Consider the following 57,671-nt stretch of genomic DNA (forward strand, 5'->3'; position numbering starts at 1 on the left):
CGCTACAGCGACAAGGTAAGGCCAAAGGAGGGAGCGTGATGCGGTATGGAGCCAAGACGCAGTTTGCTTATCAGACTGCTGGAGGCCGCCGTTATTATCGCCCTCAGCGGTTTCCTCATCAAGCTGGGCATCGGCTTCCTCGCCGACGTCTGGGTCGGACTGGTGATCGTCGCAGCAGCTATCTGCCTCGGGGTCGCCGGATACCGCCTCTATAAGTTCTGGCGGGACACCCGTCCATAAGCAGCTACAATCAACCATTAAGTATAAGCAGTTTAACAACCACAAAGAAAGGATTCGTATGAGCAGACCATATGACACGCTTGCCTGGCAAGCCGTCGATTGGCAGCGCCCATTTACAGTCGAGGAGGTGTGGGAGATGCTCTCCCACACCTCCACCCTCAAACGCCGTTCCCCCATCATCTGGGAGGCACGGGGCAGGAATGGCCAGATCCGCTACCAGATCGGCGCATACAGCCAGTCTATAGGAAGCATTACGGATGCCATCCGTGCTCACGGAGACATCCGCACCCACGCTATACCGGCCTCCAGCCGTAAGAAGGTGGACGTCGTGCAGACCATAAAAGTGTCGCACCCGGTATTGTCCCTTAACACCTCTGTCACCATGTCGGCCATCCGGGCGGCGCTGGCGGCTATGTCAGCAACGCATGGCGAGGAAGAAACCGTCGTCCAAGTGATCTTGGGCCGAGCGTTTCCGCCCGCCAGCGTGCCGCAGGAGTTCCCTAACCCCGAGGCCAAGTGGTACAATGCCGTCCTTGGCAACATCCGCCCCGCAACGCCGGAGCACCGTAAGTCCGCCAAGGAGAAGGCAGAACAGCATCAGTTTAACGTCGTCATCCGTCTCGGGGCGTCCGGCAAGGATGCGGAGTACCATGTAAACTCCATCCTGTCGGCGCTCCAGACCTTAGAAGCCGCTGGAGTCAAAATCCGGGCTGAAGCAGAACCCGCCGATAGGCTCAACAATGTACACCTACCAAAGCATATCTTGCTGCGCCTATCCGTTAAGGAGCTTGGCAGTTTTCTGCTTCTTCCCGCAGGAGAGGAACCTCTCCCCGGAACCCCGGAACTGCACCCGCGAGAGCTGCCGCCGCCCAAGTGGTATTACCACCCGGTTGGACGGGCAGGCAGCCGCAGCTTCGGCGTGAGCCTTGATCCCATAAGTCCGCAGGAGCTGGTGATCTCCCCGGGGGACAGCCGTTTGCACACCTGCCTCCTGGGCCCCAGTGGCAGCGGCAAGAGTACCGCGATGGAAAAACTCATCCTTGCAGACATCAGGGCCGGGCGCAGTGTCCTAGTTATAGACCCAAAGGCCGATCTTGTCAACAGCATCCTCGCCCGTGTCCCGGAGGAACGGGTGGACGATGTGGTGGTGATCGACCCATCGGACTCCTGTCCGGTAGGCTTCAACCCGCTAGCCTTTCCCGGCTACGAGAACCCGCCCCTGATCGCCGATGCTGTCCTCAGTGTCCTCAAGGAGCTCTGGGCAGACAACTGGGGCGTCAGGATCCAAGACGTACTCTCCGCCGCACTGTTGACTTTGGTAGAGGTGGACGGAGCGTCACTACTGTGGCTCCCGGCCTTCCTCACCGATGAGCAGTTCCGGCAGCGGATCACAAAGAACATCAGGGACAAGGTGGCCTTGAAGCCCTTCTGGGATAACTTCGACGCTCTTAATGATTTTTCCCGCCAGCAGCAGATTGAGCCGGTGCTGAACAAACTCCGCCAGTTCACCCTGCGTCCGGGACTCCGCAATGTACTGGGACAGGCCAAACCGAAGTTCTCCCTTACCGACCTGTTCTACCAGCGGAAGATCGTCTTAGTGCCGCTCAACAAAGGCATCATCGGCGGCGAGTGCGCCCGTCTCCTTGGCTCCCTGATCGTCGGCCTGACTTGGACGCTGGCGCTCTCCCGCGCCAAGCTGCCCCCGGAGAAACGGCACATGGTAGCGGTCTATATCGACGAGTTACAGGACTATCTGTCCCTGCCCACCGACCTCTCCGACGCTTTGGCACAGGCCAGAGGGCTGGGGCTGTCCCTCACGCTGGCCCACCAATACCGCGACCAGCTGCCAGCCAACATCCGGGCCGGGATCGATGCCAACGCTCTCAACAAGATTGTGTTTGGCCTTAACGCCACCGATGCCAAGGCCATGGCAGCCATGGCTCCCGAGCTCACCGCTGAGGACTTTATGCGACTGCCCCGCTACCAAGTCTATGCCTCTCTCCAAGCTGGCGGACGAGCTACCGGCTGGATCCGGGGCAAGACCCTGCCGCCGGAGAAGGCCATCCGAATGCCAGCGGAACTGAAGGCAGTAAGTCAGAAGCGGTTTGGGAAGCCCGCCGCCGAGGTGGAGCAGGAGTATCTGAGCGTTGTCAGCAACGTATCTGCGGCACCGCCAGAGGCACCGGACGCCCCCATCGGAAGGAGGAAGCGATGCTAGGTAATCCGTCAGAACGCAACCTCAAACAGACCATAAACTGCGGAGAAAATCCAATGCACACCCCAGTAGATAACCATGACCGGACAGAAGACCCGGTGACCAATCGGGTGACTCGCCGCCAAACGAACACCTCCGAGCAAAGGCCGGGAGCAGCGCCCTTTATCACGCTTATGGGAAGCGACTCTATGGATACTTCCATAGAACATAACCAGAATGCGCCCGGCGCGGAAGCCTCACGGCGCAGATATTCCCGCAGACAACTAGAGGATCTTCTGCCCTCGCTGAAGGAGCGCGACCTCCAGATCCTTGCCGCCATCCGCCAGTGCCGGTTCTTCACCAGCCAGCAGGTCTGTCGGCTAATCTTCTTAGGTGAGAAACCCTCTACCGCCAACACCCGTGCCATAAACCGTAACCTGAAGAAGCTTAGAGAGCTCGGTCTCATCGCCGTAGTGGAGCACAGCCGGGGCGGCGTCAAGGGTGGTTCCAGCACCATCGTGTGGTATCTCACCGAGGCGGGAGAACGGCTACTAAGGCTTGCCGACCATGACAAATCCGAGCGCCGATCTAGGGTGGTTGACCCCTCCAAGCGGTTCATCCGGCACACCCTTGCGGTGGCGGAGTGCTCCATGCAGATCCGGGAGATCTGTGCGCGGCACGACGGCCTCACGCTGGAGGCGCTGGAACTGGAGCCCGCCTGCTGGCGGCCATACACCCACATTGGTAAAGTGGTGTCTTTGAAGCCAGACCTCTATGCCCAGACCCTCTGCGGTGAATATGAGGATCGGTGGTTTATAGAGGTGGATCTCGCCACCGAGTCCATCTCCGCCATCATCGACCAGTGCCGCCGCTACCATGAGTATTACCGCTCGGGGTTAGAACAGGAGGAGTTTGGGGTATTCCCCCTCACGGTGTGGATCGTCCCCAGCAACGCCCGCCGGGATGCCCTAAAAGAGGCGATCCGCAAGACCTTCGATAAGCTCGCCCCGCTCTTTGCGGTGATCACGCCGGAGGAACTGGAGCCGCTGCTTACACAGGAGCTTAACCGGGATGCGCTATGCTGACACAATCGTAATACGAACCCAATAGCAAACAATCTGCGGCTGGCGGGTGGTGGTCATCACTGCCGCCAGCCGGGCTCACCAACCAATATGCCCCGTAAGGGGCACCACGACAATACCAACTCTAACCAAGAAAGGAGGAAAATCTACCCCTGCGGCAGATGCCGCACCGTCCGGTCAGGCCCGGAAGCACATTAGGAACAATCACAAACCATGAGGCCGCGATGTACGGAGTTTTCTGCGTACATCGCAGAGCCTGTACAAAGGGCCTCCCATCACACAGGAGGTGACGAGAAAATGGTAAAACACAGTTTGACCCGCAAACGGCTGCGCCGCTGCTTGGAAACGCGAAGGGGGTGCCGCTCATGAAACACCCAGTAACCCCATTCGCTAGACAGGGCAATCCCGCGATTGACCGTAACGATCCCACGGCGGCGGTGACTGCCATTGAGCTCCGGTTTCCCGACAGCTTTAGCGATAGAGCATGGCGGGTGATCCGGTACATGGAGGGCGCTATGTTCCTCTATGCCTACAAGGGCAAGTTCGTCGCAACTGACGAATCGCTGGAGCTCACCGAGTACGGCGACGGCTCCCCAGAGAAGCCTTTTGGCGCACCGCGCTGGACAGGTAGCTCTCTGGACGAGCTGGAGCACTGGCTGGAACAGATCGCAGACGAATACGATGCGGCGGCTACTATCATCCCCGGCTGGGAAAAAGAACAGCCCGCCGAGCGTATCCCTGCCGATCCCCAACCCACTGACAAGGAGGAGTTTGTTATGACCGAGAAAATCCGGGAGCAGATTTTGGCGATCCGCAACAGCGGGGAGACCAATATGCTGGACACCCGCACGGTACAGTACATCGCTAATCGCAAAGGCTACTACGAGCTGGTCATCTATCTGGAGGAACACCGGAAGGAATACTGGAACTTCATTATGACCGGCTCCGAGCACTGAGGTAGCAGCAATGACAGACCACACAATTGCAGTACGCTCCACAGACGGCATCTGGCTGCATGGCCGGGTAGACGATTACCCCTTTTGGGCGAAAGTATGCGACGAAGCCTCTGGCTTCGGTATCGACTGTGGTAGGGTGATCAAGTTGCACATCATCAGCAAGCGGACTTCCCGAGAAATCGCCGCTTATGAGCGTGGTTGGGATAAACGCCCACAAGGCGCTCATAAAGGGCTGACTGAGGCAGTAATTCGCTTCTGTGAGTCCTTGCCGGTGCAGGAGGTCTGGAAGAACACGTTTCTATCCGAACGCCGCTTCCTCATAACCGAGGATGACGTGCTTGAGTACGAATAATAGCACATGACAAGAAATGGAGGTTAAAGAACATGACTATCAGTTTTAACGTGACGGGGAAAGAGCGCAAGGCACTGGTGCAGGCACTCTCTGAGATCACCTTCTCTGAGGCCGTCTATGCCGGAGCTCCGAGCTTTGACTACCAAGTGGGTGACTACACCATCGATAAAAACGGTGTTCTGTCTTACCCCGATACGCTGTCCAAGGAAGCAGTTGCCTTAGTGGTTGAGAAACTGAGCGAGCGCGGCTTTGCCCCGGCGGACGAGGTTGAGGCGGAGACTCCCGAGAAGGATGCCCCCGCCCAAACCCCGGCAGAAATGCCCGACGTGGCAGCGGAGGCCGCACCCGCCGACCAACCCGAGGCGGAGGCCATGGAGGCCGCAGACGGCGCGGAGACGCCCGACACGGCGAAAGAACCCAAGGAAGCTCCCGCTGACCCCGACGAAGCAGCTGCCCCGGAAGAATCCGAGGACGCCAGCGACTCCAATACTGGTCACAAGTTCGCTGTCAGCATTCCGCGCAGCACCCTCACGGATGATGCGCTGGAGCGCCTGAAGCTGATCATCGCCAACAAAGAAGTGCTGTTTAGGCGCGCTGTGCTGGCCGACGCTCTGCCGGTTGAGGTTACGGAGGAAGAGATCGCTTTCCCGTGGTTTACCCTCACCGGGGTGGACGGCGAGGCCGCAGCTTACACGCAGTTTATCACGGCTCTCTGCCAGATGGCCCGTGAGCAGACCCGCGTTCTGGACAAGCCCTATGATGGCGACAATGACCGCTTTGCGATGCGTATCTTTATGGTGCGCCTCGGCATGAAGGGCGCTCAGTATGCGCCGGCCAGAAAGCTGATGCTGAACCATCTCACCGGCAACAGCGGCTGGCGCTACGGCGCACCGCCGAAGAAGGAGGCTGTACCTACTGCATCGGAACCTGCTCCTGCTTCCTCTCCCGAGGAGCCGGACGGTGCCGCTGGTGCAGAGGACACCGTTGCCGGAAACTCTGAGGAGGCCAGCAATGAAGTGGTTTGAGGTTACGCTGATTAAGCGGACATCCACTACTGTGGAGCTTGCGGCGAACTCTGCCGAAGAAGCGCAGTATGAGGCCATCTACCGCCTGATGCGGGGGAAGATCGAGCTGGACGGCGGAAGGGACTTTGACGATATTGAGACCACCGCCGTGGAAATCGAAGCTCCCAGCAGTATCCCTATCTATTGGGAGGATCTCACTCCGCAAAAGCAAGCTGAGATCTTTGCCGCGTTCGGCGGTAACTGCAACTACGACGCATTTCCCATTGCGGAGATCCCGCTCGCGGAAGAAACGGAGGAAAATGCATGAGAAGCAATTTCCCCAGCCGTGAGATCGTAGAGCAGCTGCGCCGGACATATCCCGCAGGTACGCGAGTAGAGCTCATCTCCATGCACGATCCCTACACCACGCTAAAACCCGGTGACCGGGGGACAGTTGTGATGGTGGACAGTATTGGTACAGTGTTTGCCGATTGGGACTGCGGTTCCGGCCTTGGCGTTGCCTATGGCGAAGACCGCATCCGTAAAATCTGAGTGGGCGCACATTACAGGATCCCCGGCTCGTTTCGGGCCGGGGATTTTCTAAAGGAGACACAAAAATGCAGAGTAAATACCTAAGTGAGAAAAAACTCATAGCTGCGGTCTATTGCCGGGTGGCAACAGACGCACAGGCCAACAAGAATACTAACGATATTGCCAAGGATTGGAGGAAAACCATGACTGCAAAACAATTAGAACAGATCGCCGCCTTGCGGCGAGAAAACTACCCCTACAGCTTTATTGGCCGGGAACTGGGGCTTTCCCCCAATACCGTGAAGTCTATCTGTAGGCGCAAAGGGCTGGAGGCCGCTGGCTCCCGGAAGACGAAGGACGAGAAGCAGAACGCACCCCTCTGCCGGTATTGCCATAAACCGCTGCGGGGGACAGTGCGGCGGGGAGCACTGTTTTGCTCGGATTACTGCCGGACAAAATGGCGCCGAGAGCACCGGGAGATTATCGAGATCAAGCCTTGACTCTTCCGGGAAACAGAGTGATGAATACTATCAGGAGGTAAGAACCATGCGTATTGAAGAAATACCGGCCAAGCCGAAGGAACAGAAGATTATCCGTGTAGCAGCCTATGCCCGCGTCTCATCGGATAAGGACGCCGCCTTCCACTCGCTGGAGGCGCAGACAGAATACTACCGCGATTATGTTGCGGCCCACCCGGAGTGGGAGCTGGTTTCTATCTACTCGGATAACGGGATCTCCGGCACAACAATCAACCGCCCGGAGTTCCAGCGGATGCTGCAAGACTGCCGGGAGGGCAAAATCGACCTTGTCATCACCAAATCGGTGACCCGCTTTGCCCGGAATACTGTGATCCTGCTGGAAACGATCCGCGAGCTCAAGAAGCTGGGCATAGACTGTTACTTTGAGAAAGAGGATATGCACAGCATCAGCCCAGATGGAGAGCTGCTCTTGACCCTGCTTGCCATGTATGCCGAAGAGGAAGCCCGCTCCGCCAGTGAGAACCAGAAGTGGCGCATCCGAAAAAGGTTCGAAAACGGAGAACCGTGGGTGGGAAAAATGCTCGGCTACAGGCTGGATAACGGGAAACTGGTTGTCATACCAGAAGAGGCGGAGATTGTACGTCAAATCTTTATGGATTACTTGTCTGGAATGGGCCTTTACCGTATTGCTAAAAAGCTGATATTGCAAAAGGTTCAGCCGGATAACGGTAATGCCTGGAGTGGCACATCCATCCGCCGTATCCTTACCAACGAAAAGTATACCGGCAACCTACTGCTCCAAAAGACCTTTGTCCCGGATTTTCGCACAAAAGTCAGCAAGATTAACCATGGTGAGGTTCGCAAATACTATGTCGAGAACAGCCACGAAGCCATTATCGATCAGGAGACCTTTGATGCAGTTCAGGCTGAACTGCTGGCAAGAGCCACCTCACGGAAAAGAAACGGCGCAGAAGTTATTCCGCCATACCATCTGTTTCACGGGCTGATCCTCTGCGGCTACTGTGGGCGGTTATACGGGTACCATCGCACCAATGTCAAAAAGTACGATAAAGCTGTCTGGACGTGCCCAAGTTTTTATATCATGGGCAAAGACGTCTGTCCCTCACAGAAAATCCCCGAAGATATCCTGATTACAAAAACCAAAGAGGTATTGGCTGTGGACGAGTTGAACCGGGACGTTCTATTGGATCAAGTTCAGCAAATTATCGTTCCCGCCAATCATCACCTACAGTACATTCTGAAAGACGGAAGAACCGTTGATGTGGAGTGGAGGCACCGATCTCGCAGCGAAAGCTGGACGAGAGAGATGCGCGAAGTCGCCCGGCAAAGGGCTTTGGAACGACACCGAAAGGAGGACAAATGAGCACAGAACGCAGAGTAACAATTATTGAGCCGATACGACAGAAAACAGGCTCAGCCACAACGGGAGCCGCTGAAAAGCTGCGGGTTGCCGCCTATGCCCGTGTCTCCACGGAGCAGGACGAGCAGCAATCCAGCTATGAAGCACAGGTGGACTTCTATACTCACTACATTCAGAGCAACCCTAATTGGGAGTTTGTGTCTGTGTTTGCTGATGAAGGTATCACCGGCACGAATACCAAAAAACGTGATGGCTTTAACCTGATGATCCAGAATGCCATGAACGGAGAAATAGATTTGATCCTTACTAAGTCTATTTCCCGCTTTGCCCGGAATACGGTGGACACACTGCAAACGGTTCGCAACTTGAAGGCCGCTGGCGTAGAGGTGATCTTTGAGAAAGAGAACCTGCATACCTTTGATCCTAAGTGTGAGATGATGCTCACCATCATGAGCTCGCTCGCCCAAGAGGAAAGCCGCTCCATCAGCGAAAATGTCCGCTGGGGCAAGCAGAAGAGTATGCGGGACGGGAAGGTCACGCTGGCTTACTCCCACTTCCTTGGCTACAAAAAGGGCAAGGACGGCAGGCCGGAGATCGTGGAGGAAGAGGCTGTGATCATCCGACAGATCTACGACCTTTTCCTGTCCGGCAAGACTATCAACGAGATCGCCGCGACCCTGACAAAAATGAGAGTTCCAACGCCTACTGGTAGGGCCAAATGGAGCGTCAGTACCGTCAAGAGTATTCTCAGCAACGAGAAATACAAGGGTGAGGCTTTACTCCAAAAGACCTATACCGTAGATTATCTCACCAAGGAGGTGAGAAAGAACAACGGAGAGGTGATGTCTGTCCGTGTGCATAATTCCCATGACCCGATCATAGAGCCGGAGGTGTTTGACCGGGTGCAGGAGATGCTGGCGGAATACACCAAACGCCGTGCCAAGGTGCGTACCAAGCACCCTTTTGCCGGAAAGCTTATCTGCGGGGATTGCGGTGAGTTCTACGGCCACAAGGTCTGGCGGTTACGCAGTACCGGCGAGCACTACGACGTTTGGTACTGTAACCACAAATACGACGGCGACAAGGTTTGCGATTCCCCAAGGCTCCGGGAAACTGAGGTCAAGGAGGCGTTTGGGAAAATGCTGCAAAAGTGCGGCGATCCGAACCCCGTCTATACTGACAAACGGTGGGGCGAGCTTGTGGAGTCCGTCACGGTTTACAAGGGCAACCACCTGACCTTTACCTTAACGAGTGGCGAGATCGCAGAGATCATCCTCTAAGGCCACTAGTACATTATAGCTAACGCCGTAGGGCAACCTGCGGCGCTTTTCTGTCCTGAACATTATCCGTGTCAGTGTGCATTTTGGTTTCCGCGCCATTTGCAGCAGATTTGCTAGACGCATGCATAATTTTTCCGCTCTGCTTTATAAGTCTATGGACGTAAATCCCCAAGACGCGTCATCTTGTTACAAATTGAATTTTCCCTGTTGTATGGTATAATTTATATAAGTCACCCGTTGCGGCTAGAACGGAGGTACAGCATGAAAATACAGTCCATAGATATTCAGAACTTTAGAAAACTATTACAATGCCATATCGATTTCAGCGAAAAGACTACTTTATTTGTAGGTGCAAATAACAGCGGTAAAACATCCGCTATGGACGCGCTGGGGAAATTCCTTGCCGGCCGCGATTTTGCCTTTAATGACATTACTATTTCTAAACGTGTAGATATCAACAAGATTGGTGAGGAATGGGTTCAAGAAAACTGTACTGAACCTACAGACTTGCTGGAATGGGGGTCACTTGTCCCCCAGATGGATATTTGGCTAAATGTTTCTAACAGTGAGATACATTATGTAGCCGGGATAATTCCAACACTCAAATGGCGCAGTGGGAAATTGGGTGTACGTCTGGCATTCTTTCCAAAGAACATCGCCAAGTTGTTTACAGATTACAGGGAAGTCTATTTTGCGGCACGCAAAACGGAAAAAACAAAAGGAAAGACGGATATTAACCTGTACCCCAAGGATTTATGTGAGTTTATTGACCGCAATCTGAATACATATTTCTCAATAAAAGCGTTCGTTCTTGACCCTGCCAAATCCAATGCAGATGCCTTACAAGCTACACCTTTCGAAATGGAGTGTTTTACAGACAACCCACTGAGAGGAATTGTTAAGATAGATATGATCGACGCTCAGCGAGGCTTTGCGGATCCGGATAGCCCAGACAGCAATGATCGAGCTAAAAGGCAATTATCAGATCAAATGCGTAGCTATTACGAAAAACATCTCGATCCAGAAAAGTCTCCATCGCCCGAAGACTTAGAAATATTAAAAGCTACTGAAGATGCTAAAAAGGTTTTTGATGAAAATCTCGCAATTAAATTCGCACCCGCAATTCGAGAGCTAGAAGGTCTTGGATATCCCGGAGTAGCGAATCCTAAGCTTACAATTGTAACGAAAATGACCACAGGTGAAGCGCTCAAACATGACTCTACTGTCCAGTATGCGCTGAGCAAGAACGACGATACGCTAAAGCTGCCGGAAAAATATAATGGATTAGGGTATCAAAATTTAATCTCTATGGTCTTTGATCTTATGCGCTTTAGGGATGACTGGATGCGTGAAGGCAAAGCTAAACTAACGCAAGAGAGCGATAATTTTGCTATAGAGCCTCTGCATTTAGTTTTAATTGAAGAACCGGAGGCACATCTTCATGTGCAAGTACAACAAGTATTTATTCGCAAAGCGTATGATGTATTAACAAATCATAAATCCATCAAGGAGAACGGGCATTTTGATACTCAATTAGTGATTAGCACCCACTCCAGTCATATTGCCCGAGAAACTAATTTTGCTGATCTACGCTACTTTAAGCGGCTATCAGAGGGAGCGGAAGGAGATATTGCGACTTCAAAAGTAATCAATCTTTCTGAAGTGTTTGGCAAAGGCGATGAAACCGATAAATTCGTCACTCGCTATTTGCAGACAACCCACTGCGATTTATTCTTTGCTGATGCTGCCATTCTTGTGGAGGGATCGGCGGAAAGTATGTTGTTGCCGCATTTTATTCGAAATAAGTATCCGGAACTGTACCAAAAATACATATCGATATTAAGCATAAATGGACGGCACTCACACCGCCTTAGTCCGCTAATTGAAAAGCTATGCTTGCCTACGCTTGTTATTGCAGACCTTGATACTGCAGAAAAAGAGGGGCATCATAAAGCTGTTTGTCCAGAACGCAAAAAAGGTCTTATTAGCAGTAACTATACTATTACGGGCTGGATCATTGGGGAAAAAGATCTAGACAAGCTGCTGGATATTCCAGCTGATCAGAAGGAAATTGTAAAACAAGGTGTATGCAAGTATTCTATCCGTATTGCATATCAGACGCCAGTGAAGATTGATTATAATGGTGCCGAGGTAGAGGCTCTCGCAAGTACATTTGAAGATTGTCTCGTCTATACTAATTTGCAGCTCTTTGAAAATATATCTGTCGATGATACAGGTAGTCTGATAAAAAACGTGAGCGATAAAATTAAGTCGGCAAGTTCTTTTGAAGAATTTCATCAAGGAGTATATGATGTGCTCCGAAATGGGAGATCCGATCAGAAAGCTGAGTTTGCATTAGATTTGATTTATGCTGTTGATCCCAGTGAGCTTTCAGTTCCAGTTTATATCGACGAAGGATTAGCGTGGCTGCAAGATTGTTTAACGCCCGAGGAGTAACGCAATGTTAGATTCTACATTAATGAAAAATGAATCCATAGACGACCATGTCGATGATCATGTTGATCAGGAGATCCAAGCTTGCTTTTCTAAAGAAAATCCGAAATGCTTCTTTGTATTTGCTGGTGCTGGCTCTGGCAAAACTAGAAGTTTAATCAGCATTCTTACTTTTCTTGATAAAGAACGCGGTGAAAGCCTCATGATGAATGGCAAACAAATTGCGGTTATCACCTACACCAATGCGGCATGCGATGAAATATCCAGACGACTGCATTACAAACCCATATTTTCTGTATCCACAATACATAGTTTCCTGTGGGAACTGGTTAAAACCTACCAAACAGATATCAAAGAGTGGGTTAGGCAGTCTATTGAAGAAGAAATTAGTAAGCTTGAGAAAAAACAGGCTAAGGGGCGTGGCGGTAAGACAGGTGAAAAAAGAGCTGAAGATATTAAGCGAAAGAAAGAACGCCTAGAGAAAATCGAAAAGGTAAAGAAATTTTCTTACAATCCTAACGGCGATAATGTTGGTTATGACTCGCTTAGCCATAACGAAGTTATCAAAATGAGTACGGATTTTATTATGAGAGAGCCAACAATGCAGAATATTTTAGTAACAAAATATCCGATACTGCTCATTGATGAAAGTCAGGATACAAAGAAAGAGCTAATTGATGCCCTACTTGATGTCTGCAAGAAACATACGGGAAAGTTTATAGTTGGTATGTTTGGCGATACCATGCAAAGAATTTATACTGACGGGAAAGAAAACCTTGCGAATTGCATCCCTGATGATTGGGTTAAACCGACGAAAGTCATGAACCACCGAAGCGCTACGCGCATAGTAGATCTAGCAAATGCAATCAGAAGTACGGTTGATGGACAGAAGCAGAAAGCAAGATCAGACGCAGACATTGGAATGGTAAGACTGTTTATTGCTTCGTCTACTGCTGAACAAGATTCCATTGAGGAGAAGGTTGCTCAAACCATGGCCACAGATACTGGGGATGACGGCTGGAAGGATAAAACGGCATATAAGAGCTTGATTCTTGAGCACCACATGGCCGCAAGCAGATTTGGCTTTTCCAATTTGTATATGCCGCTAAACGATTCGAAAAAATTTGATACAGCATTGCGTAATGGATCTATTACAGAACTATCGATTTTGGCTAAAATAGTGTTGCCGTTGGTAAAAGCGTATCAGGAAAAGAATGACTTTGAGGTTGCGAAGATTGTTAGAAAACACTCCCCATTATTAAATAAAAAGACGCTTGTGGCCAAAGCAGATGACCAAGCTGAGATCCTGCAAAAGGCAGAAAATGCAGTCGAATCCTTAATGGAACTTTGGTCTGGCAATAAGATCCCATCATGTTTAGACGTCCTAAGATCGATTCGCGATACGGGTTTATTTGAAGTTAGTAGCCGGACAGAGGACATATTAGCAGAGCAATATGAAGGCGAAAGTCAAAAGGTAATTGCGCTAAGAAAAGCACTGTCAGCTTCGTTTAGCGAATTGGAAAGATATTCTTTATATGTTACTGATGGTACGACTTTTGCTACTCACCAGGGTGTTAAGGGGCTCGAATTCCCAAGAGTTATGGTCATTATGGATGATGCACAAGCTCGCGGTTTTCTGTTTAGTTATGAAAAACTATTTGGTGCTAAAGCAAAAACGGATACCGATTCCCAAAACGAGCGAGAGGGTAAAGATACAAGTATTACGAGAACAGCCCGTCTCTTTTACGTTGCCTGTACAAGGGCTCAGAATAGTTTAGCGGTTGTGGCCTATACAGAAAATGCCGATTCAGTCAAAAGCACAGCGTTGTCAAATAACTGGTTTTCTGAAGAAGAGATTATTGTCCTCTAGGATCATGAGAGAGAGGGATAGTATAAATTGATATAATTGTGATTATCCGAGTCAGTTCTAATTTATCCGTGTCGCTCTCAATGAAATTGGTCTAAACATATCAAAGTATGATATAATATAAAAGCGAGGCCAGCGATATCCATTGTTGACGTCCAAACACAGATTAAAGAACAAGCTTTAATACAAAAACAGCCTTCCAATTTGGAAGGCTGTTTTTGTATTTATGACTGAAAAGCTTGATCTTATGGGATTTCCGGGCTCTTTCTGTTTTTCGGGGGCTTGGATACATGGCTCGCCAGCGAGCCATTTGCCTTGGCGGTGTCTGTATGGACGCTGGACAGCTCGATTTTGAACACCTCTTCCAGCTCTATAATATCTGAAAACAAAGAAACGTTAAAATGTATCTACCGCCGGCCAATACCCTTTTCCTCGATGAGAACAATTTAGCGCAAGCCACAACACTCATTCATTTTCATTAATCTTAAATAGTGATTCGCTTCCCTTAGCACATGGTCTGCAAGCAACGGTGGAATGATGGATTTTATCCTACATGCCAGCAGTCCTTCGGTTGCTTTCGTCTTAAACGATCGGATTTCTTCTGTGGCATACAAACTGGTTTGTAAAATTTGCTCCTCGGCAGTATATATGCACTCATTCACTAACTTCTCAAATTTTTTTGCTGTTGCCTCGGCAGTTTTTTTGAGGTCTGCTTCTGTCGGATCTAACATCCCGTCAATAAATTCCGCATGTTCTGCCATAATCGTATTCCAAAAGTTCAGCTCGTCACATAAGGTTTCCTTTGGAGGCCGGTCGCTTAAAAGCCCTTTTAATATTCCCAAGTAATGTTCGGCTTCTCTGGTATCATGGTCTAACATTTGTGGATAAAGAGATATGAATATATTGCAGTTTGATGACTGAGATAACAAATACTTCTGAAACGAAATCGTTTCCTGCAGCAGATGGAGCGAGTTGTGATTTAGATTATCAACAGACGCTGATAAACATTGGTTATCATAATGCGGCGAGCTACATGTCAGGGTTTGTTCCCGCTTTGTTATCCCTGTGTCAATACTTGCCCCGGTAAGTCGCGAATTTACGTCTTCCGCCTTTAAGGTATAGGGGGTAACAAACTCATTTGATTGGATGGCGCTTTCAGATACAACTCCCCTTGCGCACGGTAGCGTTTCGTTAAGTAACTGTTCAAATCGTTTTTTCAATGTATTGGCTTTTTCTATGTACTTATGGGCAGCGGGTTGTAAATTTGTCTGCAAGAAAAAGAGATGTTCTTTCATGATCCTCTGAAAAAATAGATTTACTTCTACCGAAATTCTAATATGTTCATGGTCTGGCATAAGACTCCTCCTCCAAATATTTCTATGTGCAGTATATGTTAAGAGAAAGAAGAGTATACCCCCATCTCAGCCGATGAACAATTTCGTACAGCCTGTTCAAAACGGATTTTATCCTTGCCTAAGGTTTCTCTAGTTATATTTGTCTGCATTTTTTATCTTTATTCTTTTTGAAAATCTATTGGTCTTATGGAAAGTAAGCTTTTCTAAAGAGAGGAGGTCAGCTATGAAAAACCGATTGGAAGAGTTGTGAAAAGAACATGACATTATACAGGAAGATTTAGTAGACATACTTGAAGTTTCTCGCTAAACCATTGGCTCTTTAGAAAATGGTAGATATAATCCATCTATCTTAATTAGCATTCAAAATTGTGAAATTCTTATTCTAAATAGTTCATACTACTGTGAGTGCCCATTTTAATTTTATAGACTTTAAGAAAAATAGGGTGCTTGCAAGTATCTCGATTGAGCCATTTAACTTAGAACCTTTGAATAATTGACAAATATATGTATAGGAACTATACTGTTTAGTATATAAATATACTAAACAAAAGGAGATAATCAATGAGAGATTGTACAATAATATCGTGCTTAATGGAGCAAATCATATACAAATATATGCAAACAGAAACAATACAAAGAAATTATGGAACTAATATAATGATTACACAAGTAGAAATTCATACAATTGAAGCAATTGGTAATTGTAATGGCATTAGTATTACTGAACTTGCAGAAAATAGACACAAAACAAAAGGTGCCGTATCGCAATTGATTTATCGTTTGGTAAAAAAAGGGTTGGTGAAAAAAACAGTTTCCAAAACTTCTGACGCCCAAGTATCCTTATATTTAACTCCATTGGGTGAACAAGCCTATGAAGGTCACCGAAAATTGCATCAGCAACTAAATGATGAAATTTTTGTAGCATTACGAGAGATGCCGGACAGTACTTATAATGATTTATTTGTGGTGTTAAAAAAATTTGAACGGTTTCTTGATAAACAAATTGCTGAAAATAAATGATAGACGATTATACTGGAATCCATAATACTGTTTTTTTATCTTTTGGTATAGTATATATACAGTGTAGAATCTATATAAATGATGTAAGGGGAGGAAACCGTGATTGATAAAAAAATTATAGTACATTTTACGGTTATAACGTTTTGTTTTGCCTATTTAGTGTCAGGTGCTTTAATTGTTCTTGGGCAATTTGGATATAGAGTTTATAGTTGGGTTGAGTCGCTACCGCAATTTTGCATGAATATTCCGTTTGCGATCTATATTTTATCGCCAGCCATTGCTTCTTATATAGTGCTCAAGAAAAACAATAAAATAGTCAATTTCCAGGAATGGTTAAAAACCGTTTTCTATGCTAAAAACAATATATATCCTTATTTGTTTGTTATTGCAGGGATTGTATTGTATTATTCAATACACGCAGTAATTGGGGGGCATAAAGAAATGTTAACTCCATTTTACGCGTTTTTTCTTTCCTTACCGGGGAATCTTTTTATCGGAGGATTGGAGGAGGCCGGTTGGGCGTATATTTTACAGCCAGGGCTTGATAGGAAATTTGGCTACGTTTTATCTTGTGTATTTTGCGGAATGATTTGGATTGTATGGCATATTCCACTTTTTTTCATACCGGGGACAAATCACGGAGAAGGATTTATTAATTTTTGGATGTTTTCCGTTCAATGTATGGCTTTAAGATTTTTCTTTGGGGCAATCTGCAGAATATCACAAAAAAGCTATGTGTTTATGTGTGTACTATTTCATACTCTGTTCAATGCAGCTTCATCTATTTTTGTTTCCATGACAACTACTTGGGCAGGAACTATTGTTGCAAATACGGTGATGATACTCGTTTCTATTGCAACAGTTATGCTATACAACAAAAAACAGACGAATAGTAAGCAAGGATAATAGACAGCAAACAATGTGCGAGAGGGTTGAGATGATAAAAATAGAAGTTGTTATACCCCTGTGTATAGCAATCAAACGAGGCTGAAAATCCGAGAGGATACGGAACTTAAAAACTGTCCGCTATTCTGCCCCAAATGCAAGCAGGAAACTTTGCTCCAGGTTAGAAATTACAAGTGTCAATTATCAGAGAACCAGACGTAGAGCCGATAACACGCAGATTAAATACGGTTATAAGTTTATCAATTTCAAATAATCCATAAAAGCAGCCGTCCTCTTTTTTTCAAAAATTGGGTTGGCGAAGGAGATTCAATTTGCCCTTTTTAAACACATAATGGAATCGTGGAGGTATCATCATGCCCGTTTTCATTTGCTCCAACTCACCGAATGCCTTGCGCTCAAATAAACCGGTCTCCCAAAGCGGGATATTCCGCGCATGAATATAAATACATGTATCATTTTATATATTGAATTAAATCATAGTACCAAACGCCTATGTGGTTTTGTGACCACATGGGCGTTTGCTGTAACCGCCCCCTACTGGGAAGAGAGGAAGTTCCATTATTTATACCGAAGAATGCGAGGAGCATATCGAATACACTTTTGCTGCTTTTTGTAAAGTGGTTCTCTGTAATGCTGCTATATCAGCATGTCGGGATATAGGCAGAAAACAGAAACAGGAAATATTACTTGGATATCTTATGGAAGAAAAGGATTGTAAGCCGTCAACAACAGATTGTTACTTTCAAATACAAGAGCAGCCCACGGAATTTGTTGCATATGGCAAAGTAATCGAGATTGAAAATGAACGTTAACAAAAGTATTTTCCAGTCTGACAAAGCAGCGGCGAGAAGTTTTGTTTTTGTACTTGTTTTCCATTAGAGTATGATAAAAAATTGTTCCGTTACAGTTCCGTTATATAGAGAATTTTGGAATGGTTTGAAGTATGTTTATAGTGTTCCACAGATGCCTACAGATTGAGAGAATCGATCTGTAGGCGTTTTTTGGTGGGTAGATGTATGTTTTTAATATGGTTGTAGAAAAGATATATAAAATAAAAATTACAAGAAAATATTCTGTAAAATACATCTAAATGAATGTTGCTGTAGTAAACTAAACACATATTATTGTTGTATCAGAATTCTAAACATACAGTAAAGGAGGGAAAGTGTGTATATTGCGCATAAAAGAGAAGATGGACAGTTGCAACTTTTGGAAGAGCATCTCAAACAGGTTGCTATTCTTGCGAAATCGTTTGCAGAGGGATTTGGCGCAGGGGACTATGCATATGTTCTCGGCCTAGCGCATGACATTGGAAAATATTCTGCTGCATTTCAGGAATATCTTTTAAAGGATGGAATGGGGGGAGACCATTCGACAGCGGGAGCGAAAGAACTTTACCGTTTACAAATGTTTCCAGCGTCACTGTGTGCGGCAGGACACCATACGGGCCTCCCCGACGGAGGAGGGCCGGGTGATCCATCGGGGATGCCAACTTGGCAAGGCCGTCTGAAAAAACAGGTAGCTCCCTATCAAGAGTATCAAAGGGAGATTACATTACATGCCGTATCCCACCCGCAAGAACTCAATGGGTTTCGAATTGCTTTTTTTACTCGTATGCTATTTTCTGCTTTGGTAGATGCTGACTTTTTGGATACAGAGGCATTTATGAATCCAGTCCAGCGCGGAGGGTATGATGGAATCCCCGTTCTTTTTGAACGGTTAAAACACTACATAGATCCATGGTTACGCCATCAGGAAACAGGGAACCCCATCAATCAAAAACGCACGGAGATATTGCGTTGCTGTTTGGAGGCGGGAAAGAGGGAACGCGGTTTAAAAAGTCTGACTGTTCCAACAGGGGGCGGAAAGACAGTTTCCTCTCTGGCCTTTGCACTTCAGCATGCCGTACAATACGGGTTAAACCGTATTATCTATGTGATTCCATATACGAGTATTATTGAACAGACGGCAAGAGTCTTTCGAAAAATTGTTGGAATCGAAAATGTGCTGGAACATCATGCAAATGTCAATTTTGATCCACGGGGAGACATCGATCCCGCGGCCGAACGGTTTCGCCTTTCCACCGAAAACTGGGACGCGCCGATCATTGTGACCACAAACGTGCAATTTTTTGAATCGTTGTTCTCCAATAAATCTTCGCAATGCCGTAAGCTTCATAATTTGGCAAACAGCGTGGTTGTTTTTGATGAAGCACAGATGATTCCACTGGACTATTTGATGCCCTGTGTACGGGCGATTGGGGAATTGGTACAAGAATATGGGGTAACAGCTGTTCTTTGTACGGCAACTCAGCCTTCCTTAGAAAAACTTTTCCCTAAGGGCATCTCCATACAGGAGATCTATCCGCATTTTCGAGAGCTCTATCCATTCTTTCGGCGAACAGAGTTTGTGAATATTGGAAGATTATCTGTAATTGAATTGGCGGACCGCATGGCTAGGCAGAAACAGGTGTTGGCGATTGTGGATACGCGTAAACAGGCAACAGAACTCTATCAATCCCTTCCAGAAGAGGGACGATTTCATCTTTCTACACTGATGCCCCCTATGATGCGGCGATGGACCCTTCGAGCGATTTGCAGAAGACTAAAACAAGGACTTCCTTGCCGGGTGGCGGCAACCTCTTTGATTGAGGCAGGCGTTGATGTGGACTTTCCCACTGTTTACCGTGCCGAGGCTGGTTTGGATTCCATTATTCAAGCTGCTGGACGTTGTAATCGGGAGGGGAAGCGTCCTCTAGAAGAAAGCATCGTTTATATTTATCAGCCGGAGGGGCGGGTTCCGCCGCGTATTCAGCCGAATGTCAGTATATATAAAAATGAGATCCAGCCAAACTTTGTAGATTCCGCATCTCCAGAGGCCATACAAGCATATTTTGATGCCCTGCATATGTTGAAAGGGGACAGGCTGGACAAAAAGAAGGTTGTAGAGGCTTTTGAAAAGGGAAGGGATGGCGGTATGCTTCCCTTTGCTAAGGTATCGGAAGAGTTTCATCTGATTGACGAGGATACCAAAGCGATTTTTATTCCGCTAGGGCAAAGAGCGGAGCGCTTGGCAAAACAGCTGCGGTCTGGTTTATGTTCCCGTGGATGGATGCGAAAGGCTGGTCGTTATATGGTACATGTTTATGAACCGCATTTCCAGGAGCTTTATCGGGCACATGATATTGAAATGATTACAGACGGGCTGGCGATTTTGACAAACCTTCGTCTATACGATCTTGGAACAGGACTATCCTTAGAAGCAGATTTAGGGAAAGCATTTTTTGTTTAATCGACAAAAAACGACCGAATGAGAGGGGATGTGACCATTCGAAAAGAAAATCAGTGATTCATAGGAAAGGAGAGAAATGATGGCAATCAAAATGGAGGTCTGGGGAGATTATGCTTGTTTTTCCAGACCAGAGATGAAGGTAGAACGAGTTTCTTACGATGTCATGACTCCGTCGGCTGCACGTGGCATTTTGGAGGCGATTTATTGGCATCCGGGCCTGCGGTGGCATATCGATCGAATCCATGTTATGAATCCAATTCGGTTTGCCAATATTCGCCGCAATGAAGTAAAATCGAAAATCTCCGCTCAAAATGTCCGAACGGTGATGATGGGAGGTTCAAAACCACTATATATTCATACAGCAGAAGATATTCAGCAGCGGGCTGCAATGGTTTTAAAAAATGTACACTATGTCATTGAGGCCCATTTCACAATGACCGAGCGTGCCCGTGATGGGGACAATCCTGGAAAATTTCAAGACATCATCAAAAGGCGCTTGAACAGTGGACAGTGCTATCATCAGCCTTATTTTGGCTGTAGGGAGTTTCCAGTATCCTTTCGTCCATATGAAGAAGGGAGCCGTATAAGTTGGTATCAAAATGAAGAAAGAAGGGATCTGGGGTATATGCTGTACGACATGGATTATAGCGATTTACAAAACATCCAACCCATGTTCTTTCGCGCAGAATTGCGCTATGGCGTTCTTGATCTGACGAACTGTGAGGTAGTGCGATGATTTTACAGGCGCTATACGATTACTATACCGCGATGGCGGCAAAAGGAAAGATGGCTAAAGCAGGCTGGAATCCGGCAAAAGTGCAGTTTGCATTGTTGATCGATGAGAAAGGGACGCTTTTAGATATCCTGCGCTTAAAGGAAAAAGGTTACCGTGGTAAAAAAGAAGTGGATGTTCCGCAGATTATGCTATTGCCTAAGCCCGTTACACGGACGATGGGGATTAAAGCAAATTTTTTGTATGATACATCCAGTTACTTTTTGGGAGTAGACACCAAAGGAAATGACAAACGGGCCCAAAACTGTTTTCGAGCGAGTGCACAGCTGCATCAAACGCTGTTGCAATCGGTCGATCATCCGGCTGCCCGTGCAATTTGCGCCTATTTTGCAAATTGGAACCCAGAGGAGGCCAAAAATCATCCGGCTTTGCAAGGGGATTTGGACGAGATTCTTTCGGGAGGAAACCTTGTATTCCGATTTCAAGGCCGGTATGTGCACGAAGAACCTGAAATCGCTCGCTCTTGGGATCAATACCAGAGAGAAGAAGCGACGGAAACAAGAGGGCGTTGCCTAGTGACCGGAGAATATGTCCCTATTGCACGCCTGCATCCGTCTATCAAAGGCGTGAAGAATGCACAGTCCAGTGGTGCATCACTTGTTTCTTTTAATGCCACCGCTTTTGAGTCTTATGGAAAGACACAAAGCTATAATGCGCCAGTGGGAGAACAGGCGGCTTTTGCCTATACGACGGCGTTAAATGCTTTGCTTTCAGATCGCGAACATGTTCGACAAATTGGTGATACGACCGTTGTTTATTGGGCACAGTGTGCGGAGCCAGCCTATCAGGACTTTTTTCAGAACTTCGCATTTCAGGATATTGCGGATGGACAAAAACGTACATTTACGGAAAATGATTTAAAACGCGCGATGCATTTGCTTTCTAAAGGACAAGTTTATTCTCTTAATGATGTGGAGCTTGATCCCAAAATGCCTTTTTATATTTTGGGGTTATCTCCCAATGCAGCGCGATTATCCGTCCGTTTTTTCTATCGCAATTGTTTTGGCGATTTTTTACAGCATATTGAAAATCATTACCGGAGATTGGAGATTGTAAAGCCCTCCTACGATGAAAGGGAACGTCTTTCCCCTTATAGCCTGCTGTATGAAACGGTCAATAAAAACGCAAAGGATAAAGCGGCCTCTCCATTGTTGGCAGGGGCTCTGATGCAAGCAATTTTAAACGATACATCCTATCCAAATGCATTGCTACAAAATGTGCTTTTGCGAATTCGTGCAGAATGTGGAATCACACGGGGACAGGCTGCCATCCTCAAAGCAACACTAATCAAAAATGGGTATAAAGATTTTCGCATCAAACCAGATCAACAAATGAATAAGGAGGAATCTTGGGTGAGACTAAATGAACAGTCGGACTACCTTCCCTATGTACTTGGACGGTTATTTTCTGTTTTGGAGGGAATCCAACAAGCTGCCAATCCGAATTTGAACACAACGATTAAGGATCGGTATTTAACATCTGCATGTGCAACGCCTGCTTCCGTATTTCCGACATTGTTTCGTTTGGAACAAAGTCATATGAAAGTGCTTTTGCGCGACAAGCGTGGATTGGGAGTTACTTTGGAAAAGCAGTTGATTGAATTGATCGATAAAATTCAAGAGACATTGCCCACACATTTTAACCTGAATGAACAAAGTGCGTTTATGCTGGGATATTACCATCAGACACAGAAGAGATATGAGAAAAAAGATCGTATAAATGAGGAGGAATGAAGCATGTCGGATATCATTAAAAATCGCTATGAGTTTGTTATCTTGTTTGATGTAGAGAACGGGAATCCCAATGGGGACCCAGATGCAGGAAATATGCCTCGCATTGATCCCGAAACGGGATATGGTTTGGTGACGGATGTATGTTTAAAGAGGAAGATTCGGAATTATGTAGAGACAGTGCGGGAAAATGAAAAAGGGTATCGCATCTATATTAAGGAGGGAATCCCGCTCAATCGAAGTGATTTAGAGGCATATGCCAATTTAGGCGTAGATGAAAAAACGGTCAAAGAAGCAAAGAAAAAAGACAATCGCTTGGATGAACGTGTCCGTGATTTTATGTGCGAAAATTTTTATGACATTCGAACCTTTGGCGCAGTAATGACAACTTTTATGAAAGCGGCTTTAAACTGTGGGCAAATTCGTGGTCCCGTACAGATTGGTTTTGCACGAAGTATTGAGCAGGTTGTCCCTCAGGAGGTCACGATTACCCGCGTAGCAATTACTACAGAGACGGATGCAGAGAAAAAAGGAACCGAAATGGGGCGTAAACACATCATTCCATATGGTCTTTATCGGGCGGAAGGTTACGTCTCTGCCAATCTTGCTCGCAAGGTCACTGGCTTTACCGAGGCGGACCTCAATTTACTTTGGGAAGCAATAATCAATATGTTTGAGCACGATCATTCTGCCGCACGTGGGAAAATGGCGGTCCGAGAACTGATTGTATTCAAACACGACTCAGAACTGGGAAATGCACCTTCCTATAAATTGTTTGATGCTGTGACTGTAAAACGTAGGAAAACGGAAGAGGGGGATGAACATGTTCCGGCGCGCAGCTATGCGGACTATGATGTATGTATAGATGAAGCTGCAATTCCTGAGCATGTCAGCTGTCAGAGGATGATATGAGCACTTACGAAGAAGATGATTATTTACAGTTGTCCGGCATCCAACATTTTTGTTTTTGCCGCCGGCAATGGGCATTGATCCACATAGAACAACAGTGGGCAGAGAATCTTCGGACCGTCGAAGGAGAGATTTTACACGAGCGCGCTCATGACGAGCGAATCACGGAGAAACGGGGAGGACAATTGCTGGTTCGTGGATTAGCAGTTCACTCATCTTCTTTGGGGGTCAGCGGGACTTGTGATGTAGTGGAGTTCCATCAAGCGCCGGAGGGAGTCCTTTTGTTCCATCATAAAGGTACGTGGCTCCCTGTTCCGGTGGAATATAAGAGAGGAAGCCCTAAGAAATCTGATGCGGATCGTTTGCAACTTTGTTGCCAAGGGATGTGCTTGGAGGAAATGCTATCCTGTGACATTCCCAAAGGATTCTTATTTTATGGAGAAAGTCGCCACAGGGAAGAGGTCGTGTTCACAGAAGAACTTCGAAACCAGGTGAAAATCATGCTAAAAGAAATGCATAGCTATTTAGAGCGTCGTTATACACCAAAAGTGAGACCGTCCAAAAGCTGCAATGCCTGCTCTTTGAAAGAACTCTGTCTCCCCAAACTATGTGGAAGGCTCTCTGTTAAGAGCTATATAGAATCCAATCTATTGGGGGAAGAATCGTGAGAAAACTACTAAATACCCTGTATGTAACGTCGCCAGATACCTATTTGGCACTTGAAGGGCAAAATGTGATGGTTTATCGAGAAGAGGAACTTCTGCTAAGGATACCATTACATACATTGGAGCAAATATTATATTTTGGTTATAAAGGGGCGAGTCCTGCACTGATGGGGGCGTGTGCAGAACATGGTATCCGTCTAGCTTTTTTGACACCTCACGGACGCTTTTTAGCGGCTGCCTGTGGAAGATCACAAGGGAATGTTCTTTTGCGTTTGCAACAAGTGCGGGCATCCGATGATCCGATGGTCAGAACTCGTTTTGCACGAAACTTTATCTTTGGGAAGGTGTTTAATAGCCGATGGGTCTTGGAACGTGCCACAAGGGATCATGCCATGCAAGTAGACGTTGCTGCATTGAAAAATGTGTCCAGACAGCTGGGAGGTCAGTTGCCTACAATTCGTGAATGCATCAGTGATGAACAATTACGTGGATTGGAAGGAGTGTCGGCGGAACAGTACTTCCGTGTATTTGACCAGCTAATCTTACAAAACAAGAAAGCCTTTTATTTTCACGGGAGAAATCGCCGTCCGCCCATGGATAATGTCAATGCATTACTGTCCTTTGTATATACCTTGCTATGTAACGATTGTTGTTCTGCATTAGAAGCCGTTGGTTTAGATCCTTATATAGGTTTTTTACACCGGGAACGCCCTGGCAGAACCTCCTTGGCATTAGACCTGATGGAAGAATTGCGTAGCGTCTTTGCAGACCGTTTTGTATTGTCTCTAATTAACAATCGGATTGTTACCGAGAAAGGCTTTTACCAACAGGAAACGGGAGCTGTTCGGATGAACGACGAAACACGAAAAGCGATTTTGGCCGGGTGGCAAGCCAGAAAGCAGGAATTCATTCGACATCCCTTTTTACAAGAAAAAGTTCCATGGGGCTTGGTTCCTTATGTACAGGCAATGTTGTTGGGGCGTTGCCTGCGGGGAGACCTGGAGGAATATCCACCATTTTTATGGAAATGAGGAAATGGGTATGTTGGTCTTGATCACTTATGATGTCAACACAGAGACAGAAGCGGGAAAGAAGCGACTGCGAAAAGTTGCAAAGCAATGTATCAATTATGGACAGCGCGTACAGAATTCTGTGTTTGAATGTATCTTAGATGCAGCGCAATGCTGCAAAGTAAAGTATTTACTTGAACAAATAATTGATCCCCAAAAGGATAGCCTACGTTTTTACTATTTAGGAAATCATTATCAAACAAAAGTAGAACATGTAGGTGCGAAACCAACCTATGAAGCGGAGGGAGTTCTTATGATATAATTGAGTGCGAACAAAAAGGGAACAAAAAAGACTAGAGAGGTTCGCACCATATATTGAAACATTGCGATTTAAGGCAGGATAGATTTTAAATGAGTAGTTAAATTTAAAAATTTCATATAAGTTGCAATTTAATAAAAATTGAATTGAGACTATATGATTTATTATGCGAATTTGCTGTCACCCTCCATGCGGAGGGTGTGGATTGAAATTTCGTTGGCTTGCGCATTGGGGCGGCATCCTCTGGTCACCCTCCATGCGGAGGGTGTGGATTGAAATCGAATATGTTTTTCTCGGCATGTTGTCCACCTCACGTCACCCTCCATGCGGAGGGTGTGGATTGAAATGCTTTTGGTGCTTGTAGCGGTCAACCCTGTTTCGGTCACCCTCCATGCGGAGGGTGTGGATTGAAATACTAAATGTCAGTGAACATTTTGTATACTTTTGGTGCGTCACCCTCCATGCGGAGGGTGTGGATTGAAATGCGTAAAATATGGATTATTAAACACTATGCAGACGGGTCACCCTCCATGCGGAGGGTGTGGATTGAAATCGGATGATCCTGTCCAAGAGTTTATGGGAGTTTGGGTCACCCTCCATGCGGAGGGTGTGGATTGAAATAGCTACAGTAACAAATTCTGATGGGGATTTTACAGGTCACCCTCCATGCGGAGGGTGTGGATTGAAATTATAGTGGAGATTTATATTTAGGGGAGGTATGACGTCACCCTCCATGCGGAGGGTGTGGATTGAAATCAAAGCAGTAAAAAAAGATAGCCGCCCAGCCCTGAAGTCACCCTCCATGCGGAGGGTGTGGATTGAAATTCGAATACGCCGCTTCCGAGCAGGTACTCCGTGGGGTCACCCTCCATGCGGAGGGTGTGGATTGAAATAGCTCGAAGCTCCAGTTAAGGCCGTACCACACCACGTCACCCTCCATGCGGAGGGTGTGGATTGAAATTTGGAGAAGTGGAGGCAGCACAACGTACTGCCACCGTCACCCTCCATGCGGAGGGTGTGGATTGAAATCACACATATGCTGTTGATATACCAGCGGCTTTTGCTGTCACCCTCCATGCGGAGGGTGTGGATTGAAATCCTTTAGATGTGGACTTTTTTCAAGACGATAAGATGTTACCCTCCAGACAAATTGAAATCTGAATGCAGAAGTAAACATAACCTGGAGGGAAGTTCCATGTTATGCGAAGGATATGTAATATAATCAGAAAAATTTATATTATCAGGAAGAAAATTTTTGACTTCTCTGCATCTCTTATAGAAGAATTTTCAGCTTAATGATATAATGTATCCGTTATGAACGGGTTTCCTTTCGAATCAAAAAGACAAGAAATTATATAAATTAATAATATATTTTTATTAGAAAGGAAAAAGGAAGATTTGTTCCTATTGTAGGGAAGTAGTGATTCCCTAAGAATTTAGAATGGTTGACATACTCCGTCCTCTTGCGCTAAGATGAGAGAAACAGTAAGTTCAAGTTTTCTCCGTGTAACAGTTTGAAATTGAGGTTGCATTGGAGGTGAAAATATGCGTAGCATTCGAGGAGTAGCTGCATCGAAAGGAATTGCTATTGGGAAACTCTGTATTCGGCAGCCTTATGCGCAGACGGAACATCTTTTGTCATCCGAGGATGCACAGGTAGAAATTCAACGTTTGGATGCCGCTCGCATTGCCGCAGAACAAAACATTCGCCAGCTTTATCGTCAAGCGTTTCAGAAATTTGGGGCAGAAGACTCCTTAATCTTTAAAAGCCATATTTTACTTCTTGAAGATCACGATTTTTTCGAAGATATACAGAAACACATCCTTCAGGATCATGTGACGGCCGAGTCAGCTGTATATATGACTGCCCAACACTTCTATCAGCTTTTTTCTAAGATGGAAGATGAATATATGCGCGCACGCGATACGGATATTTTGGATATATCGAGACATCTGCTTCGTTACTTGAATTTGGAAAATGTAGAACCATTATATGAGAGTATTGGAAAGGGCATTATTGCAGTTGAAGAGCTTTTGCCGAGCGAAGTAGTAACGGTCAATCGGAAGAAGGTGCTGGCCTTTTTATCTCAAAATGGTTCCTGTTATTCACATGCTGCTATACTTCTGAGAAATGCAGGCATACCATTTGTTGTAGGGCTAAAGGAATCCTTTAAAGGACTGGTTCAAGCAGAAAATGTAATTGTAGATGGATTTACCGGAGATGTTGTATTGAGCCCGGACGTGATGGCGTTGAGGGAATATAGCGACCGGCAGTATCAATATTTTTTACATTTGCGTGCTTTGCGGGAACTGCGGGGGTGTCCTTCTGTAACGAAAGACGGTTACCGTATCGATGTACATGCGAACATCGGACATGCAGAGGATGTTCAACAGGTGTTGGATAATGATGCAGATGGAATTGGACTGTTGCGCACAGAATTTCTCTATTTGGGCAGCAACATGGATTGCTCTGAAGAAGGACAATTCCGCGCTTATAAAATGGTGTTGGAAAAAATGCATGGGAAACGTGTCGTCATTCGAACGCTTGACATCAGTGAAGAACCAGAAATTGGTCAGTGGCGCTATAGTGACCGAATCAATCCAGCTATGGGATGTCGGGCGATTCGGTTTAGCTTGCGACGTCCTGGTTTATTTATGACACAGCTTCGGGCAATACTACGTGCTTCTGCATATGGCCGTGTTGCGATTATGTTTCCCATTATTACCTCTGAACAGGAGCTCATAAGGGCGAAGACATTGCTCCAACAAGCACAGAAAGAGTTGTCCGATCAGGGAATTGAGGTGGCAGATCGGATTGAGATTGGAGCGATGGTAGAAACGCCAGCTGCAGTCTTGCTGAGTGATAAACTTGCATCCCACGTGGATTTTTTGAGCATTGGGACAAACGATTTGACACAGTATACATTGGCTGTGGATAGGATGAATCCTTCGGTGACGGCTCTTTATAATCCACGTCATCCAGCTGTACTACGAATGATTGATATAGCGGTTAAGAACGCTAAAAAGCATGGAATACGAATTGAAATTTGTGGAGAATCAGCTGCAGATTCAGCGTTGCTTTGTTTTTATCTCGCGTTGGGGGTGGATGAGTTATCGGTTGCTCCATCATCCGTTTTGGAGATTCGGCGGATGATTCGTCAGATTACGTTAGGGGAGAATAAAGAGCATATTATCCGGCAGTTTTGTAGAGAACCGGGAGAGATAACTGATAAAAGGGCGTGAGATCCACGCCCTTTTATCTTAAATACCTCCGATTAAATATTATCAAGAATAAACTTCGTAAAAGACGCGCGGATTTGTTCTTTAAAGAAAGTCGATTCAATGATTGTGATATTTACGCAGTCTAACTCAATAGAAGAAAATTTGTATTTTGAGTTAAAATGCCAAAAGTTTAGATAAACATTATTTCCAACAGGGTTTCTATTGAATGATATACGAACAATATTAAATAATGAAAAACGATATAGAAGGGGAGCGATTATGTAGATGGCAAAAATATTGGTGTTGGCGGAAAAGCCATCAGTAGGGAGAGAATTGGCACGGGTGTTGGGATGCCGTCAAGGAGGAAACGGTTTTTTATCTGGAAGTCAATATATTGTTACATGGGCTTTGGGACATCTTGTCGAATTGGCGGAGCCGGAAGCATATGGGGAACAGTATAAGACCTGGAGTATGGACACCTTACCGATGTTGCCGGAGAAAATGGAACTAAAGGTGATTCCTGAGACGAGTAAACAATACAGTATTGTAAAAAAGTTGTTACATAATCCTGAAGTGGGATCATTGGTCATTGCGACAGATGCAGGCCGGGAGGGAGAGCTTGTAGCACGTTGGATTCTGGAGAAGGCAGGCTTTCATAAGCCGATCAAACGGCTTTGGATTTCTTCACAGACGGATCGTGCCATTCGAGAAGGTTTTGCAAAGCTAAAAGATGGAAAAGAGTATCTCCCATTATATATGTCTGCCCAGTCCCGCGCGGAAGCGGATTGGCTGGTTGGCTTGAATGTTACTCGTGCTTTGACCTGTAAGTTTAACGCACAGCTTTCTGCTGGACGTGTACAGACTCCTACGCTAGCACTACTTGTTCAGAGGGAAGAGGAAATCCGACGCTTTGTTCCCAAAGACTATTACACGGTCCGTGCAGACTTGGGAGAATTTTTTGTTACTTGGCATGACGAAAAAAAGCAGACTGCTATTTCCGAAAAGGCCCGTGCGCAGGCAATTGCCGATAAGATTCTAGGAAAAAAATTTCGGATTACAGAGGTAAAAAAGACATTTGGTTCTACACCGCCCCCTATGTTATACGACCTAACCGAACTTCAGCGCGATGCAAACAAGTTGTATCAATATTCTCCCAAACAGACGTTGAATATCATGCAGCGATTGTATGAAAATCATAAAGCACTTACTTACCCGCGTACAGATTCCCGTTATTTGACAGCAGACATTGTACCGACCTTGCAGGAACGTTTACGTGCAGTCAATCACGGGGAATTCGGTACAATTGTTGGAGAAATTTTCCGTACACGAAAGAATATTTCCCGTGCATGTATCAACGATGCAAAGGTTACCGATCACCATGCAATTATTCCTACGGAAGAGCAAGTCAATTTACTAAACCTTAATCAAGAGGAAAGGCGTATCTATACTTTGGTAGTGAAGCGATTCCTCACTTGTTTTTATCCGAGTTATGATTACAAAAAAATCCGTATTGATCTAACTGCAGAGGGTGAAACATTTTCTGCAGCAGGGCGTGAGATCATCGAACTCGGCTGGAAAAAAGTTGAGAAAGGGCTGGATGAGGATGACGAGGAAGCCGCAGAGCAAGTGCTCCCAAGTTTGCATCAGGGAGATACTTTTCTATGTAGAACAACTCAGCTGAAGGCCCAAAAGACTTCACCACCAGCGCGATATACGGAAGCGACACTGCTTTCCGCCATGGAGAATCCTTCTAAATTTATCGAAGATAAGAAGATGAAGGAATATATTGGCGGAGGCTTGGGAACGCCTGCAACTCGAGCCGATATTATTGAGAAATTGTTCAGTTCTTTTTATGTGGAAAAAAGGGGGAACACATTGATTCCAACTTCTAAAGGGATTCAGTTAATCGGTTTGGTGCCTTCCGATTTGAAGGAGCCGTTACTCACGGCACGTTGGGAACAACGATTGGAAAAAATTAGCCAAGGAAAGGAAAATAAGAAAAATTTCCTTCAGGAGATCAGAGGATATACAACCTCCCTAGTCAGGACTGTAGCCAACAGCGAAGCCACCTATGTCCATGAGAATATGACGCAGAAAATATGTCCCGAGTGTGGAAAGCATCTGCTTTTGGTCAATAGTAAACGGGGAAAGATGTTGGTCTGCCAGGATCGGGCTTGTGGTTACCGGCGAAATGTGGTGACAGAAACCCGGGTTCGTTGTCCCAATTGCCACAAATTTATGGAACTTTTCGGAGAAGGGGAGGGAAAGACATTTGCCTGCCGCTGCGGTTTTCGTTCAAAGGCGGATAAATTTTTTGAGGGGCAGGGAAAACGTTCCGGGGCTTCCAAGCGGGATGTTCAGCAGTATTTGCAAAATCAAAATAAACAAAAAAATGAAGGGGTCAGCGCATTTGCTGCAGCCTGGGCGAAAAGTTTAGAAGAAGAAAAAAGGAAAAGATCGAGTAAGGATGTGTAAATAACACACAAAAATAACCGATTAATCCTTGTTATTGAATCCTAAATATTCTATAATGAAGATAGGAACGGTAGAATTATTAAAAGTGGAACCCTGTTATATTTGGGAGGCAATGGAATGAAACAGTTTGTTATTACAATTGCACGTGGATATGGAAGCGGCGGCAAGTCGATCGGAAAAATGTTGGCAGAGGATTTGGGGGTTAAGGCCTATGACATGGAACTTCTTCGATTGGCATCCGATGAAAGTGGTATTAATGAACATCTTTTCGCACAGGCAGATGAAAAGTTAAAAACGCCTCGCCTCTTTAAACCGCGCAAAAGTGCATATACTGGCGAAATCATTCCGCCGGACAGCGAGGATTTTGTATCTGATCAGAATTTGTTCAATTATCAAGCCAAAGTAATCCGGGATTTAGCAGAGAAAGAGTCTTGTGTCATTATTGGCCGGTGTGCTGATTTTATCTTAAAAGACTGTAAACATGTCATACGTGTGTATGTACATGCTCCGTTTGACTATTGTGTAGAAAAGACGATGATGGTTCACGGAAATATGGATGAGGACGAAGCGAAACGTTACATTCGCAAGATGGATAAGCGTCGTGGCGATTATTATCTTTATTTTACAGGGCGTGACTGGCGCAATGCAGATAATTATGATCTCTGTTTGAATAGTAGTGATCTAGGGTGGGAAAAGTGCATGGCCTTGGTGAAAGCGTACATGGCAATAAAGCTTGGCGATTGAGTCCCCAATAACGTAATAAAAACCCTCTCGGAATTAGAAAGAATTCCGAGAGGGTTTTCGTACAATAGAGTCACCGTCTTGGGGATATGTTTTGCTGAATGTCAAAGCTTTAAAAAGGGTAGTTGCGCAGAGTTTCGTCCTAACAGAGTGATTTTTCTCAGTAAAGGATCGATCGAAATACGGCGAAAAGTGAACATATATCTTTCCCCTTTAAAGAGGTGTATCATTAAAATGCTTCTCGATGCCGTTGATGGCGCAACTCCCGACGTTTTTCACCGGCCTCCCATTCGGCCTGTTCCTGAAAGTTTTCTAGTATAAGCCCTGGAACGGTTGTCGGGTTGCCATCATCATCGAGGGCGACTTCTACCAGATAGGCGGTATTCACAAGCTTGCGTTCTCCGGAAAGACTCTCGACAAAACTGTCAACACGAACTTCCATAGAGGTCCGTCCAACGTAAGTAATTTTCCCGTGAAGGACAACGATACTGTTCTCATAGACTGCTTCTTTAAATTGCAAATTATCAATTGCAGCGGTAGTAACATTCCGATTTGCATGGCGGCGTGCCACAATTCCGCCTACAATGTCGATCCAGGCAGCAAGTTGTCCGCCAAACACACGGCCGGACCCGTTTAAGTGGTTTGGCATTATAGCCTGTACTTGTTCTACTTCAGAATCTGCGACACGTTTTGCAGATAGCTTATTTTCCATATAATTAAGTCCTTTCATCTGAATTTACATAGAGTGGTTTTGTATCCATATAATTGAGGGAACAATAGGGGAACTTTTTGACGAGAAGCTCCTGAATGAACGATTGGAGAGAGGTAAGGTAGAAGTGTTTCGTAGTCATTGGGTTGAGATTCAATGCTCTCTCAGGCGTCGGAAATCTTTGATTTCCGCTAACGCCGTGAGGTTATTATAACTTAAAATGTTCCGCGCTGTAAAGCCGCTTTGGTTAAGAGCACGAAATCGTGAACAAAAGGTTGCAATTAGCGGGAAAGTGGTAACAGGATTGTAGTTGCACCAGGTAGCTTTTGTAGCTATAATGGTTCCTATGCAGAAAGGAGGCGGGGAAATGCCTTGGAAGTCCTGTTGTGCCATCCTTGTAGCGGCGGGAAATTCCAGCCGTATGGGTGCACAAATGTCAAAACAGTTTCTCGCTTTATGCGGAAAACCGGTTATTGTACATACCATGCTTGCTTTTGAGCAAGCGGAACATATTTCAAGCATTGTGGTAGTCTGCCGTGAAGAAGATCGGGCTGTTATGCAACAGTTAGCGAATCAGTATGCGGTTCATAAGTTGTATGCAGTCGTTCCCGGTGGGACAACGCGTCAGCGCTCTGTGGCGGCAGGGGTGGCCGCTGTACCAAAAGACACTGCCTATCTGGCAATCCATGACGGAGCGAGACCGCTTATTCAACCAAAAGAGATTGATGCTACGGTTCAAGATGCGTATAAATATGGAGCAGCGACCCTTTGTACCGCAGTCAAGGATACAATAAAAATACAGGATGGCGATGGATTTATTTCCTCTACGCCTGTTCGTGACTCTTTGCGCGCAGTTCAAACCCCTCAGGTTTTTGAGCGGGGCCTCTATGAGCGAGCCTTATCCTTGGCAGACCAAGAGTGTGCGGATTATACAGATGATTGCCAATTGGTAGAACATATAGGTTATAAGGTCCATCTGTTTACCGGGGGATATACAAATATAAAAATTACAACGCCGGAGGATCTCCCTGCGGCGGAGGCTATTTTGAAACAGAAAAGAGGCGGTTGGATGCGAATTGGCCATGGATATGACGTACATCGTCTAGCCTCGGACCGAAAGCTGGTTTTGGGTGGGACCGAAATCCCTTATGAAAAGGGGCTACTGGGCCACTCAGATGCGGACGTTTTAACACATGCAGTAATGGATGCATTGTTGGGGGCAGCTGCCCTGGGAGATATCGGCACATGGTTTCCAGATACAGATCCTACTTATAAAGGTGCAGATAGTATCTTGCTTCTGCAAGAGGTTGTTCGCTTGTTGCAAAAGCATGATTACCAGATTGCCAACATAGATGCTACTATTTTGGCACAGGAACCTAAGTTGAAACCCTATATCCAGTCCATGCGCAGTCGATTGGCAGACGCCATGGGGATCACTTTGGACCAGGTGAGTATCAAAGCAACCACAGAGGAAGGGCTCGGTTTTACTGGCGAGAAGCAGGGGATTGCCGTTCATGCGGTGTGCTTATTGGAAAAATAAGCAGAGGAAAGGGTTGTTCTTTCCTAGGAAATAGTCAAAGGGCTTGTTTGTGGCATACTCTGGTAATAAAAACAGAGAGGTGATACTTGTGGGCAAGCCTATGATTATGGTTAGCTCCATCACGTATGCGATGAAGGGGCGAGACCTGCTTTTTCAACATGGCATCAAGTCCTATGTAGAACGAACGCCGCACGGAAACGAAAACGCCGGGTGCGGTTATAGCATATATGTCCCTAGCCGTACCGATGAAGCGCAGGAGATTTTGACACAGGCCGGTATTCGTGTGCTGGGCCGTGCGGAAAGGGAGGACGTGGGATGATTTATTTGGACAATGCCGCTACCACGTATCCAAAGCCACCACAGGTGATCCGTGCTGTCGATGAGGCCATGCGAAGGTACGGCGCCAATCCCGGACGTGCGGGCCATAAGATGTCCATGGAGACCGCGGAAGAACTCTATCGGTGCCGGACGGAAGTTGCAGAGTTTTTCCATGCGCCCGGGCCGGAATGTGTTGCGTTTACACTCAATTGCACACTTGCCATCAACCTTGTGTTAAAGGGCGTGTTAAAACCCGGGGATCATGTGGTTACTTCCAACCTGGAGCATAATGCGGTTATGCGTCCGCTTCGGGCTTTACAGGAGAAAGGCGTTACCTATACGGAAGCGCAAGTGGTTCCGGGGGACAACGATGCCACGGTGGATGCCTTCCGAAAGGCGTTGCGTGCCAATACAAAGCTGATTGTCTGTACACATGTTTCCAATGTATGGGGAATTCGCCTGCCCATCGAACGGTTAGCGGCATTGGGTCATGAATATGGAATTCCGATTGCGATTGATTGTGCACAGAGCGCCGGGGTATTGCCAATCAATATGGAAGAGTGTCGTTTTGATTATCTCTGCATTGCCTCTCACAAGGGACTCTATGCACCGATGGGGACGGGTATACTTGTTACGCCCCATGGAGCCTCATTGGCAACGCTGATCGAGGGAGGGACCGGTACGGCGTCCATATCATTAGATCAGCCGGAAACGATGCCAGATCGCTTGGAAAGTGGAACAGTCAATGTGCCTGGAATCGCCGGGATTCGTGCAGGAATCCGATTTGTAAAGAGTAAAGGAATCGAACGAATCTACCGGCATGAGTTGGGGCTGGTCCAAGCGCTCTATCGCAGTCTCTCCCAAATGGAAGCGATTCAGCTTTATACGCCGGAGCCGGTGGAACCCTATTTTGCTCCTGTGCTCTCCTTTAACGTAAAGGATGTCAGCAGTGAAACCGTTGCACAAAAGCTAAATACAGCAGGAATTGCGGTCCGGGCAGGTCTGCACTGCGCGCCAAGGGCCCATGAAAGTTTTGGAACGTTGGAACAAGGGGCTGTTCGCGTTTGCCCTTCCGCATTCAACAATATGAATGAGATCCGTGTGTTTTCCAACACGATTATGAAATTTCATAGAAAATAAATGAAAAGCATTTGCATATCCAATTAAATGTGCTAAAATTATATTGGATATTTTTATTATATGAAGACATATGGAAGTCAAAATATACATGGAGCTTGTGAAAATCGGAAGATAGTGGGTGCAAGAAAATATGGAGTTTATCACAGGACTGTGGGATACGTTTGTTGCGTTGGTTCACACCTTTAAGCTGAGTGACGCACTGGATGTATTGCTGGTCTCCTTTATTATTTATAATGGAATCAAGCTGATCCGCGAAACACGCGCAGAACAGCTTGTAAAGGGTATTATTATTTTGATGGGTGTATATGTTGCATCGGTTGTCATCCATCTGAATATGATGAAAACCCTTTTGGACTATTTTTTCAATTTTACCATTATTGCCCTGTTGGTAATCTTCCAGCCGGAGATCCGTCGGGCGCTGGAACAGATTGGCCGTAGTAAAATTGGAAGTAAGTATTGGTTTCAGATTTCCTCCGAAGAGGCTGAAAAAGTCTTACAACAAAAACGTAAGTGCATCAATGCTGTGGTTGAGGCGGCCGGAAAGTTTCAGAAATCTAAAACGGGCGCCTTAATGGTGTTTGAAATGCAGACGAAGTTGGGGGATATTATTGATACGGGTACCATCGTCAATGCAGAGCCTTCGGTACCGATCATTGGGAATATTTTTTGGAATAAAGCGCCTCTTCACGATGGCGCAATGGTCATTCGGGATGGAATGATCTATGCTGCGGGCTGTATTTTGCCGTTGACAAAGAGCGATAAAGTCAGCATTGATTTGGGAACGCGCCACCGCGCAGCGATCGGTATGAGTGAGAATTCGGACGCGATCGTAGTGGTTGTTTCGGAGGAAACAGGCCAAATATCCATCGCGGTCAATGGCGTTTTAACGCGGAATTATACGCGCGAAACTCTGCAAAGCGCTTTGGAAGCTTTGTTATTGCCGGAAGAAAATGCAAATGGTGAGAAACGTGCGAGTAGAATTCCTTCCATCAGGAGGGGCAGAAAATCATGAGTCATAAAAAGATCAGTTTAGGAAGTTTGTTTTACAACAATAAGTTTGTAATGATTTTCTCTGTTTTTTGTGCGTTGGTGATTTGGGTGGTATTTGCAACACGCAATACCGAAGAAATCCCCCGCACTGTGACAGACGTACCGATTGTCGTGAATTTATCGGATTCGGCGCAGCAGTCGGGCCTAAAGGTTTTTAGCCCGGTCAATGCGAAAGCGAAGGTCGCAATAAAAGGGAACAGTCTGACGGTCAATCAGGTAAAAAATACAGATTTACAGATTGAAGCAAAGCAGGCTGCTTCCCTAACCGGACCGGTCAGCAATTACAAATTGGAGTTATCCGCCACAAAGCTGGGGAACCTTTCCAACTATGAGGTGGTGTCCATTGAACCGTCCAGTATTTTGGTCACTGTGGACTATTATAGTGAAAAGGTGTTCAATATCGATACCAGTCAGATTACACCGCCGGTAGACCCGCAGTATTACCTGAATGCGCCGACACTTTCCAGCGACAGTGTGACCGTGTCGGGGCCGAAGCAAGAGGTGGATCAGGTTGCAAAGGTGACCATCCCCTATGAACAGGACAAGACGCCTTTGACGGAGACAAAGCATTTTACGGGCAAATTGGTGATGCTGGATGCGGATGGAAATGAGATCAAAAGCGATAGCTTGACCTTGAGTATGGACGCAGTGGATGTCACGTGCAATGTATTGTACCGCAAGGTGCTGCCGTTGCAAGTGGAGTTTACTGGTAAGCCGAGTGGATTGGACGATTTTGAAAGCCGTGTGACTGTGGAGCCGAAAGAAATTGAAGTAGCCGGGCCCGAGGACGCATTCGCCAATATTTCGGAGCTGGCGTTGCCTGCAATTGATTTCACAACGATCAGCCCTTCGAGCGATGAATTTGATGTGGATGTCAGTTTACCAACCGGCTTTAAAAACGTCAGTAATATTTACACAGCAAAGGTGAAACTGGATCTTGATACCTTTACCACCCGCACGATGGCGCTCAATCCGGATACAATCACCTTTAAAAATCTTCCCGCTGGGTATCAGGCAGAAGTTTATACACAGAGCCTAAGCGTGACCATTGTCGGTCCTCCGAGTGAAATTGAAGCATTTACAGAAAACAATTTGGTTGCACAGATTGATATGACAGGAAAAGAGAACTTTACCGGACAGACGGAAGTTCCTGTGACCATCTCGGTGACAGGCGCCCCAAATTCCTGGGTGTATGGCAGCTATATGGTCAATATTGGTGTAAGTGCAAAAATGGAATAGCATGAAATAGACGGTAGAAAAGGAGCATGCTTGTTGTTTGGCAAGCTGCTCCTTTTTTGCTGTTATCCAGATGGATGAGAAAAACGGATTTATGATGAAAAGAGTTTTGTGTGAGGGCCATAGGTATTGAATAAGAATTCTCAAAATGGTACAATTAAACTCTATGAAAATATAATTTACCATTGCAGACATACAAGCGTTAAATACCTATTCCAAGAGTATATGATTGCGGCTTTGTAATAAAGGTTTAGGGATTTCGAGGTGGACAGGAACATGAAAAAGTGGGACGTATTGCCATGTGACCGGAATATCGCGGAGCGTCTTGCCCAGCAGTACCAGGTACCCTTTGTCATGGGGGCGTTGATGCAGACACGCGGACTGACCGAAGCCGGCCGGATTGATGCGATGTTTGGCTCTGCAATTTCTCTCTCCGATCCTCTACAAATGGTAGATATGGACCGCGCAGTGGAACGCATTTGGCATGCGATCAATCATTTTGAGAGAATTACGGTCTACGGGGATTATGACGCAGACGGTGTTACTTCTACGGCAATGCTTTATTCTTATCTGGAATCCAATGGAGCGGATGTGACATACTATATTCCAGATCGAGAGCGGGAAGGATATGGACTGAATTTGCAGGCCATCGATCAACTGCATGCACAGGGGACGCAGTTGATCATTACAGTGGACAACGGGATTTCGTCCGTTGAAGAAGTGGCCTATGCGTCGCAGCTGGGAATGGATGTGGTCGTAACCGATCACCACAGGCCGAGAGAAGTGCTTCCCGCTGCCTGTGCAGTAGTTGATCCGCATCGTTTGGATTGCCCAAGCACTTTTAAAGATTTTGCCGGAGTCGGCGTAGCATTTAAGTTGATTATGGCGCTGGAAGGTCCGGATTATGATCTGACCAGCCTGTTAGAAAACTATGCGGACTTAGTAGCGATTGGAACCATTGGAGATGTGGTTCCGTTATTGGGAGAAAATCGCACGCTGGTGCGCGCCGGGTTGCCCCATCTCTCCCGATCCGATCGTTTAGGCCTGCGTTCTTTGTTGGAAAACGCTAGCCTGGATAACCGAATGCTTACAGCGACAAATGTGGCATTTGGTGTGGTTCCGCGCATTAATGCAACGGGCCGGATTGGTTCCCCGGATCGAGCCGTTCGCTTGTTGCTCGCGGAGGACCCGGAGGAGGCAGCTAATTTGGCTGCCGATGTTTGCGATTGTAATGAATACCGAAGGCAAATTGAGAGCGACATCTTTGAAAGGGTCTTGGAAGATTTGGAGCGAGATCCCAGGCCTTTGCTCGATCGCGTGTTGGTATTAGCAGGAGAAGGGTGGCATCCCGGGGTTATTGGAATTGTTGCAGCCCGTATCACAGAGCGTTTTGGAAAGCCAAGCATCTTGATTTCTATTGACGGGGAGGAGGCCAAGGGGTCGGGCAGGAGCATCGAAGGGTTTTCTTTATTTGAGGCTGTTTGTTCCTGTTCGGATCTACTGGTTAAATTCGGCGGCCATCCCATGGCGGCAGGGTTAAGCATCCGGACTGCTGCAATTGCGCAGTTTCGAGAGAGAATCAATCGTTATGCGGCGGTTCATGCGCCGCATATGCCTGTGCCGACGCTTACGATTGACTGCGTGCTGCATCCGGAACAGCTTACGATAGAGGTGCCGCGCAGCATTCGCCTGCTGGAACCATTCGGGACGGCCAATCCGGCGCCTCTGTTTGGGCTTTTTGGCGTCCGCCTTCAGGACATCACGCCGGTCGGCGGAGGCAGGCATCTTCGCCTGACGGTGGTGAAGGACAACTACGCACTGCGTTGTATGCGGTTCGGAGTGTCCTTAGAGGCGTTTCCCTATGCGGTGGGGGATTTTCTCGATTTGGCTGTGACCTTAGACGCAAAGCCTTTCAATGGAAAAGAAACACTATCCATCATCGTGAAAGACTGTAAACCCGCTGGATTGGACGGCGCAGAGGTACTGCAAGGGCTTCAAATTTATGAGAAGGGTAGAAGAAAAGAAAACCTGACTGCACGCGAAGTGGACAGCCTGACCCCAAACCGGGAAGAATTTGCCTCTGTATACCGGTTCTTGCGTGCAAAAAATGGGTTTGACGGTCCAGAAGAGGTACTTCTCTATCGAACATGTGCTTTGCCCGGCGGAAATATGGGAAAGCTGCTGACGATGTTGGATGTCCTGTCGGAACACGGTTTGACCTTGCAGCAGCGGTCCGCAGGGGTGTGCAAATTGACCTTAGAACCGGTGCAGCAAAAGGTCAATTTATTTGATTCAAAGATTTTGGCAGATCTGCGGGCTTTACAGAAGGAGGGGGAACCATATGGCGGAGAAACTCAAAACCTACAATGATCTTTTAAAACTGATCCACGATAGCGAGCGAGAATACGATTTTGCCCTGATTGATAAGGCTTATCAGTTGGCTTATCAGATGCACGGCGACCAGAAGCGTCTGTCCGGCGCGCCATACATTTCCCATCCGGTGGCAGTGGCCTGCATCCTGGTGGAGTTGGGCATGGATTCTGAGTCTGTGGCGGCAGGTTTACTCCATGATGTGGTGGAGGATACGCCGGTGGACCTTGAGCAAGTGCGGAAAATGTTCGGGGATGAAATTGCAAATTTGACCAACGGTGTTACCAAACTTGGCCGAATTCCCTACTCTTCTCGGGAAGAGCAGCAAGCGGAAAACCTGCGGAAGATGTTGATTGCAATGGCGGACGACATCCGCGTGATTATCATCAAATTGGCGGACCGCCTGCACAATATGCGGACCATCGAATTCATGGCTCCGCAGAAGCAGCGCGACAAGGCATTGGAGAACATGGAGGTGTATGCCCCCATCGCGCACCGCCTTGGTATCCGGATGGTGAAAGAGGAGTTGGAGGACATTTCCCTGCGCTATCTGGACCCCATTGCGTATCAGGAGATTGAAAGCGGGCTGGCGATGCGCAGCGGCGAGCGAAAGGCATTCATTGAGGTGACCAAGCAGCGCATCTATGATCGTGTATCCCCGGAGATTCCCAATGTATATTTAGAGGGCCGTGTCAAAAGCATCAATGGTATTTATCGAAAGATGTTCATTCAAGGGAAAAGCATGGATGAAATCTATGACATTTATGCGGTACGCGTGATCGTCGATACCATCAATGACTGTTATAACGTGTTGGGCGTTATTCATGACATGTTCCGGCCCATTCCAAACCGTTTTAAAGATTATATCTCCACCCCGAAACCCAATGGTTATCAATCCCTCCACACGACGGTTCTCAGCAAAGAAGGCGTGGCGTTCGAGGTGCAGATCCGAACTTGGGAAATGCACCATACTGCAGAATACGGCATCGCTGCACACTGGAAATATAAGCTCGGTGTCACCAAAGGGGACAAGCTGGACGATCGCCTCGCGTGGATTCGGCAGATGCTGGAAAACCAAAAGGATAGTGGGGATGCCACCGATCTTGTGCGGACCATTAAATCGGATCTTGCGCCGGAAGAGGTGTTTGTGTTTACCCCCAAGGGCGACGTAATCAGCTTGCCGAGTGGTTCCACTGTGATCGATTTTGCTTATGCCATTCACAGTGCAGTTGGAAACCGTATGGTGGGTGCCAAAGTGGACAAACGCATTGTACCGATCGATTATAAAGTAAAAAATGGTGAGATCATTGAGATTCTTACCGCAAAAGAGGGAAGCCACGGACCCAGCAGAGACTGGTTAAAGATTGTCAAGACCAGCGAGGCGCGCAATAAAATCCGCCAGTGGTTCAAGAAAGAACGCCGGGAAGAGAACATTGTGGAAGGCCGGACTGAATTGGAGCGCGAGTTCCGGAGAAATGGAATTGAATTGACGGATGAAGAGCTCAAAGGTTGTTTGGAAAATATCGGCCGCCGCCAGAATTGTACGACGGAAGAGGATGTGTATGCGGCCATCGGTTACGGCGGAATTCAGCTTTGGAAGGTTATGCCAAAGCTGAAGGAGGAATACATCAAATCCCACAAACCGCCAGTACAGCCAGAGGTTCCCAAACAGCAGCCAAAAGTAAACAAAAAACCAGTCGGCGGCGTGACCGTGGACGGAATGGAAGGGTGCCTGATTAAGTTTTCCCGTTGTTGTAATCCCTTGCCAGGGGACGAGATCATCGGGTTTATCACCCGCGGGTTCGGCGTCTCCATCCACAAAAGGAGTTGTTCGAACGTACCCAAGGTCATCAGCGAGGCGCCGGAACCGGAGCGTTGGATTCAGGCGCACTGGGAAGGCGTGGTCAAAGAGGTCTTTAAATCCACCTTGGAGATTGTGGCAACGGACCGGCCTGGATTGCTGGCCGATGTTACACAACAGCTTTTCAATATGCATCTGTTCATCCATTCGCTCAACTCTCGGGAGACGAAGGACGGCAGCGCAGTCATTTCCGTTACGATCACGATCAATGGAAGAGATCATTTACAGACCATTATCAGCCGTTTGATGAATATTTCTGGGATTGCCTCTGTACGGCGGGCGTAATTGTTATGAGTATAGAAATGGAGTAGTTCAATGAAAGTAACCAGATTTACCGGAGGGCCCATGCCCACCAATTGTTATATGTTGACCGATGAATCCACTGGAGCGACCGCTGTGATCGATCCTGGATTTGTCAATGAGAGCCTGCTGAAGGCGGTGGAAGGGGCGGATGTCCAAGCTATTTTGCTGACGCACGGCCATTGGGACCATATTGCAGGCGTGGCAGAAATTCAAAAACAGACTGGCGCGAAGCTGTATATTGACGCGGAAGACGAGCTCTTCTTGTCGGATAGCGCTCTAAATTTGTCTGTGGATTTGACGGGACGCCCGTTGCCTCCCTTAAAAGCGGATGTGACAGTTTCTGACGGCGATGTCATCCCGTTGGGGAATCTGTACATCCATGTGCTGCATACACCGGGGCATACCATTGGAAGTTGCTGCTATGTGGTGGAAGGTGCTATTTTCAGCGGGGATACCTTGTTTAAAATGAGCGCGGGCCGAACCGATTTTCCAACAGGCAGTTATCCACAGTTGTTGGCTTCTTTAAAGCGTTTGTGCGCTCTGGAAGGGGACTATCACGTCTATCCCGGACACGAATGGGAGACGACACTGGGCTTTGAACGGAAGAATAATCCGTTTGTAGAGGGCTGAACCGATGGCGGAGAAGACGCTATATCAAACAGCCCCCGTGATGCGGCTTTTTATTGCAGAGCATCCCTTTCATTACGAGATGGAAAACTTGTGCCGTATCTTTTTTCCCTATCACCGAATCGAGACGATCTCCTGCGGAACGGATTCAGAAGGGACGCATATGTTGGATTATGGCGCTTTGGGCGCTTACACGGGAATGCAAACGGAATCCGGCGGCGTCCGGTTGCAGGCCCGTTTATTTTATGGCGGAAGAGAACGGGCAGCCGAACAGCGCACCGCGCTTTCTTTTCCAGCGGACATCAAGGAGTTGGAGCGGCGCATGGGGGTGCTGCTTTTTGGACTTCTCACACAGGCATGTGCTTATACGCCAAAGTGGGGTATCCTAACGGGGGTGCGCCCCATTAAGCTCCTGCGCAATTTGGTGGATCGTATGGGTCTGGAAGCAGCGCTGTGCAGCTTTCAGGGGGATTGGCTGGTCAGCGCGGAAAAGACGGAATTGAGCCGGATCACCATGGGAAACGAGCAAAAAATTTTATCGCTTTCTCGTCCGGAGTCTTTCAGCTTATACGTTTCCATCCCGTTTTGTCCCACACGTTGTTCGTATTGCTCCTTTGTATCTTCGACCGTGGAACGTACAGCAAAGCTCATTCCGCAGTATCTGGAGTTGCTATGCGTTGAAGTGGTACGTACGGCGGAGGTCGTAAAAGAACTGGGATTGCGGCTGGAATCGGTATATATCGGCGGAGGGACGCCGACAACGCTTTCGGCTGAACAGTTGGCGCGTTTGATCGATACCATCACCTGTGCGTTTGATATGAGCACTTGCCGGGAATTCACGGTGGAAGCCGGACGGCCCGATACCATCACGATGGATAAGCTAAAGGCGATGCGCCCACGCGGGGTTACGAGAATTAGCATCAATCCACAAACCCTCAACGATCATGTTTTGGAGACAATTGGCCGCCGTCATACTTCTGCACAGACTTTAGAGGCGTTCTCGTTGGCGCGTACATGTGGGTATGATGACATCAATATGGATTTGATTGTGGGCCTCCCGGAAGACACCTTGGAAAGTTTCCAGAGGACGCTTCGACAGGTGTTGGACCTCCATCCTGAGAGTATCACGGTGCATACTCTTTCGCTCAAGCGTTCCGCACGTATTTTTCAGGACGACAGTGAACCCTTCAGCCGAGATGCCGCTCTGACTGGAGATATGCTGGATTGGGGCGATGCACAGCTTCTCCACCATGGGTATGCTCCATACTATTTATACCGGCAGAGCCGCATGGTTGGAAATCTGGAGAATACCGGGTGGGCGAAGACGGGAAAAGAGAGCATCTACAATGTTTATATTATGGATGAGACACATACCATTTTGGCATGTGGAGCGGGGGCCGTGACAAAGGTCCGGGACCCATATTCCGACCAGCTGAAACGTATTTTTAATTTCAAGTACCCGTATGAATACATCAGCCGCCACGGGGAAATGCTTACAAGAAAAGAACAGGTGAGAACCATTTATGAAGAATATCGGCGGGCAAAACAGGGTTTATCCTCTGTATGAGAACGACCTCGAACGCATTAATTATGAAGCAGAACACTGTGCTCCTGCTTTTATTGCCCGGACAGAAGCGGCTTTTCATCGCGATATACGCGACATAGCAGAGCAGATTGCCTCCTCTCCAGAGCTTTGCAAGGTCATTATGTTGGCGGGTCCATCCAGCAGCGGTAAAACGACCACGGCGCACATTTTGCTGGATGCTTTGCGGGAGTGTGGTATTGATTCCCAGGTGATCTCGCTGGACAATTTTTACAAGGGCGAATCCGATGCACCGCTTTTGGAAAATGGCCGGCATGATTATGAATCAGTCGAAGCATTAAATGTTCCTTTATTGGAGCGCTGCCTGTTGAATTTGATGGAAACCAACACATGCGAAATGCCGGTTTTTGATTTTGAACACCATATTCCTCACCCATATACGAAGCGCATTCGCTTGGGAGAACGGGAAATTGTGGTTGTAGAGGGAATCCATGCGCTGAATCCAGCCATTAGCAGGCATTTGCCGGAGGACGGGGTTTTAAAAATTTATATCAGTGTGAAGCAGGGATTGGAGGCACAAGGAAAGATCTTGTTGTCACCCAACGGAGTCCGTTTGGTACGCCGTTTGGTGCGCGACTATTTGTTCCGAAATAATCCTCCGGGACGTACGCTGGACATGTGGAGCACAGTAATGGATGGAGAACGGAAGTATATTAAACCCTACCGGGGAGAGGCGGATATTACGATCAATTCAATGCACTGTTATGAACCGTGTGTCATGCGTGCACAAGCACTTCCACTTTTAGAGAGCGTGGAGCCGTCGGCTTCATACGGCGAGTTGGCCAATCAGCTGGCGGAATGTTTGCGCCGGTTTACGCCGATCTCGCGGGCGCTGGTTCCGGAGACCTCCTTGTTGCGGGAGTTCATTGGGGGAGGTATCTACGGGGAATAACCCAGGATGAAAATAGTTTGGGATGGAATGGAGAATCCCGTGCAATCCCCTTGATTTCCGGATTTAAATGGTGTTATAATTGAGCAAATAAAACAAAAAAGGGAGCGTGTGACAATGGGACTTCTGGAAGATGTCGTCGTGAATGCGAAAGAAGCAGTCAATGCCGTCGGCAAAAAGGCGGGCCAGATGGTGGATATCTCAAAGTTGCGGTTAAACGCGGCGGATCTGAACAATGAGATCTCCAAGCGCTTTGAAGCCCTGGGCAGGGTGATATATGACTCTAAAAAGACAGAGAACGATTCTGCTGATTTGGTTAATGAGTGTATAACGGCGATTGATGAGCTGTACGAACAGCTGGATGCAGTCAACGATCAGATTTCTGCCCTACGCTCCAGAGTTATCTGTAAAAAATGTGGAGCTGAAAATCCCGCAGAAGCCTGCTATTGCAATATGTGCGGCAGCAAGCTCGACGTATAAGAATGGGAATTTTTGAAAAAGAGGGGTTCGCCCCTCTTTTTGTGTTCCTGGGCTTGTCCGGTTGGGTTGGTGGTCTAATCTTCACAGGGATGCCGTATATATATAATATTGGATGATGCTTTGGGAAAGCGGCTGTGTAGCCGCAAAAAAGATGGATGGGATGGTAGGGTTTATCTATGGAAAAACGAATGGGACGCTCCACCAAACAAAGCTTTCTGCACGGTGCTTTGATTCTGCTGATTGCCATCGCAATTGTGAAGGTGATCGGTGCGCTGTTCAAAATCCCCTTAAACCTGATTATTACGCCGGTTGGTATGGGGTATTTTTCAACGGCGTACAACCTGTATAATCCGATTTTTAGTCTGGCAACCGCGGGATTCCCCATTGCGATTGCCCGTTTGGTATCGGAAAATTATGCACGGGGCCGGTTTCGGGACATTCGACAGATTCACAAGGTGTCAATCCCGATTTTTCTGACTTTGGGCTTTTTAGCGTTTTGCTTGATGTTCTTTGGAGCAAGGCCATATGTCTCCTATGCTACGGATAGCGGAGATATGAATGCATTGCCTGCGATTTATTTACTGTCCCCTGCGATTCTGTTCAGCAGCATGATGGCCATCTATCGCGGTTATTATGAAGGTTTGCGCAATATGTATCCCACCGCTTTCTCAGAAGTGGTGGAGGCGCTGTTTAAACTAATCATGGGGTTGGCGGGTGCTTATCTCATCATTCAAAATGGCTTAAACGAATATGCCGCTTCGGGAACAGTTTACGGAATCCCGGTCGAATCGGCCGAATATGCCAAGGCTGCAACCCTGCCGTATGCTGCTGCGGGTGCAATCTTTGGCGTTACAGTTGGTTCTGTTTTTGGATTTGCATTTCTATGGCTTTATCACAAGCGGAATGGGGATGGGATTACACGGGAGATGTTGGTCGCATCTCCACGCCCCTATCCGATGAAGCAGACCATTCAGCGTTTGGTGCGTACCGCGATTCCGGTGGCATTGGGCGCTTTGGCGGTCAATCTCTCCAGCTTGGTGGATACCACCTTTGTACAGCGCCGCCTGCGGGATATTATGTCCATACAACCGGAGGTGCTGCTGCAGGAATACAGTGGCCTATTGAGTGAGGTTGTCATCCAGACGGACCGCGTTCCAACATTCCTGTTTGGCTGTTATGGCAATGCGACAACATTGTTTATGTTGGTGCCGGCGATTACTCAGGCGTTCGGTGTATCAGCTTTGCCAAATGTCACGACGGCTTGGACAACAGGCGATCCCAAAAAAATCAAAAATAGCATCGAAACCGTCCTGCGTGTTGTCGCAATGATTACCATTCCGGCCGGTTTGGGCCTTTCCGTTCTTTCCGGCCCGATCACGCAACTGCTGGGTTATAACGAGATCACCGGGAAAATTTTGATCCTTTTGGGGCTTGGTGCAATTTTTGCTGCTACAGATACGCCCATCAACAGTATGTTGCAGGCGGTGGGACGTGTTGATCTGCCAATTAAGCTTCTTTCGGTGGGACTTATCATCAAGGTGGTATTGAACTATTTTTTGGTTGGGATACCGGAAATCAACGTCATGGGCGCAGGGATTGGAACGCTGGTTTGTTATCTGTTCCTCACCGTATTTGGACTCGTTTTGTTGTGCCGGGAAACCAAGGTCAAGTTAAACTGGGTGGGCTTGTTCGTAAAGCCGTTCCTAGCAGGGGGCGTTTGCGTTCTGTCGGCTTATCTGGTGCAGAAATTTGCCGCAATGGTGGTGAGTGTTAGCATTGCAACGATCTTTGCACTTTTTGTGGCAGTTGCCGTTTATGGCGTGTGCATGCTTTGGATGCGGGCGTTGAAAAAAAGCGATATTCTTATGTTACCCAAGGGACAAAAAATTGCCAAAATACTTGAAAAACATGGTTGGATAAGGTAATATAGGAACTGCCCGTTTTTACCCAGCCGCGGGAATTTGGCCGGCAGGAAGCCCGGTTTTGGAAGCGGAGGTGCAAGATACTTGGAATTTAAGAAAAAAGATAAGTATAGCATGGATGACTTGCTGCAGATTATGAAGATTTTGCGTGCCCCTGGCGGTTGCCCTTGGGACCGTGAACAGACGCACCAAAGTATCCGAAACTGTTTCATTGAAGAGACCTATGAGGCGATTGAAGCCATCGACACAGAGGACCCGATTTTGCTTCAAGAGGAACTCGGCGACGTTTTGTTGCAGGTGCTCTTCCACTCGGAAATTGAGCAGGAAGAGGGACGGTTTGATTTTTCAGATGTGGTGGATGGGGAAGCCAAGAAGATGGTGGAACGCCACCCGCATGTGTTTGGCTCCGTTACAGTGGACGGCACAGAGGATGTGTTGACCAATTGGGATGCCATCAAGAAAAAAACCAAGGACCAAAAGACGCAGACCGAGGTGCTACAGAGTGTCAGTAAGGCGCTTCCCGCTTTGATGCGCAGTCAAAAGGTGCAGCAGAAAGCTGCAAAGGTTGGGTTCGATTGGCCGGATGTCTCCGGCGCCTTAGCAAAAGTGGAGGAAGAGACAGTTGAGTTGCGTGAAGCGATTCGCGCTGAAGGGGTAGAAGCCTGTGCAGAAGAGTTGGGCGATCTGCTTTTTTCTGTAGTCAATGTTGCTCGATTTTTGCATGTAAGCGCGGAGCAATCCTTGGGTGAAGCATGTGAAAAGTTCATTTGCCGTTTCCAAAAGGTGGAAGAGTTGGCAGGCGCGCGCGGATTGGATATGAAATCCGCGGGCATTGAAGAACTGGACAAGCTTTGGAACGAGGCCAAGGAAACAAAGAATTCGCAAGACTGAAACGCGAAATACTGAAATAATTCTCGGCTTTTCAATCATACTATGGTTGAGGAAAAGGCTGATGAATAATAAAAAACACGGAGGTACATCTCATGAACAAGACAGAATTGATTACCGCTGTTGCGGAAAAAACCGGTATGTCTAAGAAAGATGCGGACAGCGCCGTAAACGCGGTTCTTGATACGATTATCGAAGCGGTTGCCTGCGAGGAGAAAGTGCAGATTGTCGGCTTTGGCACATTTGAGGTGCGTGCGCGCAGCGAACGTCAAGGCCGTGATCCGCGGACAAATTCCCCGATCACCATCCCGGCATCCAAGGTTCCGGCTTTCAAGGCTGGCAAGGCATTTAAGGATGCTATGATCAAATAATTCCGTTTTGTATTCAGGTATCAGGGGCTGCAAGGCTCAGGACGGTTGTCCTGGAGCGTTGCGCCCTTTTTCTTTTCAAATTTGGTACGTTTGGTGCCTTTCAAAAGGAGTTTGCAAAAAATGAGATTGGATAAGTATTTAAAGGTTTCGCGCATTATCAAGCGCCGTACAGTGGCAAATGAAGCTTGTGATGCCGGACGTGTACTGGTCAATGGCAAGGTAGCCCGCGCCTCTTACGATGTAAAGCAGGGGGATGTGTTGGAACTTCAATTGGGATCACGCAACATCAAGGCGGAGGTGGTCTCCGTCAACGAATATGCCCGCAAGGAAGAGGCTGGGGAGATGTATCGCGTTCTTTCAGAAGAACCGGCGGCTCCGCGCGCTTGACACTTTGCTCCGCATATGCCCGTTTTTCCCCGCATAGAAATAGACCAGAGAAATGGAATGGGAGGGATCGGGCATGACAGAGGAAAAGAAGATTGTAGGCAAGGTACCCCACAGTGTGATCTTGGAAAATCGAAAAGCGTTCACGGCAACAGGGGTATCCAATGTGGATAGCTTTGATGAGCAAACCATTGTTGCTTATACAGATCTAGGAGAACTGGTAGTCAAAGGAAAAAATCTACACATCAATAAATTGAACGTCGAAACAGGAGAACTCACGTTGGACGGCGAGATTTCCTCCCTATCCTATGCGGAACCGCAGGCGACGGGAGGCGGAATTTTTGCCAAGCTGTTCAAATAGGGAGTGAATCCTTGTGGAAATCTCACTTGCGGTACAGATGCAGGGGTTTGTCCTTGCGGTCGGTGTCGGTTTTGCCCTGGGGGCAATCTATGATGTCTTGAAAATAGCGCGTACCATGATTCGGAGTACGCCGTCCCATGTGTTTTGGATGGACTTAGCATTTATGACGGTTGCAGGCCTTGTGACCTTTTTGTTGTCGCTCGCTGCTTCCTACGGAGAGGTGCGTTTTTACCTGCTCGCCGGGGAGGGAATCGGTTTTTGCGTCTATTTTATGACATTTGGGCTCATCAGTAGCCGCGTTTTCCGTCTGCTTCGGAAGCTTCTAGATTTTTGTCTATTCCGTCCATTAAAATGTATGATTCACGCGATTGTTCGATGGGTACGAAAAATTTTTCAGCGGATTGCGCAAAAAGTAAAAAAATCCCATGCAAAGCGTAAAAAGCGCTTGAAACCCCGCAGGAAGATAGTGTATAATGATCCTAACAAATCCAATGGAAAGCAAAAAATACGTTCCAAAGGCAGAAAAGGAGGGCGGAACCGAAAACATGAAGGTCATCAAACGAAAAAAGCAGCGGGGAAGCTTACTTCTTAAATTAGCTATTTTTGCCTTTGCCGCATATATTGTCTTTGCGTTGGTCAACCAGCAGGTGCAGATCAGTGAAAAGAGCCAGCAGTTGGCCGATCTGCAGGAGCAGGTAGAAATTCAGAAGATCAAAAACGAGGACATGAAACATGCGCTCAACGCCGATGAAGAAGAGACCAAGGAATACATCGAGCGGGTTGCCCGTGAAGATTTGGATTATGCCAAGCCGGGTGAGCGTGTGTTTGTGAATATTGCCGGAGACTGAACCCCGGTTGGTTTAGCGCGAAAGGCTCTTTTTAAGGAGGAAAACACTTACATATGCAGCTTGAGGTAGGAGCAGTTCTGGAAGGGAAAGTCACAGGGATTACAAAGTTTGGTGCGTTTGTGGAGCTGCCGGGAGGAAAAACCGGCATGGTCCATATTTCGGAAATCGCGCCCACTTTTGTCAAGGAAATCCGCGATTATGTCACCGAGAATCAAATGGTCAAGGTGAAGATCCTCAGTATCAGCGAGGAGGGAAAGGTAAGCCTTTCCATGAAGAGGGCTGTTCCGCCCCCGCCGAAGAGCGCTCCTGCGCAACGTCCTGGCCGTCCTGGAAATTATGAGTGGCAGAGTCGGAAGAGCGAACCGACCAGCTTTGAGGATATGATGTCCCGTTTTAAGCAGGCGAGTGACGAAAAAATGTCCGACTTGAAGCGCACCATGGAGGCAAAGCGCGGCGGCTTTTCCAGACATGGCGGGTCTGGTCAATCGAAATAAAGGCAGAAAGTGAGCGGAGTGCATGCACTCCGCTTTTTTGTAGGGTAACAGAAAAATGATTGTGGATAATCTGGAGAAGCTATAGAGATGATAGGGTTGTCTATTCAGATGATTAGGAGGAATGTGAACCATGCTGATTGTCAATGCCCGTTTGTACACGATGGCGGGGACTTATATAGAAAATGGATACCTACGCACAGAGGGAACCGTCATTGCGGAACTGGGGCCGATGCCAGCGGATGCAAAGCCAAACGAAGAAGTCATCGATGCCCAGGGGGCAGCACTGTATCCTGGTTTTGTCGATGCACATACCCATCTGGGTATGTGGGAAGATGGACTCACCTTTGAAGGGGATGACGGAAATGAAGAAACCGATCCAGTTACCCCTCAGCTTCGCGCAATCGATGCAATCAACCCGGTGGACCGCTGTTTTCGTGAAGCGTTGGGAGCGGGTATTACCACTGTGGTGACGGGTCCCGGCAGCGCAAATGCGATCGGGGGACAGATGGCTGCCATAAAGACCTATGGGAACTGTATTGATCGTATGATTGTCAAGGCGCCTTTTGCGATTAAAATGGCTTTGGGGGAAAATCCCAAGACCGTTTACCATGGAAAGAACCAGACGCCTTCGACACGGATGGCCACTACCGCTTTGATCCGTGAACAGCTTTATAAGGCGAAACGTTACCAAGAAGAGTTGGAACGTGCGGAAAAGGATGAGGATTTTGATAGGCCTGAATTTGATATAAAGTGCGAAGCTCTATTACCTGCCCTCCGTAGAGAGATTCAGGTACATTTCCATGCTCATCGAGCCGACGATATTTTCACAGCGGTGCGTATTGCGAAGGAGTTCCAGCTCGACTATGTAGTGATCCATGGCACAGAATCGCATTTGATCGTGGACGGACTTGTAGAGGAGGGGACACGAGTACTTTCGGGCCCCTTCCTCAGTGATCGAAGCAAACCGGAGCTGCGCAATCAGACGCCGGCTACACCGGGGATTTTGTCAAAGGCGGGGCTTCGGCCTGCAATTATTACCGACCACCCGGTGATCCCGATTCAGTATTTGCCTGTCTGTGCGGGTCTGGCCGTACGGGAAGGCATGGACCATGAGGAAGCACTGCGTGCAATCACGATCAATCCAGCGAAGATTTGTGGAATGGATCACCGTGTAGGTTCTTTGGAAGTCGGAAAAGACGCGGACCTGGTGCTCTTTGACCAGGACCCGCTGACGATTGCAGCAAAGCCCAAGATGGTTGTCGCGGGCGGAAAACGGGTGGAATCGGAAGGAGAAATAAAATGAGGGAAATAGAAGCCGAGCAGATTACCGCAGCAGTCCGGCAGCTTTGTATGGACGCAAACCGTGTGCTTCCAGAAGATTTGGAGACATGTATACACTGTGCCGCTGAAGAAGAAACATCCCCACTGGGAAAGGCCATTCTTTGCGATCTTTGCGACAACATGGACGCTGCACGGGAATTGCAAATTCCCGTTTGCCAGGACACCGGTATGGCCGTAATCTTTGCGGAGGTCGGCCAGGATGTCCATATCCATGGGAATTTTGAACATGCAGTCAATGAAGGCGTCCGGCAGGGGTATGTGGATGGTCTGTTGCGCTGTTCCGTGGTGGCCGACCCTATTCGGCGCGGCAACACAGGGGACAATACCCCTGCAATTTTGCATACGCGCTTGGTGGAAGGGGATCGATTGTCCCTGATGGTTGCCCCCAAGGGATTCGGGAGCGAGAACATGAGCCGTATGAAAATGTTCACGCCATCCGCTTCTCTGGACGACATCGTTGGATTTGTGGCAGAGACTGCACGGGTTGCCGGAAGTAACCCCTGTCCGCCGATGGTTCTCGGCGTTGGAATTGGCGGTGATTTCGAAAAATGTGCCATTCTAGCAAAGATGGCTCTCTGCCGGCCTGTTTCGGAGCCTAATCCAGACCCTTTTTATGCGGAGTTGGAGAAGCGCATGTTGGATGAGGTAAACGCATTGGGGATTGGCCCACAGGGGTTTGGAGGAGATACCACGGCGCTCTGTGTTCATATAGAATCCTTTCCGACACATATTGCTGGCCTACCAGTGGCAGTCAATGTTGGGTGCCATGTAACCCGTCATAAAAAAATAACAATTTAGTCATGAAATACTTCCTTTTATTTAGATAATATGTTATATTATAGAGGAGAAGAGATCACGATGTGGCAGGGAATGGTTGGGGTGTTTCCTTGGTGGTACATCGTGTCTGTACTCGAATCCATTCAAAGCATCAAAATTGAAGCACGCGCTGTTCCGGTGTTGTTCCGCCCGGAACGCCCATGACAGGAAGACCTTCGGTGCGTCCTTGCAGCGGCGGCCCAAGCGGGCGGCGTCAGCGGCGCGAATTGAAGAAGGAGATGTTATTATGAAGATTACCATTACCGGAAGAAAGGTCAATTTAAGGGATAATTTTAAAGAGCTTGCGAAGAAAAAGCTGTCTCGCTTCGATCGCATCTTTGATGAGGATGCTGATGCCAACGTGGTGGTAACTCTCGAAAAAAACCGTCAGACGGTTGAAATAACAATTAAGCAGCGCGGGATGATCTATCGTGCGGAGTCTACCGCTTTGGAGATGAATGATGCGCTTGACCAGGTGATGAGCGCTTTGGGAAGGCAGATCCGTAAGAATAAGACCAAACTGGCCAAGAAGGTACATTCTGGCGCCATCGATCAGTACCTCAGCGATTTTCCAGTGGAAGAGCCGGTCGCCGATGAGATGGAGGCAGAGCCAGAATATCGTGTGGTGCGTACCAAGCATTTCTTTGTCAAACCGCTCAGTGTGGATGAGGCAATTTTGCAGATGAACATGCTCGACCACCAGTTCTTTATGTTCCGCAATGAGAGCAGCGGAGAGATCAATGTGGTATACCGCCGTAAAAATGGGGATTATGGCCTGCTTGAACCGGATGCGGAATAAAATTGCATCTATAGCGGGGGCTGCTATTTGCAGCCCCCGCTTTTATTGGTTCAGGTCTCCGACAGAGCCGCTGAAGGGTCCCGTAAAAAAGCCTTTGTTTCAAACACCGAGCGAAGCGAGCTGCTAACGACAACCTTTCGATGATAAATGGTTGCCGTTAAAACGGCGATTGCCCGTTTACGGTTTGTGGGTAAGTGATGTAGGCGGAATAAGATTCCGTGCATCTTGAGACGCTTTTCGGTATATGCCCCCTTATAGGGCCTTATTATTCCACCGGCAGTCGGTAGGTTTGACGAAATACTGGAAGAAAAGGGCATATTTTGAGGTATATAGCTCTTATCCCTCAGCAGTGTGGGCGAAGTGTGGTGGACTTGTGAATAATGCGTGAAATGCAAAGGAAATGCTTTACAATGCGGAACGCATATTGTAAAATAATAGAAGTTGTAATACAATTTATAAAATCGAAAGTAGGAGTTGTTAGATTTGCAGCCGAAATATAAGCGGGTTCTTTTAAAGTTGAGCGGAGAGTCCCTGGCCGGGAAAGAGACGCATGGCATTGATTTTGATACGGTTTTGCGCATTTGCCGTCCGATCAAAGAGTGCGTCGACATGGGCGTTCAAATTGCCATTGTTGTTGGCGGCGGGAATTTCTGGCGTGGTCGCAGCAGTGGACAGATGGATCGCACCCGTGCAGATCATATGGGAATGCTGGCGACGACTATTAATGCGCTCGGCGTAGCGGATGCATTGGAACAGCTTGGATTGACCGTGCGGGTACAGACCGCGATCTCCATGCAGCAAATCGCAGAGCCGTATATTCGGAACCGTGCAGTCCGCCATCTGGAAAAAGGGCGTGTCGTAGTGTTCGGTTGTGGAACGGGCAATCCGTTCTTCTCTACAGATACAGCAGCTTCTCTGCGGGCGGCGGAGATCGATGCGGACATCATTCTAAAGGCGACGATGGTGGATGGCGTTTATGACAGCGATCCGAAGAAGAATCCGAATGCTGTGAAATATGATACCCTTTCCTTCATGGATGTATTGAATAAAAACTTGCAAGTGATGGACAGCACGGCTGCCACCATGTGTAAGGACAATAATATTCCGATCTTGGTATTTAGCATTGACCAACCGGCAAATATCACAAAAGCCATTTGCGGAGATCCAATTGGCACAATTGTAAAGGAGGAAGAACATTGAAAGAAGTATTGAAGAACGCAGAAGAACGCATGGAAAAAAGCGCAGCAAATTTGGAACATACCTATGCGGGTGTCCGCGTAGGAAGGGCAAACCCGGCTGTGTTGGATAAAGTAAAAGTGGATTATTACGGCGCGCCGACCGCGATCAATCAGCTGGCAGCTGTATCGGTGGCAGAAGCACGTGTGCTGGTGATCCAACCATGGGATGCTTCGGTTTGCCGCGCTATTGAAAAGGCGATCCAGTCCTCGGATATTGGGATTAATCCGCAGAGCGATGGCAAGGTAATCCGCATGACCTTCCCGCAGCTGACGGAAGAGCGCCGTAAGGAGCTGGTAAAAGAGGTCAGTAAAATGGCAGAGGATACCAAGATCACAGTTCGCTCGATTCGCCGGGATGCCATTGAAAAGCTGAAAGCAATGGAAAAGAAAGCGGAGATCAGTGAGGACGATCTGAAAAAGGGCGAAAAAAAGACGCAGGATCTTACCGATAAATACTGCAAGGAAATCGACTCCATCTTTGAAAAGAAGCAAAAAGAAATCATGGAGATCTAATCCAGCTGCATATCTATATAGAGAGCTGGGATAAACGGAAGGAAAGATACGACCAGTATGTACAAAGGACAGCATCTCCCAGAGCATGTGGGGATTATCATGGATGGGAACGGCCGCTGGGCAAAAAAACGCGGTTTGCCGCGTTCAGCGGGCCATGTGGCCGGTGCCTCCAATTTCCGGACCATTGCTAAGTATTGCAGCCAGATTGGCATCCGCTATTTGACCGTATATGCTTTTTCCACAGAGAACTGGAAGAGGCCGCAGGAAGAAGTAAAAGCCCTAATGCGCCTTTTTAGACAATATCTGGAGGAAGCGCTTCGGGATTTTACGGAGGAGAACATCCGTACCCGTTTTATTGGAGATGTTTCTGTCTTTGCTCCGGTTTTGCGCGATTTGATTGAGCAGGTGGAGGAATCCAGCAAAAACAAAACAGGCATGGTGCTCAATATTGCTATGAATTACGGTGGCCGTGCGGAGTTGACGCATGCCATGCGCCAGTTGGCGCAAGAAGTAAAACACGGCTCTATGCAGCCGGATGAGATCGATGAAGCTGCTATTGAGCGTTATCTTTACACCGCTGGACAGCCCGATCCCGATCTGATTATCCGGCCCAGTGGAGAAAATCGGACGTCCAACTTTTTGCTCTGGCAATCGGCATACAGCGAATATGTCATCATGGATATTCTGTGGCCAGATTTTACTACAGAAGATTTGGATCACGCCTTGGAAGAGTTTGTCAAACGAAACAGGCGCTTTGGAGGGATATAATTGAAATCGAGAGTGGCTTCTGGAGCTGCATTGGTTGCTTTTTTACTGGCAATTGTCATTTTTAATCAGATTTTTCCCTTGGCGCTCAACATAGCAATTGCACTCATTTCGGTAATGGGTGTGGTCGAGATTATTTCCGCACTCGGCATGTCCAAAAATTACATCTTAATGATTCCCAGTGTCGCTTTTGCCGCCGTACTGCCACTGCTTCAGGGCACGTGGCAGCAGGCGGCCTATTATATTTATACCGTTGTGATTTTTAGTGCGCTGATCTTTTACCATCAGCTGTTTACTTTTCGTGAAATTGGGGTTGTCTACAGTATGACACTGTTGATTCCCACCGCTTTGGGAACATTGGTCGGTTTGCGGGCGTTGGGTGGAAATCACGGAATGTTCTACGTGATCATCGCAATTTTTTCTGCTTGGATTGCGGATGTCGGCGCCTTTTTTGCGGGGAGCTTTTTTGGTAAACGGAAGCTTTGCCCACAGATCAGTCCGAAAAAGACTGTGGAGGGCTTGGTAGGTGGCGTTTTATTAGATGTCATT

At 47.4% G+C, this 57,671-nt stretch carries 56 protein-coding genes, 1 pseudogene and 1 CRISPR repeat array (2 of these 58 cut by a window edge); of the genes and pseudogenes, 55 read left to right on the forward strand and 2 right to left on the reverse strand.

All coding sequences use genetic code 11. From position 1 onward, the window contains the following. The 14 genes from B9Y59_RS04745 to B9Y59_RS04810 form a co-directional block, all read left to right on the forward strand. A protein-coding gene (locus B9Y59_RS04745; protein ID WP_085532088.1) for an MT-A70 family methyltransferase crosses the window boundary here: on the forward strand, window positions 1-39 show its 3' portion. It extends 534 nt beyond the left edge of the window; 39 of the gene's 573 nt are visible here — the last part of the coding sequence; its start codon lies beyond the left edge, outside the window; the stop codon is at window positions 37-39. A 6-nt stretch (window positions 40-45) separates the two neighbouring features. Continuing rightward, entirely contained in the window at window positions 46-240 is a 195-nt protein-coding gene (locus tag B9Y59_RS04750) for a hypothetical protein (protein ID WP_085532090.1), read from the forward strand. A gap of 58 nt (window positions 241-298) precedes the next feature. Next, the gene (locus B9Y59_RS04755; RefSeq protein WP_085532092.1) at window positions 299-2,458 is read left to right on the forward strand and encodes a type IV secretory system conjugative DNA transfer family protein; all 2,160 of its coding nucleotides are present in this window, start codon (window positions 299-301) and stop codon (window positions 2,456-2,458) included. 185 nt (window positions 2,459-2,643) lie between these two features. Then, on the forward strand, window positions 2,644-3,519 hold the full coding sequence (locus B9Y59_RS04760; protein ID WP_242967245.1) for a replication-relaxation family protein: 876 nt from the start codon (window positions 2,644-2,646) through the stop codon (window positions 3,517-3,519). Between the two features lie 362 nt (window positions 3,520-3,881). Then, window positions 3,882-4,472, forward strand: coding sequence for a DUF5049 domain-containing protein (locus tag B9Y59_RS16560; protein ID WP_330395891.1), 591 nt, complete (start codon window positions 3,882-3,884; stop codon window positions 4,470-4,472). A gap of 10 nt (window positions 4,473-4,482) precedes the next feature. Further along, entirely contained in the window at window positions 4,483-4,824 is a 342-nt protein-coding gene (locus tag B9Y59_RS04770; RefSeq protein WP_085532094.1) for a DUF7678 domain-containing protein, read from the forward strand. 32 nt (window positions 4,825-4,856) lie between these two features. Next, window positions 4,857-5,849, forward strand: coding sequence for a hypothetical protein (locus B9Y59_RS04775; protein WP_085532096.1), 993 nt, complete (start codon window positions 4,857-4,859; stop codon window positions 5,847-5,849). Then, complete coding sequence (locus tag B9Y59_RS04780; RefSeq protein WP_085532098.1) at window positions 5,836-6,156, forward strand: hypothetical protein; 321 nt, start codon at window positions 5,836-5,838, stop codon at window positions 6,154-6,156. The genes B9Y59_RS04775 and B9Y59_RS04780 overlap by 14 nt, the downstream gene beginning before the upstream one ends. Next, a complete protein-coding gene (locus B9Y59_RS04785; protein WP_085532100.1) occupies window positions 6,153-6,380 on the forward strand; it encodes a DUF4314 domain-containing protein in 228 nt (75 codons plus the stop codon). The genes B9Y59_RS04780 and B9Y59_RS04785 overlap by 4 nt, the downstream gene beginning before the upstream one ends. 65 nt (window positions 6,381-6,445) lie before the next feature. After that, window positions 6,446-6,859, forward strand: a complete 414-nt coding sequence (locus tag B9Y59_RS04790; protein ID WP_085532102.1) for a hypothetical protein — start codon at window positions 6,446-6,448, stop codon at window positions 6,857-6,859. Window positions 6,860-6,905: 46 nt separating this feature from the next. Beyond that, on the forward strand, window positions 6,906-8,222 hold the full coding sequence (locus tag B9Y59_RS04795) for a recombinase family protein (RefSeq protein WP_085532104.1): 1,317 nt from the start codon (window positions 6,906-6,908) through the stop codon (window positions 8,220-8,222). Further along, window positions 8,219-9,499 carry a recombinase family protein gene (locus B9Y59_RS04800; protein ID WP_085532106.1) on the forward strand — a complete coding sequence of 427 codons (1,281 nt, stop codon included), beginning with the start codon at window positions 8,219-8,221 and terminating at the stop codon, window positions 9,497-9,499. Before B9Y59_RS04795 ends, B9Y59_RS04800 begins: the two co-directional genes overlap by 4 nt. A 261-nt stretch (window positions 9,500-9,760) precedes the next feature. Further along, window positions 9,761-11,956, forward strand: a complete 2,196-nt coding sequence (locus B9Y59_RS04805) for an AAA family ATPase (protein WP_085532108.1) — start codon at window positions 9,761-9,763, stop codon at window positions 11,954-11,956. Between the two features lie 4 nt (window positions 11,957-11,960). After that, complete coding sequence (locus tag B9Y59_RS04810; protein ID WP_085532110.1) at window positions 11,961-13,823, forward strand: UvrD-helicase domain-containing protein; 1,863 nt, start codon at window positions 11,961-11,963, stop codon at window positions 13,821-13,823. Window positions 13,824-14,266: 443 nt separating this feature from the next. Here B9Y59_RS04810 and B9Y59_RS04815 read toward each other — a convergent pair whose 3' ends face one another. Then, window positions 14,267-15,175: a DUF2935 domain-containing protein gene (locus B9Y59_RS04815; RefSeq protein ID WP_054324110.1), complete on the reverse strand. Its 909-nt coding sequence runs from the start codon at window positions 15,173-15,175 to the stop codon at window positions 14,267-14,269. Window positions 15,176-15,437: 262 nt separating this feature from the next. Between B9Y59_RS04815 and B9Y59_RS16565 the strand changes: the two are divergent. The 14 genes and pseudogenes from B9Y59_RS16565 (at window position 15,438) to B9Y59_RS04880 (ending at window position 32,259) form a co-directional block, all read left to right on the forward strand. Beyond that, a pseudogene (locus B9Y59_RS16565) lies at window positions 15,438-15,561 on the forward strand (helix-turn-helix transcriptional regulator). A 175-nt stretch (window positions 15,562-15,736) separates the two neighbouring features. After that, window positions 15,737-16,195: a MarR family winged helix-turn-helix transcriptional regulator gene (locus B9Y59_RS04820; protein WP_085532112.1), complete on the forward strand. Its 459-nt coding sequence runs from the start codon at window positions 15,737-15,739 to the stop codon at window positions 16,193-16,195. Window positions 16,196-16,294: 99 nt separating this feature from the next. After that, complete coding sequence (locus B9Y59_RS04825; RefSeq protein WP_085532114.1) at window positions 16,295-17,101, forward strand: CPBP family glutamic-type intramembrane protease; 807 nt, start codon at window positions 16,295-16,297, stop codon at window positions 17,099-17,101. A 60-nt stretch (window positions 17,102-17,161) separates the two neighbouring features. Continuing rightward, entirely contained in the window at window positions 17,162-17,302 is a 141-nt protein-coding gene (locus tag B9Y59_RS04830) for a cysteine-rich KTR domain-containing protein (RefSeq protein ID WP_143255241.1), read from the forward strand. Window positions 17,303-18,268: 966 nt separating this feature from the next. Further along, a complete protein-coding gene (locus B9Y59_RS04835) occupies window positions 18,269-20,392 on the forward strand; it encodes a CRISPR-associated helicase/endonuclease Cas3 (protein ID WP_085532116.1) in 2,124 nt (707 codons plus the stop codon). Window positions 20,393-20,471: 79 nt separating this feature from the next. Beyond that, entirely contained in the window at window positions 20,472-21,128 is a 657-nt protein-coding gene (gene cas5c / locus B9Y59_RS04840; RefSeq protein WP_085532118.1) for a type I-C CRISPR-associated protein Cas5c, read from the forward strand. Then, entirely contained in the window at window positions 21,125-22,918 is a 1,794-nt protein-coding gene (cas8c, locus tag B9Y59_RS04845) for a type I-C CRISPR-associated protein Cas8c/Csd1 (RefSeq protein ID WP_085532120.1), read from the forward strand. The genes cas5c and cas8c overlap by 4 nt, the downstream gene beginning before the upstream one ends. A 3-nt stretch (window positions 22,919-22,921) precedes the next feature. Then, entirely contained in the window at window positions 22,922-23,827 is a 906-nt protein-coding gene (cas7c, locus tag B9Y59_RS04850) for a type I-C CRISPR-associated protein Cas7/Csd2 (protein ID WP_085532122.1), read from the forward strand. Continuing rightward, window positions 23,824-24,492, forward strand: a complete 669-nt coding sequence (gene cas4 / locus B9Y59_RS04855) for a CRISPR-associated protein Cas4 (RefSeq protein WP_054324103.1) — start codon at window positions 23,824-23,826, stop codon at window positions 24,490-24,492. The genes cas7c and cas4 overlap by 4 nt, the downstream gene beginning before the upstream one ends. Then, the gene (cas1c, locus tag B9Y59_RS04860) at window positions 24,489-25,520 is read left to right on the forward strand and encodes a type I-C CRISPR-associated endonuclease Cas1c (RefSeq protein ID WP_054324102.1); all 1,032 of its coding nucleotides are present in this window, start codon (window positions 24,489-24,491) and stop codon (window positions 25,518-25,520) included. Before cas4 ends, cas1c begins: the two co-directional genes overlap by 4 nt. Before the next feature lie 10 nt (window positions 25,521-25,530). Further along, complete coding sequence (cas2, locus tag B9Y59_RS04865) at window positions 25,531-25,821, forward strand: CRISPR-associated endonuclease Cas2 (RefSeq protein WP_085532124.1); 291 nt, start codon at window positions 25,531-25,533, stop codon at window positions 25,819-25,821. Between the two features lie 176 nt (window positions 25,822-25,997). Next, window positions 25,998-26,916: direct repeats of the CRISPR family, unit length 33 nt; unit sequence GTCACCCTCCATGCGGAGGGTGTGGATTGAAAT. A 447-nt stretch (window positions 26,917-27,363) separates the two neighbouring features. Beyond that, window positions 27,364-29,061: a phosphoenolpyruvate--protein phosphotransferase gene (gene ptsP / locus B9Y59_RS04870; RefSeq protein WP_085532126.1), complete on the forward strand. Its 1,698-nt coding sequence runs from the start codon at window positions 27,364-27,366 to the stop codon at window positions 29,059-29,061. Between the two features lie 264 nt (window positions 29,062-29,325). Next, on the forward strand, window positions 29,326-31,515 hold the full coding sequence (locus tag B9Y59_RS04875) for a DNA topoisomerase III (RefSeq protein WP_085532128.1): 2,190 nt from the start codon (window positions 29,326-29,328) through the stop codon (window positions 31,513-31,515). 117 nt (window positions 31,516-31,632) lie between these two features. After that, window positions 31,633-32,259 (forward strand): cytidylate kinase-like family protein, encoded by a 627-nt coding sequence (locus B9Y59_RS04880; RefSeq protein WP_054324099.1) that lies wholly within the window; start codon window positions 31,633-31,635, stop codon window positions 32,257-32,259. Between the two features lie 226 nt (window positions 32,260-32,485). On the opposite strand, the gene B9Y59_RS04885 is transcribed toward B9Y59_RS04880, so the two are convergent. Then, on the reverse strand, window positions 32,486-32,968 hold the full coding sequence (locus B9Y59_RS04885; RefSeq protein ID WP_054324098.1) for an acyl-CoA thioesterase: 483 nt from the start codon (window positions 32,966-32,968) through the stop codon (window positions 32,486-32,488). A 364-nt stretch (window positions 32,969-33,332) separates the two neighbouring features. Between B9Y59_RS04885 and ispD the strand changes: the two genes are divergently transcribed. The 27 genes from ispD to B9Y59_RS05015 all read left to right on the forward strand — a co-directional run. Further along, the gene (gene ispD, locus B9Y59_RS04890) at window positions 33,333-34,505 is read left to right on the forward strand and encodes a 2-C-methyl-D-erythritol 4-phosphate cytidylyltransferase (RefSeq protein WP_085532130.1); all 1,173 of its coding nucleotides are present in this window, start codon (window positions 33,333-33,335) and stop codon (window positions 34,503-34,505) included. A gap of 88 nt (window positions 34,506-34,593) precedes the next feature. Next, window positions 34,594-34,824: a putative Se/S carrier protein gene (locus B9Y59_RS04895; RefSeq protein ID WP_242967246.1), complete on the forward strand. Its 231-nt coding sequence runs from the start codon at window positions 34,594-34,596 to the stop codon at window positions 34,822-34,824. Further along, a complete protein-coding gene (locus B9Y59_RS04900) occupies window positions 34,821-35,963 on the forward strand; it encodes an aminotransferase class V-fold PLP-dependent enzyme (protein ID WP_054324096.1) in 1,143 nt (380 codons plus the stop codon). Before B9Y59_RS04895 ends, B9Y59_RS04900 begins: the two co-directional genes overlap by 4 nt. A gap of 118 nt (window positions 35,964-36,081) precedes the next feature. Beyond that, window positions 36,082-36,975: a diadenylate cyclase CdaA gene (cdaA, locus tag B9Y59_RS04905; protein ID WP_242967247.1), complete on the forward strand. Its 894-nt coding sequence runs from the start codon at window positions 36,082-36,084 to the stop codon at window positions 36,973-36,975. Further along, window positions 36,972-38,252: a CdaR family protein gene (locus B9Y59_RS04910; RefSeq protein WP_085532132.1), complete on the forward strand. Its 1,281-nt coding sequence runs from the start codon at window positions 36,972-36,974 to the stop codon at window positions 38,250-38,252. Before cdaA ends, B9Y59_RS04910 begins: the two co-directional genes overlap by 4 nt. Window positions 38,253-38,525: 273 nt before the next feature. Next, window positions 38,526-40,619: a single-stranded-DNA-specific exonuclease RecJ gene (recJ, locus tag B9Y59_RS04915; RefSeq protein WP_085532134.1), complete on the forward strand. Its 2,094-nt coding sequence runs from the start codon at window positions 38,526-38,528 to the stop codon at window positions 40,617-40,619. Continuing rightward, window positions 40,591-42,765: a RelA/SpoT family protein gene (locus B9Y59_RS04920; RefSeq protein ID WP_054324093.1), complete on the forward strand. Its 2,175-nt coding sequence runs from the start codon at window positions 40,591-40,593 to the stop codon at window positions 42,763-42,765. The genes recJ and B9Y59_RS04920 overlap by 29 nt, the downstream gene beginning before the upstream one ends. Before the next feature lie 30 nt (window positions 42,766-42,795). After that, a complete protein-coding gene (locus B9Y59_RS04925) occupies window positions 42,796-43,413 on the forward strand; it encodes an MBL fold metallo-hydrolase (RefSeq protein WP_085532136.1) in 618 nt (205 codons plus the stop codon). A 4-nt stretch (window positions 43,414-43,417) separates the two neighbouring features. Continuing rightward, entirely contained in the window at window positions 43,418-44,977 is a 1,560-nt protein-coding gene (hemZ, locus tag B9Y59_RS04930) for a coproporphyrinogen dehydrogenase HemZ (RefSeq protein ID WP_242967248.1), read from the forward strand. Further along, window positions 44,934-45,905: a uridine kinase family protein gene (locus tag B9Y59_RS04935; protein WP_085532138.1), complete on the forward strand. Its 972-nt coding sequence runs from the start codon at window positions 44,934-44,936 to the stop codon at window positions 45,903-45,905. Before hemZ ends, B9Y59_RS04935 begins: the two co-directional genes overlap by 44 nt. 114 nt (window positions 45,906-46,019) lie before the next feature. Next, window positions 46,020-46,382 (forward strand): zinc ribbon domain-containing protein, encoded by a 363-nt coding sequence (locus B9Y59_RS04940; protein WP_175055209.1) that lies wholly within the window; start codon window positions 46,020-46,022, stop codon window positions 46,380-46,382. 176 nt (window positions 46,383-46,558) lie between these two features. Beyond that, window positions 46,559-48,307 carry a putative polysaccharide biosynthesis protein gene (locus tag B9Y59_RS04945; protein ID WP_242967249.1) on the forward strand — a complete coding sequence of 583 codons (1,749 nt, stop codon included), beginning with the start codon at window positions 46,559-46,561 and terminating at the stop codon, window positions 48,305-48,307. An 81-nt stretch (window positions 48,308-48,388) separates the two neighbouring features. Then, the gene (gene mazG, locus B9Y59_RS04950) at window positions 48,389-49,195 is read left to right on the forward strand and encodes a nucleoside triphosphate pyrophosphohydrolase (RefSeq protein ID WP_085532140.1); all 807 of its coding nucleotides are present in this window, start codon (window positions 48,389-48,391) and stop codon (window positions 49,193-49,195) included. 92 nt (window positions 49,196-49,287) lie between these two features. Continuing rightward, window positions 49,288-49,563, forward strand: a complete 276-nt coding sequence (locus tag B9Y59_RS04955; RefSeq protein WP_054324091.1) for an HU family DNA-binding protein — start codon at window positions 49,288-49,290, stop codon at window positions 49,561-49,563. Window positions 49,564-49,683: 120 nt separating this feature from the next. Then, entirely contained in the window at window positions 49,684-49,950 is a 267-nt protein-coding gene (locus B9Y59_RS04960; protein ID WP_054324090.1) for an RNA-binding S4 domain-containing protein, read from the forward strand. A 73-nt stretch (window positions 49,951-50,023) separates the two neighbouring features. Further along, window positions 50,024-50,308 carry a sporulation protein YabP gene (gene yabP / locus B9Y59_RS04965; protein WP_085532142.1) on the forward strand — a complete coding sequence of 95 codons (285 nt, stop codon included), beginning with the start codon at window positions 50,024-50,026 and terminating at the stop codon, window positions 50,306-50,308. Window positions 50,309-50,345: 37 nt separating this feature from the next. Further along, window positions 50,346-50,900 (forward strand): spore cortex biosynthesis protein YabQ, encoded by a 555-nt coding sequence (yabQ, locus tag B9Y59_RS16750; RefSeq protein ID WP_411655448.1) that lies wholly within the window; start codon window positions 50,346-50,348, stop codon window positions 50,898-50,900. Further along, on the forward strand, window positions 50,782-51,156 hold the full coding sequence (locus tag B9Y59_RS04975; protein WP_242967250.1) for an FtsB family cell division protein: 375 nt from the start codon (window positions 50,782-50,784) through the stop codon (window positions 51,154-51,156). Before yabQ ends, B9Y59_RS04975 begins: the two co-directional genes overlap by 119 nt. Window positions 51,157-51,209: 53 nt before the next feature. Next, complete coding sequence (locus tag B9Y59_RS04980) at window positions 51,210-51,650, forward strand: S1 RNA-binding domain-containing protein (protein WP_054324087.1); 441 nt, start codon at window positions 51,210-51,212, stop codon at window positions 51,648-51,650. Between the two features lie 130 nt (window positions 51,651-51,780). After that, the gene (locus B9Y59_RS04985) at window positions 51,781-52,953 is read left to right on the forward strand and encodes an amidohydrolase (RefSeq protein WP_085532144.1); all 1,173 of its coding nucleotides are present in this window, start codon (window positions 51,781-51,783) and stop codon (window positions 52,951-52,953) included. After that, a complete protein-coding gene (locus B9Y59_RS04990) occupies window positions 52,950-53,789 on the forward strand; it encodes a fumarate hydratase (RefSeq protein ID WP_085532146.1) in 840 nt (279 codons plus the stop codon). Before B9Y59_RS04985 ends, B9Y59_RS04990 begins: the two co-directional genes overlap by 4 nt. A 60-nt stretch (window positions 53,790-53,849) precedes the next feature. Then, on the forward strand, window positions 53,850-53,972 hold the full coding sequence (locus B9Y59_RS16395; RefSeq protein ID WP_256366512.1) for a hypothetical protein: 123 nt from the start codon (window positions 53,850-53,852) through the stop codon (window positions 53,970-53,972). A gap of 82 nt (window positions 53,973-54,054) precedes the next feature. Next, window positions 54,055-54,606: a ribosome hibernation-promoting factor, HPF/YfiA family gene (gene hpf / locus B9Y59_RS04995; protein WP_054324084.1), complete on the forward strand. Its 552-nt coding sequence runs from the start codon at window positions 54,055-54,057 to the stop codon at window positions 54,604-54,606. Between the two features lie 483 nt (window positions 54,607-55,089). Beyond that, window positions 55,090-55,806, forward strand: a complete 717-nt coding sequence (gene pyrH, locus B9Y59_RS05000) for a UMP kinase (RefSeq protein WP_054324083.1) — start codon at window positions 55,090-55,092, stop codon at window positions 55,804-55,806. Next, a complete protein-coding gene (gene frr / locus B9Y59_RS05005; protein WP_054324082.1) occupies window positions 55,803-56,357 on the forward strand; it encodes a ribosome recycling factor in 555 nt (184 codons plus the stop codon). Before pyrH ends, frr begins: the two co-directional genes overlap by 4 nt. A 57-nt stretch (window positions 56,358-56,414) precedes the next feature. After that, complete coding sequence (locus tag B9Y59_RS05010) at window positions 56,415-57,125, forward strand: isoprenyl transferase (protein WP_085532148.1); 711 nt, start codon at window positions 56,415-56,417, stop codon at window positions 57,123-57,125. After that, window positions 57,126-57,671, forward strand: partial view of a phosphatidate cytidylyltransferase gene (locus tag B9Y59_RS05015; RefSeq protein WP_085532150.1) — the 5' portion only. Its footprint extends 273 nt past the window's final position; only the first 546 of its 819 coding nucleotides appear in the window; its start codon is at window positions 57,126-57,128; its stop codon lies off the right edge, out of view. It begins immediately after the preceding gene.

Origin of the sequence: Anaeromassilibacillus sp. Marseille-P3371 (assembly GCF_900169665.1) — a bacterium.
Classification (GTDB): domain Bacteria; phylum Bacillota; class Clostridia; order Oscillospirales; family Acutalibacteraceae; genus Anaeromassilibacillus.

Excerpts from the sequence above, each read along its gene's own strand:
- B9Y59_RS04985 (WP_085532144.1), top strand. The coding sequence starts at position 51,781 with ATGCTGATTGTCAATGCCCGTTTGTACACGATGGCGGGGACTTATATA.
- B9Y59_RS04755 (WP_085532092.1), top strand. The coding sequence starts at position 299 with ATGAGCAGACCATATGACACGCTTGCCTGGCAAGCCGTCGATTGGCAG.
- B9Y59_RS04945 (WP_242967249.1), top strand. The coding sequence starts at position 46,559 with ATGGAAAAACGAATGGGACGCTCCACCAAACAAAGCTTTCTGCACGGT.
- B9Y59_RS04780 (WP_085532098.1), top strand. The coding sequence starts at position 5,836 with ATGAAGTGGTTTGAGGTTACGCTGATTAAGCGGACATCCACTACTGTG.
- B9Y59_RS04880 (WP_054324099.1), top strand. The coding sequence starts at position 31,633 with ATGAAACAGTTTGTTATTACAATTGCACGTGGATATGGAAGCGGCGGC.
- ispD (WP_085532130.1), top strand. The coding sequence starts at position 33,333 with ATGCCTTGGAAGTCCTGTTGTGCCATCCTTGTAGCGGCGGGAAATTCC.
- B9Y59_RS04900 (WP_054324096.1), top strand. The coding sequence starts at position 34,821 with ATGATTTATTTGGACAATGCCGCTACCACGTATCCAAAGCCACCACAG.
- B9Y59_RS04800 (WP_085532106.1), top strand. The coding sequence starts at position 8,219 with ATGAGCACAGAACGCAGAGTAACAATTATTGAGCCGATACGACAGAAA.
- B9Y59_RS04920 (WP_054324093.1), top strand. The coding sequence starts at position 40,591 with ATGGCGGAGAAACTCAAAACCTACAATGATCTTTTAAAACTGATCCAC.
- B9Y59_RS04955 (WP_054324091.1), top strand. The coding sequence starts at position 49,288 with ATGAACAAGACAGAATTGATTACCGCTGTTGCGGAAAAAACCGGTATG.
- B9Y59_RS05010 (WP_085532148.1), top strand. The coding sequence starts at position 56,415 with ATGTACAAAGGACAGCATCTCCCAGAGCATGTGGGGATTATCATGGAT.
- B9Y59_RS04935 (WP_085532138.1), top strand. The coding sequence starts at position 44,934 with ATGAAGAATATCGGCGGGCAAAACAGGGTTTATCCTCTGTATGAGAAC.
- B9Y59_RS04990 (WP_085532146.1), top strand. The coding sequence starts at position 52,950 with ATGAGGGAAATAGAAGCCGAGCAGATTACCGCAGCAGTCCGGCAGCTT.
- cas7c (WP_085532122.1), top strand. The coding sequence starts at position 22,922 with ATGTCGGATATCATTAAAAATCGCTATGAGTTTGTTATCTTGTTTGAT.
- hpf (WP_054324084.1), top strand. The coding sequence starts at position 54,055 with ATGAAGATTACCATTACCGGAAGAAAGGTCAATTTAAGGGATAATTTT.
- yabP (WP_085532142.1), top strand. The coding sequence starts at position 50,024 with ATGACAGAGGAAAAGAAGATTGTAGGCAAGGTACCCCACAGTGTGATC.
- B9Y59_RS04910 (WP_085532132.1), top strand. The coding sequence starts at position 36,972 with ATGAGTCATAAAAAGATCAGTTTAGGAAGTTTGTTTTACAACAATAAG.
- B9Y59_RS04785 (WP_085532100.1), top strand. The coding sequence starts at position 6,153 with ATGAGAAGCAATTTCCCCAGCCGTGAGATCGTAGAGCAGCTGCGCCGG.
- B9Y59_RS04875 (WP_085532128.1), top strand. The coding sequence starts at position 29,326 with ATGGCAAAAATATTGGTGTTGGCGGAAAAGCCATCAGTAGGGAGAGAA.
- B9Y59_RS04820 (WP_085532112.1), top strand. The coding sequence starts at position 15,737 with ATGAGAGATTGTACAATAATATCGTGCTTAATGGAGCAAATCATATAC.
- B9Y59_RS04940 (WP_175055209.1), top strand. The coding sequence starts at position 46,020 with ATGGGACTTCTGGAAGATGTCGTCGTGAATGCGAAAGAAGCAGTCAAT.
- B9Y59_RS04760 (WP_242967245.1), top strand. The coding sequence starts at position 2,644 with ATGGATACTTCCATAGAACATAACCAGAATGCGCCCGGCGCGGAAGCC.
- B9Y59_RS04795 (WP_085532104.1), top strand. The coding sequence starts at position 6,906 with ATGCGTATTGAAGAAATACCGGCCAAGCCGAAGGAACAGAAGATTATC.
- cas8c (WP_085532120.1), top strand. The coding sequence starts at position 21,125 with ATGATTTTACAGGCGCTATACGATTACTATACCGCGATGGCGGCAAAA.
- B9Y59_RS04815 (WP_054324110.1), bottom strand. The coding sequence starts at position 15,175 with ATGCCAGACCATGAACATATTAGAATTTCGGTAGAAGTAAATCTATTT.
- B9Y59_RS16560 (WP_330395891.1), top strand. The coding sequence starts at position 3,882 with ATGAAACACCCAGTAACCCCATTCGCTAGACAGGGCAATCCCGCGATT.
- B9Y59_RS04975 (WP_242967250.1), top strand. The coding sequence starts at position 50,782 with ATGATCCTAACAAATCCAATGGAAAGCAAAAAATACGTTCCAAAGGCA.
- B9Y59_RS04885 (WP_054324098.1), bottom strand. The coding sequence starts at position 32,968 with ATGGAAAATAAGCTATCTGCAAAACGTGTCGCAGATTCTGAAGTAGAA.
- B9Y59_RS04925 (WP_085532136.1), top strand. The coding sequence starts at position 42,796 with ATGAAAGTAACCAGATTTACCGGAGGGCCCATGCCCACCAATTGTTAT.
- B9Y59_RS04790 (WP_085532102.1), top strand. The coding sequence starts at position 6,446 with ATGCAGAGTAAATACCTAAGTGAGAAAAAACTCATAGCTGCGGTCTAT.
- B9Y59_RS04805 (WP_085532108.1), top strand. The coding sequence starts at position 9,761 with ATGAAAATACAGTCCATAGATATTCAGAACTTTAGAAAACTATTACAA.
- B9Y59_RS04770 (WP_085532094.1), top strand. The coding sequence starts at position 4,483 with ATGACAGACCACACAATTGCAGTACGCTCCACAGACGGCATCTGGCTG.
- recJ (WP_085532134.1), top strand. The coding sequence starts at position 38,526 with ATGAAAAAGTGGGACGTATTGCCATGTGACCGGAATATCGCGGAGCGT.
- ptsP (WP_085532126.1), top strand. The coding sequence starts at position 27,364 with ATGCGTAGCATTCGAGGAGTAGCTGCATCGAAAGGAATTGCTATTGGG.
- cas5c (WP_085532118.1), top strand. The coding sequence starts at position 20,472 with ATGGCAATCAAAATGGAGGTCTGGGGAGATTATGCTTGTTTTTCCAGA.
- yabQ (WP_411655448.1), top strand. The coding sequence starts at position 50,346 with ATGCAGGGGTTTGTCCTTGCGGTCGGTGTCGGTTTTGCCCTGGGGGCA.
- B9Y59_RS04980 (WP_054324087.1), top strand. The coding sequence starts at position 51,210 with ATGCAGCTTGAGGTAGGAGCAGTTCTGGAAGGGAAAGTCACAGGGATT.
- cas2 (WP_085532124.1), top strand. The coding sequence starts at position 25,531 with ATGTTGGTCTTGATCACTTATGATGTCAACACAGAGACAGAAGCGGGA.
- B9Y59_RS04750 (WP_085532090.1), top strand. The coding sequence starts at position 46 with ATGGAGCCAAGACGCAGTTTGCTTATCAGACTGCTGGAGGCCGCCGTT.
- B9Y59_RS04960 (WP_054324090.1), top strand. The coding sequence starts at position 49,684 with ATGAGATTGGATAAGTATTTAAAGGTTTCGCGCATTATCAAGCGCCGT.
- B9Y59_RS04810 (WP_085532110.1), top strand. The coding sequence starts at position 11,961 with ATGTTAGATTCTACATTAATGAAAAATGAATCCATAGACGACCATGTC.
- B9Y59_RS16395 (WP_256366512.1), top strand. The coding sequence starts at position 53,850 with ATGTGGCAGGGAATGGTTGGGGTGTTTCCTTGGTGGTACATCGTGTCT.
- hemZ (WP_242967248.1), top strand. The coding sequence starts at position 43,418 with ATGGCGGAGAAGACGCTATATCAAACAGCCCCCGTGATGCGGCTTTTT.
- B9Y59_RS04775 (WP_085532096.1), top strand. The coding sequence starts at position 4,857 with ATGACTATCAGTTTTAACGTGACGGGGAAAGAGCGCAAGGCACTGGTG.
- cas4 (WP_054324103.1), top strand. The coding sequence starts at position 23,824 with ATGAGCACTTACGAAGAAGATGATTATTTACAGTTGTCCGGCATCCAA.